54 protein-coding genes and 1 pseudogene (2 of these 55 cut by a window edge) are annotated in these 57,671 nt (G+C 53.8%); 45 read left to right on the top strand and 10 right to left on the bottom strand.

The window, feature by feature from the left end; genetic code table 11:
* The 13 genes from dnaB to QN378_RS00565 form a co-directional block, all read left to right on the top strand.
* Positions 1–132: the 3' end of a replicative DNA helicase gene (gene dnaB, locus QN378_RS00505; RefSeq protein ID WP_323546996.1), read on the top strand. 1,215 nt of this gene lie to the left of the window's left edge; 132 of the gene's 1,347 nt are visible here — the last part of the coding sequence; its start codon lies off the left edge, out of view; the stop codon is at positions 130–132.
* Positions 129–308 (top strand): hypothetical protein, encoded by a 180-nt coding sequence (locus QN378_RS00510; RefSeq protein WP_323546998.1) that lies wholly within the window; start codon positions 129–131, stop codon positions 306–308. Before dnaB ends, QN378_RS00510 begins: the two co-directional genes overlap by 4 nt.
* A gap of 208 nt (positions 309–516) precedes the next feature.
* The gene (locus tag QN378_RS00515) at positions 517–801 is read left to right on the top strand and encodes an Arc family DNA-binding protein (RefSeq protein ID WP_323567455.1); all 285 of its coding nucleotides are present in this window, start codon (positions 517–519) and stop codon (positions 799–801) included.
* A complete protein-coding gene (locus tag QN378_RS00520) occupies positions 801–2,483 on the top strand; it encodes a ParB family protein (RefSeq protein ID WP_323547002.1) in 1,683 nt (560 codons plus the stop codon). Before QN378_RS00515 ends, QN378_RS00520 begins: the two co-directional genes overlap by 1 nt.
* A gap of 40 nt (positions 2,484–2,523) precedes the next feature.
* A complete protein-coding gene (locus QN378_RS00525) occupies positions 2,524–3,078 on the top strand; it encodes a DUF2857 domain-containing protein (RefSeq protein WP_323547004.1) in 555 nt (184 codons plus the stop codon).
* Positions 3,036–4,454 carry an STY4528 family pathogenicity island replication protein gene (locus QN378_RS00530; protein WP_323547006.1) on the top strand — a complete coding sequence of 473 codons (1,419 nt, stop codon included), beginning with the start codon at positions 3,036–3,038 and terminating at the stop codon, positions 4,452–4,454. The genes QN378_RS00525 and QN378_RS00530 overlap by 43 nt, the downstream gene beginning before the upstream one ends.
* 415 nt (positions 4,455–4,869) lie before the next feature.
* Positions 4,870–6,531 carry an ATP-dependent nuclease gene (locus QN378_RS00535; RefSeq protein ID WP_323547008.1) on the top strand — a complete coding sequence of 554 codons (1,662 nt, stop codon included), beginning with the start codon at positions 4,870–4,872 and terminating at the stop codon, positions 6,529–6,531.
* Entirely contained in the window at positions 6,524–7,681 is a 1,158-nt protein-coding gene (locus tag QN378_RS00540; protein WP_323547010.1) for a UvrD-helicase domain-containing protein, read from the top strand. The genes QN378_RS00535 and QN378_RS00540 overlap by 8 nt, the downstream gene beginning before the upstream one ends.
* Positions 7,682–8,174: 493 nt before the next feature.
* Positions 8,175–8,954: a PFL_4669 family integrating conjugative element protein gene (locus tag QN378_RS00545; RefSeq protein ID WP_416350620.1), complete on the top strand. Its 780-nt coding sequence runs from the start codon at positions 8,175–8,177 to the stop codon at positions 8,952–8,954.
* Positions 8,955–8,991: 37 nt separating this feature from the next.
* Positions 8,992–9,531, top strand: coding sequence for a DUF3158 family protein (locus tag QN378_RS00550; RefSeq protein ID WP_323547013.1), 540 nt, complete (start codon positions 8,992–8,994; stop codon positions 9,529–9,531).
* Positions 9,532–9,533: 2 nt separating this feature from the next.
* Positions 9,534–9,929: a single-stranded DNA-binding protein gene (locus tag QN378_RS00555; RefSeq protein WP_322204187.1), complete on the top strand. Its 396-nt coding sequence runs from the start codon at positions 9,534–9,536 to the stop codon at positions 9,927–9,929.
* Positions 9,930–10,041: 112 nt separating this feature from the next.
* Entirely contained in the window at positions 10,042–10,479 is a 438-nt protein-coding gene (locus tag QN378_RS00560; protein ID WP_322204185.1) for a hypothetical protein, read from the top strand.
* Between the two features lie 152 nt (positions 10,480–10,631).
* Complete coding sequence (locus QN378_RS00565; RefSeq protein WP_323547016.1) at positions 10,632–10,907, top strand: hypothetical protein; 276 nt, start codon at positions 10,632–10,634, stop codon at positions 10,905–10,907.
* A gap of 14 nt (positions 10,908–10,921) precedes the next feature.
* Here QN378_RS00565 and QN378_RS00570 read toward each other — a convergent pair whose 3' ends face one another.
* Positions 10,922–11,323 carry a PaaI family thioesterase gene (locus tag QN378_RS00570; protein ID WP_322204181.1) on the bottom strand — a complete coding sequence of 134 codons (402 nt, stop codon included), beginning with the start codon at positions 11,321–11,323 and terminating at the stop codon, positions 10,922–10,924.
* Positions 11,324–11,790: 467 nt separating this feature from the next.
* Between QN378_RS00570 and QN378_RS00575 the strand changes: the two genes are divergently transcribed.
* Both QN378_RS00575 and QN378_RS00580 read left to right on the top strand, forming a co-directional pair.
* Positions 11,791–12,444 (top strand): DUF433 domain-containing protein, encoded by a 654-nt coding sequence (locus QN378_RS00575; protein WP_322204178.1) that lies wholly within the window; start codon positions 11,791–11,793, stop codon positions 12,442–12,444.
* Positions 12,441–12,857, top strand: coding sequence for a DUF5615 family PIN-like protein (locus QN378_RS00580; RefSeq protein ID WP_322204176.1), 417 nt, complete (start codon positions 12,441–12,443; stop codon positions 12,855–12,857). The genes QN378_RS00575 and QN378_RS00580 overlap by 4 nt, the downstream gene beginning before the upstream one ends.
* A 592-nt stretch (positions 12,858–13,449) precedes the next feature.
* On the opposite strand, the gene QN378_RS00585 is transcribed toward QN378_RS00580, so the two are convergent.
* Complete coding sequence (locus QN378_RS00585) at positions 13,450–15,453, bottom strand: DNA topoisomerase III (RefSeq protein ID WP_323547017.1); 2,004 nt, start codon at positions 15,451–15,453, stop codon at positions 13,450–13,452.
* Between the two features lie 83 nt (positions 15,454–15,536).
* On the opposite strand from QN378_RS00585, the gene QN378_RS00590 reads away from it, so the two are divergent.
* The gene (locus QN378_RS00590; protein ID WP_323547018.1) at positions 15,537–15,983 is read left to right on the top strand and encodes an SDR family oxidoreductase; all 447 of its coding nucleotides are present in this window, start codon (positions 15,537–15,539) and stop codon (positions 15,981–15,983) included.
* Between the two features lie 77 nt (positions 15,984–16,060).
* Here the strand turns inward: QN378_RS00590 and QN378_RS00595 are convergent, their stop codons facing one another.
* Complete coding sequence (locus QN378_RS00595) at positions 16,061–16,474, bottom strand: helix-turn-helix domain-containing protein (RefSeq protein WP_322204172.1); 414 nt, start codon at positions 16,472–16,474, stop codon at positions 16,061–16,063.
* A 97-nt stretch (positions 16,475–16,571) separates the two neighbouring features.
* Here QN378_RS00595 and QN378_RS00600 point away from each other — a divergent pair, with 97 nt between their 5' ends.
* Both QN378_RS00600 and QN378_RS00605 read left to right on the top strand, forming a co-directional pair.
* The gene (locus QN378_RS00600) at positions 16,572–17,513 is read left to right on the top strand and encodes an aromatic alcohol reductase (protein ID WP_323547019.1); all 942 of its coding nucleotides are present in this window, start codon (positions 16,572–16,574) and stop codon (positions 17,511–17,513) included.
* Positions 17,514–18,671: 1,158 nt separating this feature from the next.
* Positions 18,672–18,932, top strand: a pseudogene (locus QN378_RS00605) (IS5/IS1182 family transposase); the annotation flags it as partial.
* A 243-nt stretch (positions 18,933–19,175) separates the two neighbouring features.
* On the opposite strand, the gene QN378_RS00615 reads toward QN378_RS00605, so the two are convergent.
* The gene (locus QN378_RS00615) at positions 19,176–19,940 is read right to left on the bottom strand and encodes a helix-turn-helix transcriptional regulator (RefSeq protein WP_323547020.1); all 765 of its coding nucleotides are present in this window, start codon (positions 19,938–19,940) and stop codon (positions 19,176–19,178) included.
* A gap of 123 nt (positions 19,941–20,063) precedes the next feature.
* Here QN378_RS00615 and QN378_RS00620 point away from each other — a divergent pair, with 123 nt between their 5' ends.
* From QN378_RS00620 to QN378_RS00660, 9 genes are all read left to right on the top strand, one after another.
* A complete protein-coding gene (locus tag QN378_RS00620; RefSeq protein ID WP_322204166.1) occupies positions 20,064–20,870 on the top strand; it encodes a sulfite exporter TauE/SafE family protein in 807 nt (268 codons plus the stop codon).
* 310 nt (positions 20,871–21,180) lie between these two features.
* Positions 21,181–21,960 carry an ABC transporter substrate-binding protein gene (locus QN378_RS00625; RefSeq protein ID WP_322204163.1) on the top strand — a complete coding sequence of 260 codons (780 nt, stop codon included), beginning with the start codon at positions 21,181–21,183 and terminating at the stop codon, positions 21,958–21,960.
* 95 nt (positions 21,961–22,055) lie between these two features.
* A complete protein-coding gene (locus QN378_RS00630) occupies positions 22,056–23,168 on the top strand; it encodes a succinylglutamate desuccinylase/aspartoacylase family protein (protein WP_323547021.1) in 1,113 nt (370 codons plus the stop codon).
* Positions 23,169–23,608: 440 nt separating this feature from the next.
* Entirely contained in the window at positions 23,609–24,535 is a 927-nt protein-coding gene (locus tag QN378_RS00635) for a substrate-binding domain-containing protein (protein ID WP_322204159.1), read from the top strand.
* A 73-nt stretch (positions 24,536–24,608) separates the two neighbouring features.
* The gene (locus QN378_RS00640; RefSeq protein ID WP_322204157.1) at positions 24,609–26,120 is read left to right on the top strand and encodes a sugar ABC transporter ATP-binding protein; all 1,512 of its coding nucleotides are present in this window, start codon (positions 24,609–24,611) and stop codon (positions 26,118–26,120) included.
* The gene (locus QN378_RS00645) at positions 26,083–27,078 is read left to right on the top strand and encodes an ABC transporter permease (protein WP_322204156.1); all 996 of its coding nucleotides are present in this window, start codon (positions 26,083–26,085) and stop codon (positions 27,076–27,078) included. Before QN378_RS00640 ends, QN378_RS00645 begins: the two co-directional genes overlap by 38 nt.
* A gap of 143 nt (positions 27,079–27,221) precedes the next feature.
* Positions 27,222–28,307, top strand: a complete 1,086-nt coding sequence (locus QN378_RS00650; RefSeq protein ID WP_322204155.1) for an alcohol dehydrogenase catalytic domain-containing protein — start codon at positions 27,222–27,224, stop codon at positions 28,305–28,307.
* Positions 28,308–28,322: 15 nt separating this feature from the next.
* Positions 28,323–29,855 (top strand): FGGY-family carbohydrate kinase, encoded by a 1,533-nt coding sequence (locus QN378_RS00655; RefSeq protein ID WP_322206884.1) that lies wholly within the window; start codon positions 28,323–28,325, stop codon positions 29,853–29,855.
* A 160-nt stretch (positions 29,856–30,015) separates the two neighbouring features.
* Entirely contained in the window at positions 30,016–30,753 is a 738-nt protein-coding gene (locus QN378_RS00660; RefSeq protein WP_322204153.1) for an SDR family oxidoreductase, read from the top strand.
* On the opposite strand, the gene QN378_RS00665 is transcribed toward QN378_RS00660, so the two are convergent.
* Together QN378_RS00665 and QN378_RS00670 are read right to left on the bottom strand one after the other, a co-directional pair.
* The gene (locus tag QN378_RS00665) at positions 30,738–31,754 is read right to left on the bottom strand and encodes a LacI family DNA-binding transcriptional regulator (protein ID WP_322204151.1); all 1,017 of its coding nucleotides are present in this window, start codon (positions 31,752–31,754) and stop codon (positions 30,738–30,740) included. The two genes, QN378_RS00660 and QN378_RS00665, sit on opposite strands and share 16 nt — an antisense overlap.
* Before the next feature lie 174 nt (positions 31,755–31,928).
* Positions 31,929–32,540 (bottom strand): acyltransferase, encoded by a 612-nt coding sequence (locus QN378_RS00670; RefSeq protein WP_322204149.1) that lies wholly within the window; start codon positions 32,538–32,540, stop codon positions 31,929–31,931.
* 281 nt (positions 32,541–32,821) lie between these two features.
* Between QN378_RS00670 and QN378_RS00675 the strand changes: the two genes are divergently transcribed.
* Complete coding sequence (locus QN378_RS00675; protein WP_322206883.1) at positions 32,822–34,063, top strand: glutamine synthetase family protein; 1,242 nt, start codon at positions 32,822–32,824, stop codon at positions 34,061–34,063.
* A gap of 66 nt (positions 34,064–34,129) precedes the next feature.
* Entirely contained in the window at positions 34,130–35,443 is a 1,314-nt protein-coding gene (locus tag QN378_RS00680; RefSeq protein ID WP_323547022.1) for an MFS transporter, read from the top strand.
* Positions 35,444–35,618: 175 nt separating this feature from the next.
* On the opposite strand, the gene QN378_RS00685 is transcribed toward QN378_RS00680, so the two are convergent.
* The 4 genes from QN378_RS00685 to flgA form a co-directional block, all read right to left on the bottom strand.
* Positions 35,619–36,365 carry a flagellar brake protein gene (locus QN378_RS00685; protein WP_322204145.1) on the bottom strand — a complete coding sequence of 249 codons (747 nt, stop codon included), beginning with the start codon at positions 36,363–36,365 and terminating at the stop codon, positions 35,619–35,621.
* Between the two features lie 81 nt (positions 36,366–36,446).
* Entirely contained in the window at positions 36,447–36,914 is a 468-nt protein-coding gene (locus QN378_RS00690; RefSeq protein ID WP_323547023.1) for a flagellar protein FlgN, read from the bottom strand.
* 49 nt (positions 36,915–36,963) lie between these two features.
* Complete coding sequence (flgM, locus tag QN378_RS00695; RefSeq protein WP_323547024.1) at positions 36,964–37,290, bottom strand: flagellar biosynthesis anti-sigma factor FlgM; 327 nt, start codon at positions 37,288–37,290, stop codon at positions 36,964–36,966.
* 141 nt (positions 37,291–37,431) lie between these two features.
* Positions 37,432–38,193, bottom strand: coding sequence for a flagellar basal body P-ring formation chaperone FlgA (gene flgA / locus QN378_RS00700; protein WP_323547025.1), 762 nt, complete (start codon positions 38,191–38,193; stop codon positions 37,432–37,434).
* 79 nt (positions 38,194–38,272) lie between these two features.
* Here flgA and QN378_RS00705 point away from each other — a divergent pair, with 79 nt between their 5' ends.
* The 16 genes from QN378_RS00705 to QN378_RS00785 all read left to right on the top strand — a co-directional run.
* Entirely contained in the window at positions 38,273–39,199 is a 927-nt protein-coding gene (locus QN378_RS00705) for a chemotaxis protein CheV (protein ID WP_323547026.1), read from the top strand.
* A gap of 51 nt (positions 39,200–39,250) precedes the next feature.
* Complete coding sequence (gene cheR / locus QN378_RS00710) at positions 39,251–40,078, top strand: protein-glutamate O-methyltransferase CheR (protein WP_322204135.1); 828 nt, start codon at positions 39,251–39,253, stop codon at positions 40,076–40,078.
* Positions 40,079–40,191: 113 nt separating this feature from the next.
* Positions 40,192–40,320: a hypothetical protein gene (locus QN378_RS00715; RefSeq protein ID WP_323570699.1), complete on the top strand. Its 129-nt coding sequence runs from the start codon at positions 40,192–40,194 to the stop codon at positions 40,318–40,320.
* Positions 40,321–40,409: 89 nt separating this feature from the next.
* Complete coding sequence (gene flgB / locus QN378_RS00720) at positions 40,410–40,817, top strand: flagellar basal body rod protein FlgB (RefSeq protein ID WP_322204133.1); 408 nt, start codon at positions 40,410–40,412, stop codon at positions 40,815–40,817.
* A gap of 3 nt (positions 40,818–40,820) precedes the next feature.
* Positions 40,821–41,264, top strand: a complete 444-nt coding sequence (flgC, locus tag QN378_RS00725) for a flagellar basal body rod protein FlgC (RefSeq protein ID WP_322204131.1) — start codon at positions 40,821–40,823, stop codon at positions 41,262–41,264.
* 15 nt (positions 41,265–41,279) lie between these two features.
* Entirely contained in the window at positions 41,280–41,963 is a 684-nt protein-coding gene (locus QN378_RS00730; protein WP_322204129.1) for a flagellar hook assembly protein FlgD, read from the top strand.
* A 28-nt stretch (positions 41,964–41,991) separates the two neighbouring features.
* The gene (gene flgE, locus QN378_RS00735; protein ID WP_322204127.1) at positions 41,992–43,317 is read left to right on the top strand and encodes a flagellar hook protein FlgE; all 1,326 of its coding nucleotides are present in this window, start codon (positions 41,992–41,994) and stop codon (positions 43,315–43,317) included.
* Positions 43,318–43,527: 210 nt separating this feature from the next.
* Positions 43,528–45,339, top strand: a complete 1,812-nt coding sequence (locus QN378_RS00740) for a flagellar hook protein FlgE (protein ID WP_323570700.1) — start codon at positions 43,528–43,530, stop codon at positions 45,337–45,339.
* A 601-nt stretch (positions 45,340–45,940) separates the two neighbouring features.
* Complete coding sequence (locus tag QN378_RS00750; RefSeq protein WP_322204121.1) at positions 45,941–46,678, top strand: flagellar basal body rod protein FlgF; 738 nt, start codon at positions 45,941–45,943, stop codon at positions 46,676–46,678.
* A 46-nt stretch (positions 46,679–46,724) separates the two neighbouring features.
* On the top strand, positions 46,725–47,513 hold the full coding sequence (gene flgG / locus QN378_RS00755) for a flagellar basal-body rod protein FlgG (RefSeq protein WP_323549506.1): 789 nt from the start codon (positions 46,725–46,727) through the stop codon (positions 47,511–47,513).
* A gap of 93 nt (positions 47,514–47,606) precedes the next feature.
* Positions 47,607–48,332 carry a flagellar basal body L-ring protein FlgH gene (gene flgH / locus QN378_RS00760; RefSeq protein ID WP_322204117.1) on the top strand — a complete coding sequence of 242 codons (726 nt, stop codon included), beginning with the start codon at positions 47,607–47,609 and terminating at the stop codon, positions 48,330–48,332.
* A 13-nt stretch (positions 48,333–48,345) separates the two neighbouring features.
* A complete protein-coding gene (locus QN378_RS00765) occupies positions 48,346–49,455 on the top strand; it encodes a flagellar basal body P-ring protein FlgI (RefSeq protein ID WP_322204115.1) in 1,110 nt (369 codons plus the stop codon).
* A gap of 10 nt (positions 49,456–49,465) precedes the next feature.
* Positions 49,466–50,827, top strand: coding sequence for a flagellar assembly peptidoglycan hydrolase FlgJ (gene flgJ / locus QN378_RS00770; protein WP_323549508.1), 1,362 nt, complete (start codon positions 49,466–49,468; stop codon positions 50,825–50,827).
* Positions 50,828–50,837: 10 nt separating this feature from the next.
* A complete protein-coding gene (flgK, locus tag QN378_RS00775; RefSeq protein WP_323549509.1) occupies positions 50,838–52,892 on the top strand; it encodes a flagellar hook-associated protein FlgK in 2,055 nt (684 codons plus the stop codon).
* Between the two features lie 15 nt (positions 52,893–52,907).
* Positions 52,908–54,518 carry a flagellar hook-associated protein 3 gene (locus QN378_RS00780; RefSeq protein WP_323549511.1) on the top strand — a complete coding sequence of 537 codons (1,611 nt, stop codon included), beginning with the start codon at positions 52,908–52,910 and terminating at the stop codon, positions 54,516–54,518.
* Between the two features lie 105 nt (positions 54,519–54,623).
* On the top strand, positions 54,624–57,671 hold the 5' portion of the coding sequence (locus QN378_RS00785) for a glycosyltransferase (protein ID WP_322204108.1). 537 nt of this gene lie beyond the right edge of the window; only the first 3,048 of its 3,585 coding nucleotides appear in the window; the start codon lies at positions 54,624–54,626; the stop codon falls past the right edge of the window.

Raw genomic sequence — 57,671 nt, forward strand, 5'->3', positions numbered from 1 at the left:
CAAGGGATTGCCGAATTGATCATCGGTAAACACCGCAACGGGCCGACCGGGGTAGTGCGCACCGCGTTTATCCCAGCACACACTCGGTTTGCCAATCTGGACGCTAAGCACTGGCAAGGAGCTGCCAAATGAACCAGCCCCCTCTGTTAAGAGGAATCTGCACGGATTGCGCCGCTGACTTCCCGATACACAAAGCCATTCGCGAAATTGTCAGCCCCGATCCTACTGAAGGTGAAATAGAAATTTTGGTTTGCCCAGAGTGCGGCAGTTATTCAGTTGAGGAGGGCGGTCATGAACAGCTCGCATGACAGCTCTAGCGAATACTGCACGGTGGTTTTTCGATTGAAAAGCGGGCTGCCAATACAGGCAAGTTTGTTTACGCCTTGGCCTGTCGAACTGAGCAATGGACCGAAGTAGAGATCGTCAAATTAGAAGTCGGTGACCTCCGCTATGAGCTACAGCCATCGCTGGATATGAATGCAAAACCAAAAGAGTTCACCGATGAAGGAGCCGGAAATGACCAGTCGCAGGAATGATAGAGAAAAGTTCGTTGTTCGGTTTTCGGAGATAGGGCTTCGCGCCCAGATTGCTAATGAAGCAAAGTTGGCCAGTCGCTCAATGAACGGCGAAATCGTTTATCGGTTGTTCCGCAGCTTCGAACTTGAAGAAGAGCTGAGACGAGCGAATGCGGTGATCGACCGACTCACCGTTATCAGTCCGGGCGACCGATCTGCCGACCTCGTTAGCTTGCCTCAGAACGACACCGACGGTGCTAGGCGCTCGAACCAAGGAGGTTCTTGATGAGTGCCAAATCACTGAGTCGCGATGAGATAAAGGGAAAGCTGCTGCAAGGATCCTTCATGAATAACGGCCCACATGTGCCTCAACTTTCAGATCCCGTGGCAGACACGCCGATGTTGATCGCGCTGGATAAATTGCGTCCGTATGAGTTCAATCCACGCATCAACCGCAATCCACTTTTCGACCAGTTGAAAACCTCGATTCTCAACCGAGGTCTGGATGCACCGCCGCCGATCACTCGTCGGCCTGGCGAGGAGTTTTTCATCATTCGCAACGGCGGTAACACCCGGCTTGCGATCCTTAATGAGCTGTGGCGAGAGACCCGCGATGAACAGTTTTTGCGTATTCAGTGTCTGTTTCGACCATGGCCCGAACGTGGCGATATCGTTGCGTTGACAGGACATCTGGCCGAAAACGATATGCACGGAGAACTGACTTTCGTCGAACGTGCGCTCAGCATTGAACGCGCCAAAGCGCTTTATGAGCAGGAAGCCGCCGAGCCCATTTCGCAAAGAGAGCTAGCGCGAAGGCTTGCCGCTGACGGCTATCCGGTATCCCAACCCCACATCAGTAAGATGCAAGACTGCGTGCATTTTCTGCTGCCGGCCATCCCGAATTTGCTCTATTCAGGAATGGGGAAGCCGCAAATCGAGCGACTGACAAATCTGCGTAGGACTGCAGCCAAGAGCTGGGCTAAGTACTCAGATAGTGCCGCAAATCGTATCGATTTTGAGTCGTTATTCTCTGAGGTATTAGCGAGCTTTGATGACGGCGGCGAATTCAAATTTGATCGGTTTCAGGATGAACTGATACACCAGATGGAGCAGCCTCTGGGCAAGGACTATAACTGGCTTAAGTTGGACATTCTTGATGCGAACAATCTCCAGCAGCGAGTTATAGAGCCCGAAACACCACCACGTCAGTCGTTCGTAGATTTTCCAGCTGGGGGCGTTCAACCGGTTCCAGAAACCCCGAAGATTGAGCGCGAAAAAAATCCGAATTCAGTGGGAGCGCCTCCACAACCGTCGAGCACAGCCTCTGGCGGAAAACATCAAAAGCCAGTGAGCGACCCCGAAATGTCGCCCGATGCAGCAGAGGAGGAATTTCAGGAAAGGATCCAAGCGCATGTCATCAAGCCCATCACCGGCCTGACTCCCCGTGTCCAAGCAATGAAAAAACAGCTCGCTGACGCTACTGGCGAGCCAATTCCTGACTTCGACGCGTCATGCCTGCACTCAATCCCTGTGCAAGTTGGCGGTTTGCATCCCATTTCCGATCTTTGGTACATCGAGCGGCAGATCGACGAGCCTACTGAGCTTCGAAACCAGATCTTCGGTTTGGTGTGCGAGGTTATCGAAGAGACACGTTGTCCTGCAGAGATTTCTCCCAGCGATCTGGGAGCTGGGTTTTACCTGCATCGCACAGAAGGGCAAACCCAAGCAGTAGATATGTCATCTACCACGACCATGACGTTGCTCGATGCCCTGAGCGGGCGATCAGAGGCAATTGGCGGGACGTCGCCCTACTTCACAGCCAACATAGGTCGATTGTTACTTGGTCTCTCAAAAAGCGAATCCATCGATGCTTTCGTCACGGACCGTCTCAGTGATCAGGCCCTGGTGAAAATCTTTCGTGTCATCCGCCTCGCTCGACGGCTAATTGAACTGGAAGCAGCGTTATGAGCCTCCCCATAAGTATCCGCCCCGAAATGGAGACACATCCATGGCACATCCACTAAACCTTGCGGTTGCTTTTCAGATATTGAGCGACATCCGTAATGGTCAGTTGCGCAGTTGCTTGGCCATGGGCTTTTCGGAGCAAGACCTCAAGGACCTTGTCGAGCCGCAGTGCATGAGCATGTTGGTCAATGCTCCTGTGCCCTGGTTCAAAGTAGTCGTGGACGGCGTAATCGTTCGTCGCCTATTAGTACAGGCCAAGAGCTGTGAAGACGATCAGTTGGTCATGCGAGCCCTGAAGGTAGGGGCAAGCTCATCCATGATCCATCAACTGTTTGGGCTTTCTGCCAAAGAGGTGGCTTTACGTCGAAGCATCCTGGACCTACCAAACCGCAGGGGGCGTTGGCCCGCTGTGAATCAGGAACAGGAGCGTGCGCTGTGGGATCATTGGGTAAATGCGATAAAGAGGTTTCCCGATGCTCCCCGTGAAAGCCGAGCCCTTTTGAACGTAGCGATACAGGTTACAGAGAAGCTGCCTGGTTTAAATCTGGCTATGGTATGGACGACGATCCAGTCCTGGATAGAACAGGACTTGATCTAATGCCCCGCGCTGCCGATAGGTTCACCCCGGGCAATCTCGATACGCTGAACGCGCTGCTGGATTCTGCGTCCAGCTCTATGAGCGATCAGCGTCGAGAGCAAACCCGCATCCCGAAAACCGATCGTCCGGGCACGCAACCGTTGGCGCCCATACTCGATACCGAAAACACCGGCATCCTATTCACCGGTAACCCCCATGAGGCTTTCCCGCGAAGGCTTTTGCTGGATAACCGGCTGACGCCACTGGAGCGTAATGCCTGGCACGTTTTCCGGTTATTGCTCAATGACGACGGCCTGACGTCTTTCCCAACTTATGAGCAGTTGCAACCTTATCTGGCCTCGTCGCCCTACAAGCTTGCGTCCCGCGAGACCGTCGCTAAGGCATTGACCGCTCTCAGACTGACTCGCTGGTTAAGCCTGGCAGGGCGAGTCCGTGACGAAGTCACTGGGCAAATGAAAGGCAATATCTACCTGCTTCACGACGAACCCATTAGCATTTCGGAAGCCATGCTTTTGGATTGCAGCTATCTGCAATTGGTCGGCAAATCACAGAACCACGCGAACAAATCTATCCGGCAGGTGGCAGCCAACACTCTTGAGGAGTTCATGCAGGATCCACACCTTAGAGAGCAAACGCTTCCGAGTCACTTGGAGGTGCTAGGGCTGCGGGTAGCTAACCAAGGATGGGCTAAGGCACATGCGGAGGCTTCCACACAGGAAACACCTTCCTCAGATGCACCGCACGAATCCGAACTCAGCCCAAGTGATTCCGAACTCAGTAAAAAAAGCCCAGTTCGGAATCATGCGGCCCACAGTTCGGAATCCGAACCCAGTCGAAAACAGGGCTCCGCACCCCGAGTTCGGAATCCGAACTCATCTAGTACAAGTACTTATACAAATACATCTGTATGTAAAAGCTCTGTACCGGGTGCGAGCTCAGGAGCGGTAATCAAGTGGCCGGTGTCGTTTGAAATCCTGGCGCCGGATCAGAAACGGAAGGTGCAGGTTGGGTTGGGGTTAGTTTCGGCTGAGGTACAGCAATCGGTGCTAGATCAGTGGGATGTGCGGGCAGGGCAGGGACAGATACGCAATCCGTTTGGGTATTTGCTGGGGTTGATCGAGAAGGCGCGGAATGGGGAATTTAATGTGGTTGGTCAGGTTGGGGCAGATCGGGTGGGGCGTTCGGCCTCAAATTCACCTGCGGCGCCCGTCGCAGCTCAGGTTGTGCAGAAATCGTTATCGGTTTCCACGCAGCATCAGCCGACTGAACTCAGTAGGTCGGTCGCGAATAAGGAACTGGCGGTGATTATGGCGATGATGGGTAAGCGGGGAGTGGGGGCGGAGGAAGGTCAGTCAGTGGTGGGTGGGAGTGGTTGATGCTGGATGATTCCAGTGGAATCATAGTGGCAGTTGGGCAGCATGATTCCAGTGGAATCAGTCAAGATCTGGCGATTTTATCTATGCTTGCAGTCTGCCGTCCCTTAAATGACGGCTATCGGTGAAGCAGTCATACGCAAGGCCTCTCACAGACAGCAAGTTGTTTTTTTGGACGTTGGCGACAGCTGTCGGGCAATGAGGGGCGTGTTCGACCAATTGTGGCCCGTCACAGCGCCCAGAGAACCAAGGGTAATTCACTTCTGCTGACGCTGCCGTTCACAACTCCTCTAAAGGCTTCATACCCCGGCCAAGGCTGCTTCGTTCTGCACTGGACAAGGAGCGCATCAAGCGATAGCGTTTCGCCATGATCGGCCTTACGCTACTTGGCCGCCGCCACCTCAGAGGGAGTTGAAAAGTGCTCGTAGAATCGCTTCGTTTGCTCAATTTTAAAAAATTCAAAGATCAAACTTTTGAGTTCAACGAAGATGTAAATATCTTCGTTGGTGATAACAACGCTGGTAAAAGCACGATCCTGGAAGCCTTGGAAATCGTGCTCAACTTCCAGTATCGCGGCCGACCGTTCGGCAATGAATTTTCCCCAGATCTATTCAACAGCGACGCAGTCGCTGCCTTTCGCGCTTCCCCGAAAACCCCTGCAAACCTGCCAGTCCTCGTGATTGAGGTGTATATGAAGAACGTGCCTGATTACCGAGGCACGAACAACAGTCTGATGAAAGATACTCAGGGGGTTCAGGTCAGAGCGAGCTTCGATCCAGATTTCACAGATGCCTACCGGGATTACGTGGCCGCAGGAGCTCCGATAACGAGCATCCCAGTGGAGTTCTACAAAATCGATTGGATGGATTTTGCTTGGAACGTCATTAAACCGATGACAAAAAAATTTCGGGCGCTTTACATCGACCCGACTCGCATCCATCCAACCTTCGGCAAGAATCAGTACATCTCGAATGTCCTGAATGCCGCCCTCAAAAAGGACGAAGAGTACCGCCTGAGCCTCAACTACCGTGAGACTCTACAGTCCTTCAACGGTACTGACGAGGTGAAGGCAGTCAACAAGGACTTGGATTCCGATAACAAAATCACCGACAAAAAACTGACCATCGCCGCTAACACGATGCCGGCCGGCGCACTTCAGAATGGATTGCAGCTTGAGGTGGATGCCGTGCCTTTCCACATGATTGGAAAGGGTGAGCAGAGCAAGGTGCAGATCAAATTGGCCCTCCACAACAAGTCAAAAGACATTGACCTTGTGATGATGGAAGAGCCAGAAAATCACCTGTCCCACATCGAGTTGAGCAGGCTTGTACAAGATATCGAAGATCAACGCGACGGCAAGCAGTTGTTCCTCACTACCCACAGTTCGTATGTGCTGAATAAGTTGAGCATTGACAAGATCTGCTTGCTTCATGACTCATATAAGCGGTTGCATCTCTTAGACAAAGAAGTGGTGAAGACGCTGAAGCGGCTACCAGGCTACGATACTCTGCGCGTGGCGCTGTCCAAAAAGGTGGTGTTGGTCGAAGGGCCGTCTGATGAGTTGGTTCTCAAGAAAATTTACAAAGGTAACAACAAAGATCGTCTGCCTGAGCAGGATGGGATCGACATCATCGTAGTGCGTGGTGTGGGCTTCAAGACATTCATCGAGATCGGTAAAGAGATAGGCACTGCAGTAAATGTTCTGCGGGACAATGATGGTAATTACGCAAAGAATGTCGTCGCAGCGCAAAAAGAGTATGCGGCGTATCCGAATATCAAACTGATCTCATCTGCGGATAATAATGAGTTTTCGCTGGAGCCGGCCATGATCTCGGCGAATGCCACGTCGGAAAAGGAACTTGTGGCGTTTGCGAAAATCGTGCTCTCGACCACGACCTACAACCTGCTTGTCGCGGAGCCAACATTCGATGACAAGCGTGCCTTTATCGTTGACTGGTTCAAGAGCGCGGATGGCGATGGCAAGGGGAAGAAGAAAGTCGACTCGGCCATCAAATTGTTTGAGACCACCGAGCCATTCAAGTATCCCGCCTTCCTCGGTGAGGTACTGAACTTTGTCTAACACATTGTGCATAGCCGGCGCGGGGTCAGGCAAGACCCACAAGATCATCACCGAGTCGATCGCAGAGATCGAACGCGGGGGCAAGGTTCTGGTGGTGACCTACACCACCAGCAACCAGCAGGAACTGCGGCGCCGATTCTTGACTGCTTTTGGTAAAAACAGTGATAGGTTCGTGGTGAAAGGCCTGTTCTCGTTCTACCTAGAAGACATGGTGAGGCCCTATCAGCAATTTCTGTTTGCGCAGCGGATCGACGGAATATTCTTCAACGAACGCAATCCTCATCTGAAGCCGGGATCAACCTATATGTTGCTTGGGCGCAAAGAGCAGTTGGAAGACAAGAGCTACAATCAAAGCCACTTCCTGACTCAATGCAATACGAAGGCCCACACAGGCTTTCTGGCGAAGTTGGCGACCCGGATCGCTAAGATCACGAAGGATGCTGCAGCGGTTCGTCTCGGCGATATCTACAGCCAAGTGTACTTCGATGAGGTGCAAGATCTGGTTGGTTGGGATTACGAGGTGCTCAAAGCTCTGAATAAGGCAATGAAGTCAACCATTACCTGCGTGGGTGACTTCCGACAAACTGTTTACGAGACAACGTTTAGCCACAAGGCGCCTCAAACAGCCGCAGAGAAGATTGCAGCGTTCAAGTCCATGGGTTTCAAAGAAGAAGCGCTCGTGCTCAATTGGCGGAGCATCCAAGCGATCTGCACGATCGCCGATGCGGTGCATAAGGGCGCCTACGAGCCGACTGAATCAGCCGTTGACGATGTCCCGCCTGAGTTCACCAACCACGTTGGGGCTTTCATCGTTAAGCAATCGGACGCCACCGATTACATCGCGGCGTATGACCCTATGGTATTGCGCTGGAACGTGGCGTCTGGGACAAAGATTCTTCCTGCTCAGGCTCGCTGCTACAACTTTGGCGGCAGCAAAGGATTGGGTTTTGATCGCGTGCTGATTCTGCCGGCGGACAGCCAGATGCATTTCGTCTTGGATGGCGTGACTCCTTTCCCAGAGGATGCCGAGACGGCGCAGAACAAGATGTACGTCGCTATCACACGGGCTAGGTACAGCCTAGGGTTCATCGTGCCGGACAAGAAAGCTGAGGGCTTACGTTTCCCAGTTTGGACAAAGCCCCTCGCTTGACCGTTGCTGCTCGTTACTGCGCTGTGAAGAAGCGGCCCAGGGGAGTCGGGAGAGTCCCTGAGAATGTCTAGTGGGCTCGGTGAGAGCACAAGATCGGTATTTGGTGATTGAGTTATTTTCTTTGGCATGGCATGGCATGGCATGGCATGGCGATGTGGTGTGGCAGAGGCGGCGTTTTGCAAGGTGGTTGTAGGCATCCTTCGTAGTGATTGACTGGTAGTGTTTTTTTGTTAGAGGAGGAGCCTTTTAATTCTCTAGCAGAAATCTGATTCGCCTCTGGCTTTGTAGCCACATCTAGGGCTGCGTTGGCCATTATCTGTCGATCCTCACCATGGTGATTCCACTGGAATCACGGTGCCTAACTGCCACTATGATTCCACTGGAATCACCAGGTCCCACCATGCCCTTCCGAAAAGAACGCACCCCAATCCAGTTTGGCCGCTGACAACCTTCCTACCCCTTGGCGACACTGATTGCATCCAAGCCAATCAGGATCTTCAACGTGGCAGAACCTATCCAGCTCAACCTCGGCGCGCTCCGTAGCGTCATGGACCTCACTTTACATACTCACCATGCCGCGCGGATTTGGCATGGGCGAACTGCTTCGGATGGTAAGAACGGCATCATTGGGCTGAGCGGCTTCGTCGGGATAATGAACAAGATGAAGCGCGGTGCCGAGCTTGATGATCCTTACTCCGATTGGTGGATCATCCAAGTCGAAGAAAAAATCGCGACCTGCAAAGTGGAGCTGAACCTGATCCAGGAAAAGCTGGATCAGGTCATGTCGGGCTTACCACCGACCCTGAATATCGGTGACAACCTCAGCGTCCATCCGGTAAAGCTGCCGCTCTTCATCAATGCCCAATTGGGCTTCATGGCCGTCTATTTACTGACGCAGTTCGATGAACTTGCCCGCCGTCTGTTGTTGGCCCATCACACGGCATTGATTGGCCGCCGGGATATGGAGGTCTGGCTCAACGAGGGCGCACATGTGCTGAGAAGCCTCTTTGGCTTGGCACAGCGCTTCAAATATTCCGGTGCTGCGCGAGACGACTTTGCGGCCAATAACGCCAGGGCGCGGGAGGCTCGCGAGGCGTTTGGAGAGCTGCCGCAGGATGTTCTGGAAGGCACGCGGCGGTCTGAGTTCGCACCGGTGATTGTCCGTGCCAAAGCTCAATCTGCAGCAGGCGAGTGGGATATCGAAACCGTCTCCGACAGTGCTGAAGCGTCAGAGCGAACAGGCGCTGATGAATCCGAGGTCGGGGAGGGCTGAGGCAATGTCAGAATTTCAAAAGACTGAGCCGAACGACATGTCGCAAAAATCGAGAACTGGGCCAAAACACGCAGCCTTCCTGCCGCTGCAACAGACTGCCTTCTCGACCCTCGAACACGCATCCTTCCTTAAAGGGCTTTTAAAACCTTTTAAGGGTAAGGGGGACCTGAGCCAATTTGCGTTGTTGTGTCGGCAGTTGAGAGGCAACCTGATCCGGCTTGCGGTCGGTGATGTGCTCGCCCAGGCCGAGCGTTATCCCTTCACGTTGCTGCCGATTCGACTGACCTGCCAGTCCACCGGATCAGGAACTGTCTTCCTGCGATGGAGCCGGACGGATCGCAGCAAGATGGGGGTCGATCTGTGGGACGAACTTCTCGGCGACCCACGCACCCCTGACAGCTTGATCGCGGATTTGTACGCGCTAGAACTGCAGCGGATCGCGATCAATATGCAAATCAGCCTGACCCACAGCATCTGCCGGCAAGCGACGGAGTGCTCGAAAAAGATGGGCCAAGCAGAAGCTGCCTACCGTCAACGACTCGACCTCATCAATAACAACCATGCAAAGGAGGCCTGACCATGGGCACAACATTTCTGGGTGAAGGCAACATTGGTACGAAGCCCGAGTTCAAGGAGTTCCCGAACGGCAACAAGGATCCCCGACGCCTGCTGCGACTGAACGTCTACTTCGACAACTCGATACCCAAGAGCGACGGCGGATACGAGGATCGAGGTGGTTTTTGGGCAAACGTCGAGCTTTGGCATCGGGATGCCGAGCGTTACTCGAAGTTGTACGCGAAGGGCGTCCGGGTGCTGGTGCAAGGACGCATGGTGATGGACAAGTGGGAGGACGACGACGGGGAAGAGAACAGTGCAATGAAAGTGCAGGCCAATCGCATCGGGATCTTGCCGCACCGGATTGAAAGCGTGGTGCTCGCAGCGGCTGATCATGCGGCGGCGGAACATGAAGAATAAGTTGGCATAAAAAACGCCTCATGCGGGAGACTGTTGGGGCGTATGAAGCTTCGTTCTCGAAACCAACGCTAGCTTAAAAAACGTTGCGGATAGAGAAGTTTGAGTTTGGATGATGGCTGACGAACAAGGTGATTCCAGTGGAATCATAGTGGTGGTTAGCCATCATGATTCCACTGGAATCAGCCTCTTCGGTAAAAAAAATCGCACTGTTCGCGAAGCTGATCCTGGAAAGCTGCCCTCTAATCGCCAACCTGTACTTCTCGTTCAGCCTGCGAAATATAAATCAATGCTGGCACGTGAGAGCCCGATGAACGAAAACGACCAACAGGAAATTGCAGTGACGAGCAACGCTTGGAATCTAACAGCGTTATCAGGGTGGATGTCAGTGTGCTTGGGGCTTATCGGTATGGCCGCTCTATTGGTGATAGGGCCGTCGCTAGCAGGTTTTGCTTTTAGCGCTTTCGGGCTTGTCGGAGGTGCAGTTGTCGTGTCGTTGGCTGGACCACTGAACCACAAAAGAGTACGCCTTATCCGAGTCAGAAGGCGTTGATGCCAGTGCCCAACTGTCAGCATGATTCCACTGGAATCACTCTCACTGCAAAGCAAAAAATCGCGCAGTCGTGACGCCCATTCTGAAAGTCCTACCTGCTGATCGCCAACCACCATCCTCCGTTGAACTCTCACAGTAAGAAGTCCCACGTCATGAAAATACGACGTCCCGCGTTGTTGAAACGAGTGGTGTATGACGGCTATGACTATGGCCTGCTGCTGACTTACATCGAGGGGAGCAATCGGTTGCTTCTGGATCGGCAGGGCTATTTCATTCGCCGGACAGACCACCCGCAGCACCGAGCCTGGCGCGTTCCGAAAGGGCGAGTACATGAGGATCCCGATGCATTGTTTTCTGGGCTAATGGAATTGTCCGCGACGGCGCTTAGGGAAACCCGCGACAGCTTTATCGACAAGCTCGATCAATAATCGCCGTCCGCGCTTCAGCTAACCACTAGAAATGAAGCGCTGGCTCGGACCACTCGTTCATCTCCAACGCTAATATAACTGTTAGCAAAAACCAATCGGCTTCCGGTTTTTTGAATATCCACCACGGCTTCCAACCAATCGCCTATCTTGGCGGAACCGGCAAAATCCGTTGTCAGTGCAGTCGTCACAAGTTTGAGAGGTGGGTCTTTCGAGAAAGCTGCGCTGTAGCCTAGGGCGACATCAGCCAGTGCCATGAATAGGCCTCCGTGGGCGAGTCCACGCGCATTGGCGTGTTTCTCCTGTACACGAATCCCAATAGTAAAACCTTCAGTATTTTCCCGATAATAGAAGGGGCCTAGAAGATCAAGAAAAGGGCTGCTTCTAAATAACGGTTTGAAATCCTGCGGAACATCCATTTCGCGCTCCTTTTTTATTTTAATAAACACATAGAATCTGTAGTTCAATGAAAGCATTAACTCACGAAAGCGCGTCGGCTAACTTGCTCAACGCAGGAGCAAGATCATCGCGATCTGCCAACGCCTTAGAATTCAAACATAAGGTGCTGTCATCAATCAATTCACTGATGCGGATACTGTGTATTACGAATGCTGATGGCGATCTCTGGGGGGATCAAACGCGGAGTATCGCGCCGTAGCCTTTAAGATCTTGGCTACCTGAGCATGCTGCTGACGACGTCAGCGGACATGCGGCTAGAGTGGAAAAAGTCTTATGCCCTGTCAAGCCTAACGAGTAACGGATTGCGAGAGCAGGCACAGATCGTCGGTTCTAGGTTGTGCTGAACGGTGGTATGACTATAATTCTCCCCAGCTTAAGGAATAATTATTAGGGGTCCGTCATGGTCGCTGTCGTCCGTGAGTCAATGATGCCGGCCGAGGTTGCCTATCTCAGCGGCTTGACTGAGAAAGAGGTCAACAAAGCGGTTGATGAAAACATCCTGCCGGCTTTCTATGTTTATCGAAAGAAGCTGACGGGGTACCGACTCTACGCGCCATTGGCGGCGGTACTCATGAGCTTTAATAGGGCCGCACAGGACGTATTTTCAAAAAAAACCCGGGTCGAAATTCTCCAGGTGTTTACGGATCGATTGCTCAGTTCCCCGAGCTCAGAGCGCATGGTCACGATGGAGTTGTTTCCTGATGCCCAAGCGCTGCGTGTCTCTACCGATTTATTCGAAATCAGCTTTGAAAAACATATGAACTTCGTGAGAGAGCGCCTTGAGCATTTGAGAGAGGCTGAGTCTGTTGTCGTTACAGACCCGGACATCATGGGCGGCGTCCCTGTTTTCAAAGGGTCACGGGTACCGATAGATATCGTTATTGCATCGATCGATGAAGGCACTTCGTTCGAGGCGCTTAAAGAGGACTATGGGTTCTTGACGATTGAGCTTATCGAGGACGCACGGATCTACGTGAAGACGCATCCGCGTCGGGGGCGGCCAAAGATTTATTCAGTTCCTAAGCCCGCCGAAGGTAAGGCTGTGCGGAGGGTTATCGCTTCCACTAAGATTGGCAAATGATTCATCGGCTCCTGTTGGATGAGTGTCTGAGTCCGAGGTTGGTCGAACGTGCGTACAACGCTGGCCTGGATTGCAGCTGCGTCAGAGACCGTGGTTGGCTGGGTTTAAAAGATCCAGAATTGGTCAGGTGCGTGATCAATGACGATTTTATTTTGGTCACGGCCAATTCTCGGGATTTTCGGGGAAAAGGTTACGTCAGCCCTGGCGGCTTATATCTGTTTCAGGACGTGCACCCCGGTCTGATCTGTCTGAATTCAGTACAGCCATTGACCTATAAGGTACAAACTTATCTGTTCGATATCGTGCTGGAAGATTTGGCCAGCATCGACGACATGCTTAATAGGGTTTTGGATATCACTCATGATGGGGATGGGAACGTGACTGTTGAGTTTTACCCGATTCCACCGCTGTAGTTGTAACGACCAAGGAAATTAAGCCGAGATCAGCGTCTCGGCTCAAGAACAGAAAACCACCTATGAACGATCGCATCGACAGCCCCTTGGCATTGACTGTCATTGCTCACACCTCACCCGATTCTTGTCGTGGCTGGAATCGGAATTTCGCTGGCACGCATCCGCGTACAAAGGGAGCCCGTTTTTTCACCGGCGGGCACCGGCAGCGAATATCAGCCCCTCGGAAGGGTGTCCTCACATTCCGCACCGCAGAAGGTCAGGGCACTCTTCAAAGTCGCTTATAAAGGAGAAGTAGGGGCCGTGCTTCGCGCATCGACCCGAGGGAGAGTAGACCTTGAACTCTTTACGCCTGTGGATCCCGAGCATGGAGATCGTGACGGCAACGTGCCCGGACAGACAGGGAGACGAAGGGAGAGCCTGCACGCGCTTCCCGAGGTAAAGCGTGCTTGGGTATGGAGTGTTGAGCCCCAAACGCCACTGATGACCGCCAGTAGCCAGCGGGTGAAAATTAGGAGCCGGGTGATTCTTTCATACGTCGATGAATCTTGGAATACCGTTTTTCTTTCCCTTCAGCCGACACAGTAGGTGGGATTTATTTGTAGGATTTCGGATTAACGCTCCGCTTGCTGGTGGGACCAATGCTTAAAACCCCCTTGCAGTCTGGGTAGTGTGTACATGACAGGAACAGTCCTTTTTTGCCTTTTCTTTTGATCATGCTTGAGCCGCATTGCCGGCAGGGCGGTGTTGGTGGTTGATCGAGGCGCAGGGTGACCGTCGAGCATTGTTCCACCAGTTTTCCGATCCATAGACCTTGGCTGTTGAGGAAGCTATCCAGAGTCATTCGACCAGCTTCAATCTCATCCGAGGCCTGTTCCCAGATCGCGGTCATGCCTGGGTCTTTGACGATGGCTGGGATGGCATCGATCAAGGCAAAAGCAGATGCCGTAGGACTCAACGTTCGCCGTTTTTTCTCTATATATCCACGTTGCATCAGCCCCTTGATGATCGACGCCCGAGTGGCTTGAGTACCAATGCCGGTGGTGGCCTTCAGCTTGGCCTTGAGTCGCGGGTCTGCGACTTGTTCGGCAATATTCTTCATCGCTTTGAGTAGTGAACCTTCTGTGTAGGGGCGTGGCGGCGATGTCATCAGCGATTTCAATTCTGCGGCATCGACACGACAACTTTGGCCCACATGCAGAACTGGCAGTTGCTGGGTTTTTTCGGTGATAGTTTCTTCATCGGTCCCATCGCTTGAGGCATTCCCAGAAAACAAGGTTTTCCATCCTGTCACAGCGATCTGCTTGCCTACCGCTCGCAGCTCCATGTCCGAGCATAAGAGTGATACTGAGGCGCGGTCATATTCATGGTTGGACAGGAACTGTGCGATATACCGACGTCGTATGAGGTCATACACCTTGGATTCTTTGTCCGACATTCTTGAAATGTCCGCAGGCTCAGTGGTCGGAATAATGCCGTGATGCGGCCCTACGAGTTTCTTGTCATCCCAACAATGTGAACGCTGCTGAGCATTTATTTTCTGTAGCAACGGGATGATTGACGGGTCGGTTTTACCCAGTGCAGCTAAAACCGCTGGCACTTCCTCAAGCATGCTTTCCGGAAGGTAGGCGCATTCGGTGCGCGGGTAATGTGTTGCCTTGTGAGTTTCATACAATGACTGCGCAATGTTCAACGTTTCCTCAACCCCCATGCCCAATTGGCGGTCGCAGAGTTCTTGCAGCGTCGCCAGATCGAAAGGCAACGGGGGTCGTTCAGTGATGCGTTCAACATCGATATTGCTGACAACGGCCTGGCCTTGGGCGATACGGCGGGACGCCTGAAGAGCTTGCGCCTGGTCCACACAGCGGCCTTCGGAGTCCAGCAAGTCGCGTGGTGCTTTCCACTTCGCACTAAACGCCTGGCCCTGTGCAGAGAGCAGAACTTCAACCTCCCAGAAAGGCTTTTTTACGAACGCCGATATGGCCCGATCTCTGTTCACAACCAGGCTCAACGTAGGCGTCTGGACTCTGCCGACGGTGAATAATTGATCATGACCACCTCTCCTGGCGATCAGCGTAAACAGGCGACTCAGGTTCATTCCGATCAACCAATCTGCGCGAGAGCGAGCCAATGCCGCGTGATACAGCAAAAAGGTCTCCTCGCCTGGCTTCAAATCAGCTAATGCCTTACGAATTGATTCAGGGTTCAGAGCAGACAGCCACAAACGTTGCACCGGTCCGCGATACCCGCAGTAATCTATGATTTCACGGGCGATCAACTCGCCTTCACGATCAGCATCCGTGGCAATCACCAATTCCCTGGCTTCACCCAAAAGTTTTTTCACGGCCTTGAATTGCGCGGCCGTCCTAGGCTTGACCTGGACCCTCCAGTCGCTAGGAATAATCGGCAAGTGGTCCAGAGACCAGGATTTGTAACGTGCGTCGTAGGCCTCAGGGGCCGCAGTTTCCAATAAATGTCCGATGCACCAGGTCACGCAGACCGAATCACCGATCAGGTACCCGTCGCCGCGCTTGGTTGCGCCAAGTACGCGGGCGATGTCTTTGCCTTGGGAAGGTTTTTCGCAAAGGAATAGGCGCAAAAGATGTCTCGTTCAGTGATGAGGGCATGCAAAGTTGCCTCAACGTTGTCACGAGGTGGGTAGGGGGTGTGGTGGGCAAGGTAATGGATGCCGAGATTGACCACCTGCGCCGGGCATTTGAGGAGCGTATGTGGGCTTCGGTGCATGCCATACGAGCCCTTGGCGAACGGCTGGCAAAAGACGGTTCCATCACCTTTATCTCCGGGATGCTGTCGGAGCGACCCAATGCCAATGGCTCCGCTGTGTTGTCGGCTGCGTGTGCCGCGATGGAAGCGCTGGCGCGGGGCCTCGCCCTCGAGTTGGCGCCGATTCGGGTCAACACCTTGTCACCCGGTCCGATCAACACCCCCATTTTCAGCAAAGCACTGGGCGACGGGCGTGATGCGTTCGTGGCGGCGCTGGAACAGTCGCTGCCGCTGCATCGACTAGGCAGCGCAACAGAAGCAGGCGCCGCCGTTGTTTTCCTGATGAGTAACGGTTTTATGAATGGCGCCACCTTGAATATCGACGGCGGCGCAAGGCTGGTCTGACTGGCCAGTTGCTAAATTTGGAGGCGAGAGCGCCGATGACTGCTCATTTAGGAAGCGCAGCCATCGGCCAGAAGCGGTCACTTCGTATCACTCGAAATGTCAGAGTCGTAGAGAATACGAGCATCGCGAAAACCTTCAGCATTCTCTGCCACCCACATCCACAATGGAATCATCCGCGCTAGTAGGCCCCGCCCCAGCTCGGATAATTCGTAGTCGACACGTGGCGGCACCTCGTTGTAATCCCGGCGTAAAACCAAGCCGTCTCTTTCCAACTGGCGCAAGCTGCGGGTCAACATCCGCTGTGTCACGCCCCTCATGCGCCTGGCTATCTCCGCATGCCGCAGCCGTCCCTCCACCCCTAGTGTGTGGACGATTCCCAGCGACCAACGATTACCAGCATGGGTGAGAACTTCCCGCTTCAGACCATCATCTCCTGCGCTGAGTGCTTCGCACGCAGCTTGCGACTGCCTAATGATTTCTTCGTTATCCATTCGCCCCCCAGGATCACTCGTGTACCTACTTATGGGCAGGCTCCAATGGTGACAGGATAACTCTCACTCACCTTGATCAGCACATTGGAGAAAATTTATGCAAACGCCAAAACCAGTGGAAACCGACAACATTCTGGTGCTGGGGGCCGGTGAACTCGGCATGTCCGTGGTACGCGAGCTGGCTAGGACTACGTTAAACAAGAAGGATGCAGGCGTTCGTATTACTGTGCTTCTGCGTCCACCGGTGGCGGTGATTCAAGACGCATCTAAAACGCGCGCCATTGAAGAACTCCGTGGGCTAGGCATAGACATTTTGCAGGCTGACGTCATTAACGATTCAGTTGAGGAACTTGCCGAGCATTTCGCCCGATTCGACACGATCATCAGTTGCGTAGGTTTCATAGCCGGTGCCGGCACCCAGCTGAAACTCACCCGTGCAGTGCTTCAGGCGAGCGTAAAACGCTATGTGCCGTGGCAATTTGGCGTGGACTACGACGTGATTGGCAAAGGCAGTGCGCAGGATTTATTTAATGAGCAACTTGAAGTCCGTGAGCTACTGCGTGCGCAACGCGCTACCGAATGGATCATCATCTCCACCGGGATGTTTACAAGCTTCTTATTCGAGCCCGCGTTTGGCGTGGTTGATCTGGCAAAAAATACTGTTCATGCGCTAGGCAGCTGGGATACTCAGGTCACCGTTACTACGCCAGAAGATATAGGGATGCTGACGGCGAAGATTGTGTTTGCCAAGCCGCGCCTCGCCAATCAGGTGGTCTTCGTGGCCGGAGACACCCTGACCTACGCACAGTTGGCGGATGTGGTTGATGCAACGCTCAACCGAACGGTATCTCGCATCGAATGGAGCATTCCCAAATTGAAGGACGATCTCAATGCTGCTCCGAATGACCAGCTAAGCAAGTACCGAGCCGTATTCGCTGAAGGTAAAGGAGTCGCTTGGGATAAGAGTCAGACCTTCAACGCTGCACACGGTATTGACCTGACGACGATGGCCGTTTGGATTGAGCAGAACCTGAAGTGAATGGGGCGGTCTGCTCCGACAGTAAGGTCGTGATTGGGTAAGTCAGCCAAGGGCAGCTTTGGGTCGACTTCTGCCGGTCAAAATAAGCCGGGGCGGGCGAGAAGCCCGTTCGTCTTTTTCCCAAGCACCGGTGCATCTTGTTTTTTTGGAGCGACCCTCCGCTCCCGATCGTTCTCTGCCTGTTGTCTCCGTCCGTTTCTGGCCAAGTCCGGCACGTCGCAAGCTGCAAAAGTCGGCCAGAGTGGGTCGTTTAGAATCGCTCTTATATGCTTTAATCCGTTCGAGAAATCCGCTGCATCCTCAAGCCCGCCATCGTGCGAGATAAGCCTGTAGGAAAAGGACGCTTTTCGCTCCTCAAAGGCGAACCGGAGAATGGATGAAAGCTGACATCAGCGATGCTTCCGAACGAGTCATCAGAAGACATCACAAACGTAGCGTTTTTTACCTGGGCATGTGTCTGGTGGTTGGAAGCATAGCCACGATAGGTGCACTGCAGTTGATAAGCCGAGCCCCGAGCACCGACTCGGCATACAAACGGTTGATGAGTCCAATCGTGGGAGAAGGGGAGCTGATTCGCGCCAGTGAAATGTCGCCGAGGCAAGATATCAAGCCCTCGCAGCCTCAAGCACCATTGGACATACATCTACCAGCCAACACGGCTCGACAAACCGTCTTCAATGATCAGAACTTCATTCCTAGAGGAGCTGACAACGTAGTTACCCTCGGCGCTGGTTCTGATCTTTCCCCCCGAGAGGAGCTCTCAAAGAAAGTAAAGCTAACGATCGTCCGGCAATCGCCCAGTATGAAACAGCTTGCGTGCTGGCCTTATAAGCAAGGAAGTATCGACTCCCGAAACTGTCGCGCTTTTATGGGGCTTAATCATCGAGACTAGGTCAAAGACTAGTCAAAGTAGAACCATGGTCTCCACTAGTTGCCAAGTACGCTTAGAAGACACCTCCGTGTCATTGGCCGTGACCGGCTTGGAGCTACTTATCGATGCTGACTGCGACCGGCAGAAGTCGGCCGATTCTGTTGAAAAAGTAGATATCCTGCTGGCCTGCGGCAAAATACGGTCATCGGCCGGCGGGAGGATTCACAGCGTGATGGGACAATTGTCGAGTAGACAGGAGCAGCTGTTTTATTCGTTCAACATTGAAGATCACTTCCCAGCAAATCACCCCGGCTCATCGAACAGCCGAGGTCGAGAGCACCAAGACCATGATTGAGCGTGTCGAAGAGCAGTTCGATATCAAGCCCGGTCGACTCGGCGAGACCGCTTATTGAACCGCACCGATGTTGGCCTGGAGGGTGGACGAAAAAAATATCCAGCTACATGTGCCCGTTTGGGGCAAAACCGAACGCAAGAACGACAGCCTCCCTATCAGCGATTTTCAATGGAGCGAAGAGACGCAGGAGTATGGCTGACAACGTGGCGAATGGGTTCTGAAGAGACGACCAACCTCAATGTCTTTCAGTCTTAAATTTCAACTTTTTCAACAGAATCGGCCGAAAGCAGTCGTTATCAAGTGATGGGTTTGGCCATTTCCGAGGTCCCCATCCAGCCTATTTGCTCATACACAGGCTTTCCAATCTCGGTTGCTTGTAGCACGGCGAAGGTGATTCCTCGTCTAGCTAATGCGTCGGACGAGTTCGCAAGGAAGGCTAACTATTGAGATACGTCGAAGGCGCGCAGCCCAGTACTCGGCGAAACATGGTTGCAAATGCAGCGGGACTTTCATAACCCATCTCCAGAGCAATACACGTCACACTGTTGCCATCGGCGAGCCGCGAAAGAGCTAAGACCACGCAAGCTCGTTGGCGCCATTGTCCAAAGCTCAGGCCGGTTTGTTCTTGGAAAAGACGGTTAAATGTCTGCACGCTGATGAATATAGAATCAGCCCACTGTTGGGCCGATAGGGTGACGTCGGGCTTCATCAGAAAGGTTTTACAGCTTGCCAGTAAGCGGTCGTGCATGGGCATAGGAATATGCAAAGGAAGCTCGTTTGCACGCTGTATTTCGTGTAGCAGGAGCTTCATTATCGCGCCGTCCCGTCCGTCCTCGTCGTACTCCAAAGGCAAATCCACTGCCTCCTGAAGCAAGTTGCGCATCAACTGACTGACCTCAATCACTTGGCATCTTTCTCCTGTGACCGGCGAATCCTCAGGCTCGATGTATAAGCTGTGAGTCGTTACGCCAAGAAATAGCACTTCGTGAGGTATCTGCTGTGGTATCCACACGGCACGTTGGGGCGGCACTACCCACGTACCCAGGGCGGTAGTCACCTGCATAACGCCCTTTGATCCATAGAGTAATTGTGAGCGCCGATGGCTGTGTATCGGTAGGCGATGGCCATACTCATAATCTGTGCCAATTGCCACAACGCTACGAAGTGTGGAGTCCAGAATTGAGATTGAAGCATTACGCATCGTCAATGATCCATGAGGCTTTGGCTGAAACGAAAACACAGTTGGCTCGTTCGCTGAAGTCGTTCAAGCGCCGCATCTTTAAGATGCCTGCTCAATAAAATATTGAGCAATGGAAGATATTGGATGAGCCTTTTGATATTGGCAACGTTTGGCTGCATGACCGGAATTACTACCGTGCTATTTGGGTTTGGCGGCGGCTTTGTTGTAGTTCCTCTGGTCTATCACTTACTCATTTCCAGCCATAATCCAGGTGATTTTGGCTACGATTCTGCAATGCAAATAGCAGTAGCCACCTCGACTGCAGTCATGGTGGTTAGCGCGTCAATGGCAACGCTCAAGCAGCACCACGCTAAGAAATTGGCCCGTGGTTACATCTGGCCGCTGTCGGGTTATATCGCAACTGGTGCAGTGGCTGGGGCAGTACTGGCCAATTTTATGACTAGTGACGGTGTTCGTATGGCGTTTGTGGTCTACCTACTGTTGACTATCACTGACTGCCTTTTCCGGAAAGGCTTTCTGCTTGGCTTGGATCAAACAGAAAAAGCGCTGCGAGGGATACCTTTTAAAGGTATCACCATTGGCACAATTGCGACTTTGCTGGGTGTAGGTGGTAGCGTAATGACCGTTCCAATGTTGCGCAGAACGGGTTTGAGCATGGCCCAATCATCGGCGTTGGCTAATCCTCTGAGCATGCCCGTAGCGCTTGTTGGATCTTTGATGTATGTGATCACGGGGCAAATGGAAACGCAGCAGCTTAGCTACGTTTTTTTGGGCTACATCTATCTCCCCGCTTTCTGTTTGTTGACCGTCGGCTCGTTAATAGGGGTTCGCCTTGCAATGCCTCACGCAGGAAAAATCCCGGATGAGCTGCATGCACGCATTTATATCGCATTACTGGTACTCGTCTTGTTGGCTATTGGTATCAAATGAAAGCAACCGTGGAACGCGGCCCACTGTACAACGACAGTGCCTTTTAAACTGTTAACTGGCCATATTAGCGGTGCCGACTGGATCAAAATTATAATCGCCACCGCAGGCTTCGAAACCCGCACAGGTACCAACAACCCAAGCCTACGATGCCTCGGGCTGAGGCGATAACCCTCGACCGATTACCTGCCAGAGTCCTGACTATTTCGTAAATTATTGTCGCAACTTGGTAATTCCCAAACCTGACGTAGTCTTAGACTGCCGAGCACTTAATCCCTGCTAATCGACATTCTCCCAAATGAAGGAGTTATAGATGAAAAAGCTAGCAATGGTCGGCGCCTTGGCGCTGTCGATGTTATCCCTGCCCGCAATAGCCGAGAACGAAAAGCCCCTACGTATTGGTATCGAAGCCGCTTACCCGCCGTTCTCGTTCAAAACCCCAGACGGTAAGTTGAGCGGTTTTGACGTCGATATTGGGGATGCGCTCTGCGAGCAGATGAAGGTGAAATGTACCTGGGTCGAGCAAGAGTTTGACGGTCTGATTCCATCGCTTAAGGTCAAGAAAATCGACGCCATTGTGTCGTCCATGACCATTACCGATGAGCGCAAAAAATCCGTCGACTTCACCAATAAGTACTACCACACGCCTGCGCGCTTCGTAATGAAGCAAGGCAGTAACATCAAAGACCCATTGACCGAACTTAACGGTAAGAAGGTCGGGGTACTGCGTGCGAGCACCCATGACCGCTTCGCCACCGAAGTGCTGGCGCCGGCCGGTATTACCGTCGTGCGTTACGGTTCTCAGCAGGAAGCGAACATGGACATAGTCTCTGGTCGACTGGACGCTTTGATGGCAGATTCGGTAAACCTGGATGACGGTTTTCTTAAAACCGACGCCGGTAAGGGCTTTGCATTTGTCGGCCCAGAGTTCAACGATCCAAAATACTTCGGCGGCGGTGCTGGTATTGCCGTACGTAAAGGCGATAGCGCACTTGAGAAGCAGTTCAACGACGCCATCGCTGATATCCGTGCCAACGGCAAGTACAAACAGGTTCAGGATAAATATTTCAAGTTTGACGTGTACGGCAAATAACCTCAACGATTGAAAATCGTGGCACTCGCTGCGCATAAAGCGCTCTGCGAATGCCACTTTTTTTGCGCGTGTTTTGTCTGCGCAGGAGTTCTCACATGCAACGTATTGATCACTCGTTACCTTGGAGCAATCTAGGTACCCAACGAAACCTGACCGTATTCCGTTACGGTAGTGGAGTGCGCAAGGTTTACATTCAAGCGAGTTTGCATGCTGATGAGTTACCCGGCATGCGTACCGCTTGGGAGCTCAAGAAACGCTTAGGCGAATTGGAAAGCCTAGGACAGCTCAAGGGCATCATCGAACTGGTGCCAGTGGCCAACCCGATGGGTCTCGACCAGCAACTGCAGGGCAGCCATTTGGGCCGATTCGAACTGGCCAGCGGCAAAAATTTCAATCGAGGTTTCCACGAACTTGGTAAGCAGGTCGGCGCGATGATCGGTGATCAGCTTGGAAGCGACGCCAAGGCTAACGTCGAGTTGATCCGCCAAGCCATGCGCGACGAGCTTGATAGTTTACCGGCCGCTGCGACGCAGCTTGAGGCTATGCACCGGTTATTGCTAAGACATGCCTGTGATGCCGATATCACGCTCGATCTGCACTGCGATTTTGATGCCGCGATCCATATCTACGCACTGCCTCAACAATGGCCGCAATGGCAATCCCTTGCCGCACGACTTAAGGCGCGAGTGGCGCTATTGGCGGAAGATTCTGGAGGCAGCTCATTTGACGAGTCCTGCTCACTTCCATGGTTGCGCCTCACCCAGGCCTTCCCTGACGCCGAGATTCCCTTAGCGTGTCTGGCGACTACTTTGGAACTGGGGAGCATGGGCGATACTCGTGTGGATCAGGCTCAAGCCAATACAGAAGCGATACTAGGATTTCTCGCGGAACATGGATTCATTGATGGTCAGTGGCCAGAAGCCCCCGGCGAATGCTGCGAAGGCATGCCGTTCGAAGGCACCGAATACCTGTTCCCGCCACACGCGGGCGTTGTCAGTTTTCTGCGCGAAGCTGGTGACTGGGTAGAACGTGGCGATGCCGTGTTCGAAGTGGTCGATCCTCTCAATGATTGCGCCACAACGGTCTGTGCCGGTACCAGCGGCGTTCTGTTTGCAATCGATCGCGGTCGCTATACACAGCCAGGTTTATGGCTGGCGAAAGTGGCGGGGCGTGAGCCCATTCGCACAGGTAAATTGATCAACGATTGAGCACGTCGTTATGCGTCCGGGCATCCCGTCTTGCGTAGCTAAACGGGTTGCCATTTATGCGACAGCAACCCGGAAACCGAAAGTCAGGTTGTGCGCAGGGTTATCGCGTCCACTAATTCAGGCAATATCAGAATTTTAGTGTGTGCGGAGCCGAAGTCTTTCCACGATTGTCTTTACGCTGAGCCGCAACCGATCCGATAAATTCTTTGCGGCTCACCATTCGTATGCGTCTGTCGGATTTCGCAAAATATTTCTCCCTAACGCTACAAACTAAATCGTTGAAAATCCTGAAATCCACGCTGCAACCTCACCCGGTTCCGTTATTTTTCGAACAAAACCTCTCTTCTCTACCTTGCTGACCTTAAATTCCTTTGCTACCTTATTTCAAAATGTTAACGATGACATTTTGCAAAAAAATAAAAACAAGAAGGAAATTGTCCATGGTAAAGCTCCCTAAAGCTCTGTGTTTACTGGCGTTAAGCATCAGCTGTGGCATCGCCACGGGTGCTTTTGCCGACAGCAAGACTGGCCCCCTGAAAGTCGGCGTGTCCTTCCAGGAAATTAACAATCCCTACTTCGTCACCATGAAGGACGCGTTGACCGACGCGACCAAAACCATTGGTGCGCAGCTGATCGTCACCGACGCCGGTCATGATGTCTCCAAACAGGTCAGCGATATCGAAGACATGCTGCAACAGGGCATCGATATTCTGCTGATCAACCCGACTGACTCTGTAGGTGTGCAATCGGCTGTAGAAGCCGCCCACAAAGCCGGGGTTGTAGTCGTTGCAGTAGATGCTCAGGCGAAGGGCCCGCTGGATTCATTCGTCGGTTCAAAAAACGTTGATGCCGGCTACCAGGCCTGTGAATACCTGGCCCAGCACATCGGCGATGCCGGTGATGTCGGTATTCTTGATGGCATTGCGGTCGTGCCGATTCTTGACCGCGTTAAGGGGTGTAAGGACGCACTGTCCAAACACCCGAAAATCAAAATTGTCAGTATCCAAAACGGCAAGCAAGAGCGTGATCAGGCGCTGACCGTAACTGAAAACATGCTCCAGGCGCAGCCTGGCCTGAAAGGCTTGTTCAGCGTCAATGATACCGGCTCATTGGGCGCGCTTTCAGCCATTGAGGCGAGCGGGCTCGACGTCAAACTGGTGAGCGTTGACGGCGCGCCGGAAGCGATCAAGGCCATCCTCAAACCGGGCAGCAAGTTCATTGCGACCTCAGCACAATATCCTCGTGACCAAGTGCGTCTGGCGTTAGGTATCGCCTTGGCCAAAAAGTGGGGCGCGCAGGTGCCAGCCACTATCCCGGTGGACATCGCGCTGATTGACCAGAGCAAAGCAAAGGACTTCAGCTGGTAAGCGTTGCCTGCTCCGTGGCGGTTCACGGAGCAAGGCCTTACGACCTCGAAGGATTGGCGCGGAGCACCTGAGCATGAGCAGTCTGCTAAAACTTGAAAATATCTGTAAGCGCTACCCCGGCGTGCAAGCGCTTAGCGCTATAAATCTGCAAGTCGAGCGTGGAGAAATACACGCCTTGCTTGGCGAAAACGGCGCCGGTAAATCAACCCTGATGAAGATTCTGGTAGGCGTCGAGCACCAGGATGAAGGCAGCATTTTGATCGATGGTCTGGCGCAGCAGTTCGCGACCTATAACGACGCTATTGCTGCTGGTATCGGCATCGTCTTTCAAGAGTTCAGTCTGATTCCTTACCTGGATGCAGTGGAAAATATTTTCCTCGGCCACGAATGGGTCAATCGTTTCGGACTGCTGCGTAAACATGACATGGAGATGAAGGCTCGGGAGTTGTTCGAACGCCTGGGGGTTACCATCAATCTGCACTGCCCAGTGAAAGCGCTAAGCGTCGCCGAACAGCAATTTGTCGAAATCGCCAAGGCGCTGAACCTTGATGCGCGGTTATTGGTGCTCGACGAACCCACGGCCACCCTGACGCCCAGCGAAGCGGAGTTGCTGTTCGACATCATGCGTGAACTCAAGCGTCAGGGCGTGGCGGTGATATTTATCTCTCACCATCTGGAAGAGATTTTCCAAGTGTGTGACCGCATCAGTGTGCTGCGTGACGGTAAGAACGTTGGCGTTACCGAAGTGGCTGATAGCGACATTGATCATTTAGTCGAAATGATGGTCGGTCGCCGTCTGGAGAACAGTTTTCCGCCGAAATCGCAAACCGCGCGGGGGCCGGTGTTGTTGCAAGTGGAGGATATTCAACTGACCCGCAGCGGTCCGCATAACCGCTTTGATTTGCACCAGGGCGAGATTTTGGGTTTCGCTGGGCTGGTGGGGTCGGGGCGTACCGAGCTGGCGTTGGGAATCATAGGCGCGATCCCGATCGTCGTTAAACGTGTGTTGCTGCGCGGCCAGCCGGTGGCATTGCGCGACCCGGCCGAAGCCTTGGCGTTGGGTATCGGGTTACTGCCAGAAAGCCGCAAGAGCGAGGGGCTGATTGTTGATTTCAGCATCCGCGAAAACATCTCCCTGAATAACCTGAAAAAGTACGAAAACCGTGGCGGCTTGCTGGACACCGGCAAAGAAACCCACACCACCCAAGGGCTGATGAGCCAGTTGGCAATCAAGGCGCCCAGCTGTGAAAGCCGGGTGTTCAACCTCAGCGGCGGCAATCAACAGAAGGTCGTAATTGCGCGCTGGATAAACCATCACTGCGACATTCTGGTGTTTGACGAACCTACCCGTGGGATTGATGTGGGTGCCAAGGCCGAGATCTACGCACTGATGCGCAAGCTCACCGAGAAAGGTTTCGCAATCATCATGATTTCTTCGGAACTGCCTGAAATCATTGGTATGTGTGACCGCGTCGCAGTGTTTCACAAAGGGGCAATTGTCAGCGTATTGGAATCGTCCGACGTTAATCCGCAGGAGGTCATGCGTCATGCAACGGGGAACACTCAACGTGAATACGTCCATTAATACCCTAGGTGGCGCGGGGCTGCGTCTGAATCTAACCAGGGCCATGCGTTCACCGGCATTTTTGCCGTTTGTAGGCCTGGTGATCGTGACCCTTGTGATGGTCTTCGCCAGCGACAAATTTCTCACCGCGGCAAACTTGGCGAATATTGGTCGTCAGGTATCGATCAACGCGATCATTGCCGTGGGCATGACCTGTGTGATTTTGACTGGCGGTATCGACTTGTCGGTGGGTCCGGTCATGGCTTTGTCCGGTACTTTGACGGCTGGCCTGATGGCCGCTGGCGTGCCACCGACTTTAGCCATCGGTGCGGGAATAATCCTTGGCATCGCGTTCGGAGTAGGCAACGGCTTATTCGTCGCTTACCTGCAAATGCCACCGATCATTGTGACCTTGGCAACCATGGGCATCGCACGCGGATTGGGCTTGATGTACACCGATGGTTACCCGATTTCCGGCCTGCCAGACTGGTTTGGCTTCTTCGGTCGAGAGAGTCTGTTTGGCGTCCAGGTACCGATTTTAATCATGTTGCTAACTTATCTGTTGGCCTACGTGCTGCTGCAACACACCCGGATTGGCCGCTACATCTATGCGATTGGCGGCAACGAAGAAGCGGTGCGTTTGTCCGGTGTGCGGGCGGCGCGCTTCAAGTTGTTGGTGTACGGCATCAGTGGCCTGACCGCCGCAGTGGCGGGGTTGGTATTGACCTCGCGTCTAATGAGCGGCCAGCCCAACGCCGGGGTGTCGTTTGAACTCGATGCGATTGCCGCCGTGGTTCTTGGCGGCGCCTCCATCGCCGGTGGGCGCGGGGTGATTCTCGGCACTTTGGTGGGTGCGCTATTGCTGGGCGTCCTCAATAACGGCCTGAACATGTTAGGCGTTTCACCCTACGTCCAGAGTGTGATCAAGGGCGCAATTATCTTGTTGGCAATCTATATCAGCCGCCAACGGCATAAATAAATAGAACACAAATTGTAGGCGCCAACGTGTTGGCGAGAATGTCGATGTGGCTTACCTGAAAGCCGCCTCGCCAGCGCATTGGCTCCAGAAACTCCCAACAGAACACTTTTTAGCAACTTCGCGCTGATATAGGTAGAAACCTCATGAACGAAAAAACTGAACATGCCATGCAAGCTGTCGTCTGCCACGGTCCCAAGGACTATCGTCTGGAGCAAATTGCCAAGCCCCAAGCGCGGATTAACGAATTGGTGATTCGCATCGCCGCCTGCGGGATTTGCGCCAGCGACTGCAAATGCCATTCAGGTGCGGCGATGTTTTGGGGCGGTGAAAATCCGTGGGTCAAGGCACCTGTGGTGCCGGGCCATGAGTTTTTTGGCTACGTAGTAGAAGCGGGCGAAGGTGCTGAAGAACTCTTCGGCGTGCAGGTGGGCGACAAGGTGATCGCTGAACAGATAGTGCCATGCGATAAGTGCCGCTTTTGCAAGTCCGGTAAGTATTGGATGTGCGAAGTGCACAACATCTTCGGCTTCCAGCGTGAGGTGGCTGAGGGCGGCATGGCGCAGTATATGCGCATTCCAAAGACTGCCATCGTGCACAAGATTCCTGAATCGGTGAGCTTGGAAGACTCTGCTCTGATCGAGCCAATGTCGTGCGCGATTCACACGGTTAACCGGGGTGACATTCAACTCGACGACGTGCTGGTCATCGCTGGGGCAGGCACCCTTGGCTTGTGCATGGTGCAGATCGCCGCGCTGAAAACCCCGAAAAAGCTGGTGGTCATCGACATGGTCGACGAGCGCTTGGAACTGGCACTGAAACTCGGTGCCGATGTCGTAATCAACCCGTCCCGGGACAACGCCCGGGCGGTTATCAACAGCCTCACCGACAACTACGGTTGTGACGTGTACATCGAAACCACCGGTGTACCTGCGGGCGTCACCCAAGGCCTGGAGCTGATCCGCAAACTCGGGCGCTTCGTTGAGTTCAGCGTGTTTGGTGCTGAGACCAGCGCTGACTGGTCGATCATCGGCGACCGCAAGGAACTCGACGTCCGTGGCGCGCATTTGGGTCCGTATTGCTACCCGATTGCCATCGACTTGTTCGAGCGCGGTTTGATCACTTCCAAAGGCATCGTTACCCACGACTTCGGCCTAGATGACTACGCCGAAGCCTTCGCCCTGGCCGACTCTGTGAAGTCGATCAAAGTGCTGTTAAAGCCTGTAATCTAGAGCGCGAACGCCATGATGAACTATGTGATCGGCGTGGACATCGGCACGCAAAGCTCCAAGGCGCTGCTGGTCGACAGCACGGGCAAGATCATTGCCCAACACAGCCAAGGCTACCGGGTCGACACGCCAAATTTACGCTGGGCCGAACAGTGGCCGCAGGTCTGGCTCAATGCGGTGGAATCCTGCATTGCGCGGTGCGTGGAAATGGCCGGGGTGCCTAAAGAGCAAATCAAAGCGCTGTGTATCAGTAGCCTGTACGGCGGGTCCGGGATTGCGGTAGACGCCGATATTGAACCTTTGCACCCATGCCTGATCTGGATGGACCGTCGTGCGCAAGAGCAGGTCGAGTGGGTTCGGCAACACGTCGATCTTGAGCGGCTGTATGAAGTGACCGGTAATTCGGTGGACAGTTATTACGGTTTCACAAAGATTCTCTGGCTCAAGCAACATCAGCCAGAGGTGTGGGCGAATGCCCGCTATCTGCTGCCGCCTAACAGTTACATCAACTACTGCCTGACCGGCGAGATCGCGGTGGACCACAGTTCGGCGGGCAACATTGGCGGCGTTTATGACGTTGCTGAGCGTCGATGGTCCGAGGAGATGCTCGCGGCGCTGGGCATCCCATCGGAAATGATGCCCGAGCGGTTGCTGTATTCCGGCGAGGCGGTGGGTGGATTGCTCGACGGTTGGGCTGAGCGTTTGAGGTTACAGCCAGGGACCCCGGTGTTGGCCGGTGGCGTCGACGCGGCCATGGCGACCTTTGCCGCTGGAGTCACGCAGCCGGGCAACCATGTGGCGATGATTGGCACCAGCATGTGCTGGGGCTATTTGAATCAGCGGGTGGATGCGCGCCATGGCTTGGTCAGCATGCCCCATGTTTATAACGGTCAAAAGGACTTGTATATCTTCGGCGGCGCGATTACCGCCGGGGCATCGATCAGTTGGTTTCGTGAACAGTTTTGTCAGGTCGAAGAGCAACAGGCCAGGGACACCGGGGAAGACAGCCACCTAGTACTCGAACGCTTGGCGCAGAAGATTCCAGCGGGCAGCGAGGGCTTGCTGTTCTTGCCGTATTTAATGGGCGAGCGCAGTCCGATTTGGGACGCTAAGGCCAGCGGCAGTTTCGTCGGATTGACCCTGTATCACAGCCGCTTTCACCTGTATCGAGCGGTGCTGGAGGGGGTCAGCTTCGCGTTGCGGCACAACATCGAAGCCGGCGCACGCGGCGCACATTCCCTGGACCCTCGATTGATAGTGGTGGGCGGCGCCAGTCACTCAAATCTGTGGATGCAGATTATTGCCGACATCACCCATTACCCGGTTTACACCATCGTTCAGGATGTCGAAGCGGCAATGGGCGCAGCCTTGTTGGCGGCGCACAGCGTCGGTCTGGTGGACGAACGACAGGTCGATGAAGGGTGGATCGAGCTACGTCTTCGTGCCGAACCGGGGGCCGAAAATGTCGCCCACTATGATGTTGCATTTGCCGAGTACCTGAACCTATACCCGGCTCTTAAACCGATCATGCACCGTTTGCAACAGGCTTAACCGAGTGTCACAGGTACGCTGATGTTCTGTAAGAGCTGCCGAAGGCTAAGATTTTTGGCTGTATAGCAGCCTTTGGCAGGATCCATATAGATCATTGCATCGCCAATACTCCATCGGACGTATATCGGGTACTCAGTAAAACCACTCAGAGGTCTACCTCATGGATCGATTGCATTTCGACTTTAGTGATCGACGCATTTTAGTGACAGGTGCTAGCAGTGGCATTGGTTGGGAAGTGGTCCAGCAGCTTCTCGTAGCGGGTGCCGAAGTATTCGCGATTGGTCGCGAACCTGGGGCGCTGGAGCAGTTGCAAGCGCAGGGCTGCCATGTCGTGAGGTTGGACATCGCCGACAGCGCGGCCCTGGAAGTGGCGCTGGCCAGGTATCCGGCGATGCACGGGTTGGTCAATTGCGCCGGCATCGCCAGCCTTGAAGCGGCTGATTCAGTTTGCGCAGATTCGTTTGATCACGTGATGGCGGTCAATGCTCGCGCTGCCGCTATCGTTGCCGGCCGGGTGGCTAAAAGCATGATTTCGGCAGGGATTGCTGGCAGCATCGTCAACGTGTCAAGCCAGGCGGCACTGGTGGCCCTGGATGACCATCTGAGTTATTGCGCGTCAAAAGCGGCACTGGATGCCATGACTCGCGTGCAATGTGCGGAGTGGGGCAGGTTTGGAATTCGGGTCAACAGTGTCAACCCGACAGTAACCCTGACGGCTATGGGACAGCAGGTCTGGAGTGCCCCGGAAAAACGCGATCCAGCCTTGGCGGCAATTCCCCTTGGACGCTTCGCTGAAACTGCGGAAGTTGCGCGACCGATTTTGTTTTTGCTCAGCGACGCCGCGTCGATGATCAGCGGGGTCAGCCTTGCCATTGACGGCGGCTACACCAGCCGCTGAATCTCGGTTTCAAGTTTACCCACAATCACTACCTGTTCCTGTGGTGCATGGGGCTGGTGCATGCGTTTGAGCAGCAGACGCACGGCGCTGGTGCCCGCCAATTCGGCATCATGGGCAATACAGGCAATCGGTACGCCGAAGATATCGGCGAACGGCAGACGGTCAATGCCGCAGATCAAAACGCTGTCGTGGGCGATACCCATGTCGCGCAATGCGCTCATGGCGCCCAAGGTGATCAACTGATTGAATCCAAAAATCGCATCTGGCCGGCTGTGGGCCAAGTAGGCGAGGGTAGCGTGGTGGGAAGGCTCAAGAGTGTAATCACCGGGGTAAACGTCCACCTGGACTGGTTTGCGGTGACCTTCAAGGCCCGCGCGAAAGCCGCTTAAACGTTGTTCGGTGATGTGCGAGTGCTCCGGGCCAGTCAATACCAGCAAGCGTTCAATATTTGGGTTTTGCTCAAGCAGGTAGCGTGCGCCCTTGAAGCCGCTTTGATAATTGTCCAGGGCCACCTGGCTGAACATGGTGTTGTGCAGCACTCGGTCGAGCAACACTACCGGTGTCTCACCTGAACTCAAACGCGCCAGATAGTCCGGTTGATACTCTGGTTCATCCGAGACCGGAGACAAGATGATCCCGGCCACTCGGTAGCTCAACAGCGTTTCCACGGCTTTGGTTTCCAGCTCATCCAAGCCATCGGTGTCCACGAGCATGATGGTGTAGCCGTGCTGTTTCGCTTCTCGGGAAATTGCCTTGATCATCACGCTGTAAAACGGGTTATCTACAGACGCAGTAATAACTCCGAGGATCAGGCTTTGGCTACTCTTGAGTCCACGAGCGAACGCGTTCGGCACGTAGTCAAGTTCTCGGGCCACCGCAAGGATTCGGGCCAAGGTGGCAGGCTTGACCAGATCAGGTTTGTTCAACGCCCGTGACACCGTGGTCGGCGTCATGTTCACCCGCTTGGCGATGTCGCTGATGCTGACTGGAATTTTTTTCATCGGATCGCTTGGGGTCTGAGAAGCGTTTGGGTTTGAAGCATGCGGCCGTGCTCAACGTCATACGCGTCGGCGTTAAGTACGTGACCGTCCAGTGTACTCAGACATCACGGTTACCACTATCAGTCACGAAAATCGGCTGCAATCCGTAAATGAGAAGGCGCTGACCAAAACGGCTCAGCGACCCGATCTCGCTAGAAATCTGTCAAATACCGATGCGCTCATCGGGGTAAACAGTCCTTCGTCTATTAATGCCTGTTCATGATCGAGAATAATTTTCGACGGTCGGTCCTTTAACCTGTGGGCTGGTGAACCTACGTATACCCCCCACGCGTCAAGTGAGCGGGTAACCACGGCCCCGGCACCGACGGCCACACCCTCGGCCAATTTCACACTGGGTAAAATAACGCTATTGGTACCAATAATTACGTGACGGCCGACGTGAACATGGGTTCGGCTGACACTGCGGTATCTGTCTGGAATCGTGGAGTTGGTCATCCCGCCGCCGTGAAAATCATCGGAGCCGCTAAAGATGCGCACGCCTGAAGAGAGTGTCGAAAAATCTTCCAGGACGATGACGCCGCCTCCGGTAATTGAGGTGAACGACGCAATGTGGATGTAGCTGCCGATAAATATTGGCGCGGTAGCATGGATAAACACAAAGTCATCAATAATGACGTTGTCTGCGACGCTGATGTATTCGCGGCCGATTATTTTCGCACTGGGGTAGATCTTCACGTTCTTACCCAGTGATTTAAAACCTTCATGTTGTTCGTGTTGGCGACCCATACTTCACTCCTGCTGGTCGATCAATAGGTCAATTAACGATCTTATACGCAGCTGACATAGCCCAGTGATGCACGCCCGTTTGAAACTTTTCTTTAGCGTGCTTGAAATGTCGAACGGGCGGTGCGTATTTTATACAGGTTGCCGTTTAACGGCTTTTGTCGCTATCAAGGATTTGAATCATGACAGTTAATGACCACAGTCCATTCGCGGAGCGATTGGCAGGCATTGATGAGATTGAATGTGTAACGCCCGACTTAAATGGTGTACCCCGAGGTAAGGTCATGACCGCCGAGGGATTTCTCGAAGGCCGGCGTCTGCAATTGGCCCGCGGCGTCTTGTTGCAATGCATCATGGGCGGTTATCCACCGGCGCGGTTTTACGGCAGCGATGACGGTGATCTGGCGCTGGTGGCAGACCCGGTCCAGGTTCATCGCTTGCCATGGAGCGAGCAGCCCAGGGCCATTGCCATCTGTGACGCTGATGACTTGGCCGGTGGAGGCTCCAGCCTTTCGACTCGTGTTCAGTTAAAAAGGGTGATCGCACGGTATGCCGCTCGCGGTCTGGCGCCGGTGGTGGCAACTGAGCTAGAGTTCTTCGTCTTCGCGCCCAATGCCGATCCCGCCCAGCCGTTTCAGCCGCCGACGGGGTTAGATGGTCGCCGGGAAGACGGTCATTCGGCCTTCAGCATCAGTTCCAATAACGGCTTGCGCCCCTTCTTTACCGAGGTCTACGCGTGCATGGCGGCACTTGGTTTGCCGCGCGACACGTTCATGCATGAAATGGGCGTCAGCCAATTCGAGATTAATCTGCTGCACGGCGATCCTTTATTGCTGGCCGATCAGACGTTTCTGTTCAAGCACCTGCTCAAGGAGGTCGCGCTTAAACATGGTCTGATTGTGGTCTGCATGGCCAAGCCGTTGGCGCATACCCCAGGCAGCTCGATGCACATCCATCAAAGCGTGGTAGATCTGCACTCAGGCGACAACGTGTTCAGTGACAGACAAGGCAACGAGACACCGGTATTCCAGCATTTTATCGGCGGTCAACAAGCGGCTATGGGCGATTTCACTGCGTTATTTGCGCCCAACGTCAATTCTTATCAGCGTTTGTGTCATCCCTATGCCTCGCCGAACAACGCTTGTTGGTCCTACGACAACCGCGCAGCGGGTTTGCGGATTCCAGCGAGTGCGCCAGTGGCCAGAAGGGTAGAGAATCGTCTCCCTGGCGCCGACGCAAATCCTTATCTGGCCATTGCCGCGAGCCTTGCGGCGGGTCTTTATGGCATTGAACATGAGCTGCAACCCACAGCGTTTATGCAAGGTGAAATTGAAGTGCCGGATAACTTGTCATTGCCATGTACCTTACATGCCGCGTTGGAGCGTCTGAAACGCAGCCAATTGGCGAAAGAACTGTTTGGCCCTGAGTTCATTGATGGATACGTCGCTTCGAAGCGTATGGAATTGACTAGCTTCTTTGACGAAATCACGCCTTGGGAACGGCGCATATTGGCCGCTCAAGCTTAAAGGTTATTGTTCTAGAGTTGCCCCGCGGGGGTAACTCTTCATTTTTTAGGGAACGTCTGGACCGCAATGCGCCAAATCTGGAAGTCTTTTCGAGCGCTTTATTTCGCTTCGCTGATGATGCTAATCGGCTCTGGTTTGTTAAGTACCTACCTCGCCCTACGACTGGGGGCAGAAAATGTCGACGGTCTTTGGGTGGGTGGGCTGATGGCCGCCAACTATTTTGGGCTGGTACTGGGTGGAAAAATCGGTCACCGACTGATTGGGCGTGTTGGGCATATTCGCGCCTACGCGACGTGTGCCGGTATCGTCAGCGCTGCCGTATTGGGGCATGGGCTGATCGACTGGTTACCGGCCTGGTTGTTCCTGCGGATGATCGTCGGCTTGGGCATGATGTGCCAATACATGGTGATCGAAAGTTGGCTTAACGAGCAGGCACAAGCCAAACAACGCGGCGCCGTGTTCAGTGGCTATATGATCGCATCGTATCTGGGGCTGGTTCTGGGTCAGTTGATTCTGGTCATCCATCCCTCATTGGGGCCTGAGCTACTGATGTTGGTCGCATTGTGCTTCGCGCTGTGCCTGGTGCCGGTGGCAATGACCCGTAGTATCCACCCGGCGCCCATGCATCCAGCGCCACTGGAACCTCGGTTTTTCCTCAGGCGTGTGCCGCAGTCGCTGAGTACAGTGCTGGCGGCGGGGTTAATTATTGGTTCGTTCTACGGCTTGGCCCCGTTATACGCCTCCCGGCAGGGACTACCTACCGAGACCGTGGGTTTGTTCATGGGTAGCTGTATTCTGGCCGGGCTGTTAGTTCAATGGCCATTGGGACGCCTATCTGATCGTTACGATCGAGCTGTATTAATTCGTGCCTTTGCCGGTGCGCTGGCGTTGATTGCGTTTCCGTTGGCGATCATGCCCCACGTGCCTCTGGAAGTCCTGTTCGTCGTCGGTTTTTTCGCCTCGTTGATGCAGTTTTGCCTTTATCCCTTGGCTGTGGCGTTTTCGAACGATCACGTGGAAGGGGAGCGCCGTGTTTCGTTGACGGCGATGCTGCTAATGACCTACGGCATTGGCGCGAGCATCGGTCCGTTGGTCGCGGGCGTGCTGATGAAGATGTTTGGCAGCAATATGCTGTACGCCTTCGTTTGTTTTGCCGCACTGATGCTGGCATTGAGAATTCGACCTAAGGCCGTAACCAATCTGCACCAGGTCGAAGATGCTCCGCTGCACCACGTCGCCATGCCAGACAGTATGTCCAGCTCACCGTTGGTGGTTGCACTGGACCCACGGGTGGATGAACAAGTGGTTCAAGATCAGATGCAAGCGCCGGTCGAGGGTGAGCCGCAACCGGCAGAAAACCCAGAGAACGAGACTGTTTAAAGAGGCTGTGTCGACAGTAAGCCCACGACCTGTAGGCGCGATAGGCCGGTCCTTGGTATGGCGGCACCTATAATTGAACACTGCTTAGGCACAGTGTTAGGGCGAGTTCAATCACTGGCCATGCACGCGGTTGGATTGGAACGCAGGGCCACCAGACTTGTTACCGAGTTGTTGATCAGAAATCGTCGTCTTTATCGAATCGCCGTGCTTCGCGCTGCAATTGATACACGAAGCGTTCAACCTGACGTTGCACCAGCCCGCTCATGTTGTGAAAGCGAATACCGGCAAACGTCACGTCTATGCGCTCCTCGAAGTGTAGATAACGCAACTCCACAGGCGCAGTCATCTTGCCGAACGGCAGGGCGGCAATAAACCGCTCATAGACCTGACCTAATTGCAGTCGATCAGAAATATCACCTTCAAAACGAAGCTTGCACCCAGTAGCGGAAATATCCAGCAGCTTTCCATTAATCGGTGACAAAAGCTTTTCGCCACCGATTTCTACACTCACCAACTGAGCCAACTTCAACGCTGCACGGAACGCGTTGCGGCGTTGGTGGTAAACCACTTCTTTGGGCAGAGTGCCTCGGTAGCAACGGTGCTCCCCATCGTCGATAGTTAGAGCGTCCACACTTTCCCAAGCGATGCGCACGCCGTCATGGAAGCCCTCCACGCGGTACGCTTCGCCATTGGTCAAAAAACGCTCACCGTCGCGCGGGATCATTTCATCAAGAGCAAGACGGTTGCTGTCGCGATCAACTTCAATCAGAAAACTTTGGAAACGCTGGGTGCGCTCATGAAACGTGATGATCAGCGGATCATGACTGTCCAGCAGTAAGCGCAGATTGGCAGCGATTTCCAGCGGCGTAGTGAGGACTTTTGGCGCTTGCGGAGCATCTTCCGCGTTTGAGGCATTGAACACTGTTCATTCATCCCAGGCAAAATACTACAGCTCGCAATTGCCAGCATTTTGCCAGCATGTTTAACGCCTTGATACAGGAATTTAAGCCTGGCTAAGAGGGCGCGGCTTAGTGAATCGAGAGGTAGACCCGCGATTGTCATACAGCGTTGGAGCCTCTCCCCCCGTCAGGATTTTCATCTGATTAGCGGTGGTTGCCTGTTGCAACTGGATCGAAACACCATTGTGCTGGTTGCACGTGCGGCAATCGGACATGAGGCTCGCCAGCAGATCGCCCTGTGCCAGGAGCGCTTCACCTACCGGCGAATGACTCGCCAGTTGAATTAGTCCGTCGCGGTCGGGGCTCAATTTAAGGTCGATCAAAATCTGGCTACGTTTGCGACCGCGCTGCTCAAGCATGATCACCAACGCCTGTTTTTGGGCGAGGATTTCCTCCAGCAAAATCAGGTCTCGGCCATGTAAGGCGAGTGATTCGGACTTTAGCAACTCCAGCAAATGTTGCGCGGGGGCCAAGTCATCGTTGATCAGTTGCAACAGAGTAGTGTCGTGCATGGCTGGCTCTGGGTTTTAGGCGTCCAAAAGCCCGGGCGCAAGCCTCTGGCTAGCGCTGGGCTTCGAAATTAAGCAGTTTGCTGGCGACGCGGCCGCTGTTGACGGTGTAACTGCCGTCGGCCACGGCTTGCTTTAACTCAGCGACCCGGGCGCTATTGACGACGGGTTGACTACGCACTTTATCGCTAATGGATTGCAATCGCTGAGCCTCGTCACTCAGGTGTACAGCCTCTCCGCTGGACAGGCTGGCGGCACTGGCCTTGGGCGTCGCATTGGAGGAGTCTGCAACGGTGGTGCCGATCTCCTTAGTGGTGCCGGAGCGCGAACTGCTCGTAGCGGGAGCTGTGTTGTTTAAACGACTAAAGTCGATGACCATTTTTAAAAACCTCTAGGTGTTTGGACGCTTGCCATGTTTTCGGCCAAACCCACTATAACTTTAGCGCTTTAATAAACCGGGGGAGACGGCCGCCTCAGATTGGATTCAGTCTAGGAAACTCTGCGCCAACACGCCAGCAAATCACAAGGCGACTTCAACTTGTCCCGGTGCGGTTACCCGAGCTTTGATTACGCGTTGTGAGTTCAAGTTCCGTACCCTGATCTGCTCGCTCATTGCTCCATCGGATAACGCTTCGCCAGGCATACGTACCTGGAGTGTGCCGCTTTTAGCGGTAATGATCACTTGATCGCCCTTGCGGATGACCTCTGCTTGCTCAAGTTGCAGTGGCGTAAGAATTTGATCGTTGATCATTTGCCGGGTCATTTTCTGGCCGATGGCGTCATCAATTGAGGTCATATAGCCCTGAGGCATTTGACTGATGTCCCGTTCGGCCATGTAAACATCGTCCTCGCCAATGATCGAGGAGCGTTTGAGAGGGCGCTTAACAATCACGACTTGGCGAAACAAATGGACCTGAGCAGGCACGTACACCGTCCACGGCAACGTCCCTTCGCAACGAACTTTTACCGTGACGCGGCCTATGGGTTGAGCAGGGCTCTCAAGGCTTGCTGTCAATTCCTTGTCACACTGGGGTAGCGTCAAACGTGGATCAAGTGTATTGACCTCTATCTGATAGCGCCCTTGTAAATGGGTTGTGGCTTGATAGTCCTCGACAGCGAATTCAAGAAACCCCTGGGTCACGCCGATAAGTTGATCAGGCACGCTTAAAAGCACGGCCTGCGCAGGTTCACAGACGCTGAAAAACCACAGCGCAGCTACCGCGCAGTGTAAGCTGCGGGGAAATGATGCCATGCGTCGGGAAAATGTCGTTTTCGAATTCATAACAGTTAAAAAGCAAGCCCCGTGCCGCTTCCTTGTGTAGGTGCGATTCGGTTCGAAGCTTTTGGTCTAGGAGTACGGCATGGCTGGTGTAATGGATTCGGTGAACCAGCGCACTCAACTGGTAGGGCAAAACCGCCTTGAGCTTTTATTGTTCCGGCTCAACGGCCAACAGCTCTATGGGATAAACGTGTTCAAAGTCAAAGAGGTGCTGCAATGCCCCAAATTGACCATCATGCCCAGGTCCAATCCAGTAGTGCGCGGCGTTGCAAATATTCGTGGGGCGACCATTCCGATCATTGATCTGGCGATGGCCACCGGCGCGCAGGCGCTGAAAGACGTTAGTAATACGTTCGTGATCATTACTGAATACAACACCAAGATTCAGGGTTTTCTGGTGCATTCGGTAGAGCGCATCGTCAATATGAATTGGGAGGAGATTCATCCGCCACCCAAGGGAACTGGGCGCGATCATTACTTGACGGCGGTGACTCGGGTCGACAATCAACTGGTTGAAATCATTGACGTGGAGAAAATTCTTGCCGAGGTAGCGCCTACTTCCGAGCACATTTCTGTCGGTGTGGTGGATGTTGAGACCCAGGCGAAAGCAGTCACGCTAAGGGTCCTGACGGTGGATGACTCGTCGGTCGCACGCAAGCAAGTTTCGCGCTGTCTGCAAACAGTTGGCGTCGAAGTAGTGGCCTTGAACGATGGCCGGCAGGCGTTGGATTACCTGCGCAAGATGGTTGAGGAGGGCAAGAAGCCCGAAGAAGAATTCTTGATGATGATTTCAGACATTGAGATGCCTGAAATGGACGGATACACCCTGACCGCGGAAATTCGCAGTGATCCGCGCATGCAAAAATTACATATCATCCTGCATACTTCCCTGTCGGGTGTCTTCAATCAGGCGATGGTTAAGAAAGTCGGTGCAGACGATTTTCTCGCCAAGTTCCGACCTGATGATCTTGCATCCCGGGTAGTCGCCCGGATTAACGCAGCGAAATAATTATCGGAGGCAGCGCCTCCGGTGATACATACAAGTTAAGAGGCGGTTTCTTTGTCTACGGGTAATTTGGATTTCGAACAGTTCCGGGTCTTCCTGGAAAAAGCCTGTGGCATCTTGCTGGGTGAAAATAAGCAATACTTGGTTTCCAGCCGTCTCAACAAACTGATGGAGCAGCAGGGCATTAAGTCCTTGGGTGAACTGATTCAACGGATTCAGACACAGCCGCGAAGCGGTTTGCGAGAGCAGGTGGTGGACGCCATGACGACCAACGAAACATTATGGTTTCGTGATACCTATCCGTTTGAAGTGCTTAAAAACAAAGTGCTTCCAGAAGCGATAAAAGGCAGTCCCAATCAGCGCCTGAGAATTTGGTCGGCGGCATGCTCCTCTGGGCAGGAGCCGTATTCGCTCTCAATGTCGATAGACGAATTCGAAAGAACCAATATTGGCCAGCTTAAGAGTGGCGTACAAATTGTTGCCACGGACTTATCCGGAGCAATGCTTACCAACTGCAAGTCGGGCGAATACGACAGTTTGGCGATCGGTCGTGGGCTGTCTCCTGAGCGACTGCAACGATTTTTCGACGTCAAGATACCAGGGCGTTGGGCGATCAAGGCGCCGATTAAAAATCGGGTGGAGTTTCGCTCATTTAACTTGCTCGACAGCTATGCCAGCTTGGGTAAGTTCGATGTTGTGTTCTGTCGAAACGTATTGATTTACTTCTCGGCAGAAGTGAAGAAAGACATCCTGTTGCGTATTCATAGCACGCTCAAGCCGGGCGGCTATCTATTCCTTGGCGCTTCTGAAGCGCTCAACGGTTTGCCGGACCATTACCAGATGGTGCAATGCAGTCCGGGGATTATTTACCAAGCTAAGTAAGGGTTGGCGCGTGAAAAAACCTGATCGAAAGACCGGGCATTAGAGAGAGGGTCACCCTGCACCCTGCGAGAGCCACGCTTTCGCAGGGTGTTTTGTTTTCGGAGGCCATTATCATGAGCGAATCAGCACTGATCGGGATCAAGGCCTGCGGCAACCGGTGTCTGTCGCAATTGCCGCTTTACTGGCGGATAGCGGAAATCCGTTGCCGCTATTTTGGCTTACCATCCGGCGCAAATCGCTGAACCCCTTGAGTTACGGCTATATAAAGACTGGCACGTTGATTGCTTTGTGTCTGATACGAAAACAGGTCAGCCGCTAAAGGTTTCTCGAGATGAGCATCAGCTTCGACAAAGCACTAGGCATTCATGAGCAGGCTCTTGCCTTCCGCGCCCAGCGTGCAGAAGTGCTGGCCAACAATATTGCTAACGCCGACACGCCGAATTACAAGGCGCGAGACCTGGACTTCGCGGCTGTGCTCGCGGCGCAAGCCGATAAGAGCAAAAACGGTACGTTTGCAATGAATACGACCAATGCGGCACACATCGAGGCAGGCGGTACCGGCGGCATGGATGCAACCTTGTTATATCGCACGCCTAGCCAACCTTCGCTTGATCAGAACACCGTTGACGGTCAGGTTGAACAGGCCAACTACGCGCAGAACTCGGTAGGCTTTCAGGCTAGCTTTACCTTTCTCAACAGCAAATTCAAAGGGCTTATGTCAGCCCTGCGAGGAGAGTAATTCATGTCCCTTGCCAGCGTTTTTAGCATTGCCGGTAGCGGCATGAGTGCGCAAACCACACGGCTTAACACTGTGGCCAGTAACATTGCCAATGCTGAAACGGTTTCGTCGAGCGCCGGTCAAACCTATCGCGCCCGTCATCCGGTGTTTGCAACCGTCATGGAGGGTCAAGCCGATGGCGACAGTGGCTCGTTATTCGGGAGTCAGGACCAAGCGGGGCAGGGTGTTCAGGTCGCCGGTATTGTCCAGGACCAGAGTAACCTCGACGCGCGTTACGAGCCTAATCATCCGGCAGCCGACAAAAACGGCTACGTCTATTACCCCAACGTCAACGTTGTGCAAGAAATGGCTGACATGATTTCTGCCAGTCGTTCGTTTCAAATCAACGCGGACATGATGAACACCGCCAAAACAATGATGCAGAAGGTTCTGACCCTCGGTCAGTGATAAGAGGCGCAGCTCATGACAACTACTACCGCCGTCGGCCAATCGGTCCTGGACCAGCTTTCAAAAACATCAGGAACTTCGGCCACTACCAATCCTACCTCGGCGCTGGGCAAAGATGCGTTCTTACAACTGCTCGTAACCCAGTTGAAAAACCAAGACCCGCTCACCCCGCAGGACAACACTGCGTTCGTGTCCCAGCTAGCCCAGTTTAGCAATCTGGAGGCGACACAGAATCTCAACACGTCAGTTGGCTCTATTGCTACCACTTACCAGTCTTCCCAGGCGCTACAGGCGTCTTCACTGGTAGGAAGGTCAGTAATCGTGGCAACCGGTACGGCGGTGGTCGATACCACCAAAGGGATGACAGGCTCGGTCTTGGTACCAGCTTCCAGCTCCACGGTTATCAAGATTAACGATGCCTCAGGCAACCTGGTCAGCACTATTGATCTTGGTATCCAACAGGCAGGCACAAGCAGTTTCACGTGGGACGGCAAAGCCAGTAATGGCTCCGTGGCGCCTGCTGGGAAGTACAGTGTGGTGGCCACAGGTACGGCTGATGGTACGGCTACCGCGTTGACCACTTATCTACCGGCCACTGTCAACAGTGTGACCATGGGCTTGGCTGGCGCGGAAATGACACTTAATTTGGCGGGTGGCACTAGCGTCGGCCTGTCCAACGTTAAAACGATCGGTATATAGAGCCGACTAGACGGCGAAGGAGCGAAACATGTCATTCAATATCGGTCTCAGTGGGCTCTATGCGGCAAACAAAAGCCTCGACGTAACGGGCAACAACATTGCCAACGTTGCGACCACGGGCTTCAAATCGTCCCGCACTGAATTTCAGGACCAATACTCGGCAGCGATCAGTGGCGCTTCGGGCTCTACCAACACTGGCAGTGGTGTAAGGGTCGCCACAGTGTCGCAGCAGTTTACTCAGGGTAACTTGACCACCGGTACCGGCCGCAGCCTAGATTTAGCGATCCAAGGCAATGGCTTTTTCATGGTCAGTAACAACGGCCAGAAGTTGTACACTCGTAACGGAGCGTTCTATCCGGATAAAGATGGCAATGTCGTCAGCAGCAGCGGCGACAAGTTGCAGGGTTACAGCGTCGACGCTAACGGCAAGGTGGTGACGGGGGTTTCGACAAACCTTGTTATAGACTCATCTAACCTGACGCCAAAGCCTAGCGGTCTGGTCACGATTGCATCAAACCTGGATTCCACCGCGACTATTCCGACCGTTACTCCATTCGATCCAGCCAACATTGCTACCTATAATCTTCCTATCAGTACGCCGGTCTTTGACAGTCAGGGTAATCAGCATTCACTGGACCAGTACTTTGCTAAAACCGGCACTAACACCTGGACTATGTACACCTTGGTCGATGGTCGAAATGCTGCTAACCCAGCAACTTCGCCGCCAACGGCGGATCAAACTCAACTGGTGTTCAATTCCGACGGTTCGTTGAAGTCATCTGCATCTACAAGTTCAACACCTAATGTTGTTGTTAACGCGGACGGTACATTTACCCTCAAAAACTGGGTACCCGCCTCGCAATCGGGCACCCCCGTTGTATGGGCGGCCAACGGCGCGAATGCCAATACCGCCGGGATCAAAATTAATATGTTGGCCACTACTCAGACCAACGCTGTCAGCGGTGTAGCGACTAAAAGCCAAGACGGTTATGCGACCGGCCAATTGGCAGGTTTGTCAGTGGACTCGACCGGCGTTTTGTTTGCCACATACACCAACTCCCAATCCAAAGTCATTGGGCAAGTATCGATCACAAACTTCGCTAACGCTCAAGGGTTGATTTCAGTAGGCGGCAGCCGATGGAAAGAAGCTTTCGCCTCCGGTGTTCCCGTCACGGGTGCTCCGGAATCAGGCACGTTGGGTTCTATCGTCGGTAGTGCGCTCGAAGACTCTAACGTTGACTTGACTGGTGAGTTAGTGAGTTTGATTCGTGAGCAAAGTAATTACCAAGCGAACGCTAAAACCATATCAACTCAAAGTGCTATTATGCAGACCACTATTCAAATGGTCGGCTAAGACTGGTTAAACTTACCTCTAAAAAGCCTCTTTTCGAAGGGGCTTTTTTTATGTTTTTTTTTTGGAGTTTCCAAGTAAATAAATCAGCCATTTCCTACTATGTTTATAGAAATTTCCTACTTTAGTTAATGCGAGAATAAAAAACGCAGATAGACACTGCGAAAAAACGCATTTAACAATAATGCCGTCAATGACGGTATGGGAGTCTCTATGTCATTCAATGTTGCGCTGAATGGGTTACACGCTGCCCATAAAAGACTGGAAGTGGCGAGTAATAATATTGCTAACGTTGGTACCCTTGGTTTTAAATCATCGCGTGCCGAGTTCTCTGCGCTCTATTCCGGCGCCCTGTTGGGGCATAGCGGTAGTGCGATAGGCGACGGTGTGCGGCTGGCGAATGTTTCGCAGGATTTCAGTCAAGGGGAAATGGGCTCAAGTTCTGAACGGGTATTGGATTTGCGCATACAGGGTAAGGGGTTTTTTGTGGTCAGTGACAATGGAGCATTAAGTTACACTCGCGCTGGGGCGTTTATCAAAGACGCAGACGATTACATTGTTGACAACGAAGGCAGTCGTTTGCAGGGTTACGGTGTTAATGACAGTGGCGTCATTGTTAATGGTGTTCGTGCTGATTTGAAAATCGATACCCGTAACATGCCCGCTAAAGTAACTACCGCCATTGCCCAGACTATTAACCTGGACGCGTCGCTGCCCTCGCTTTCTGCATTGCCGTCCTTTAATCCAAGTGATCCTGCTACTTATTCCAGTGTGCTGACTAGAACTATTCAGGACGGCGGAGCCCCCGGGGAGGCTGAAGTCAAAGGAGAGGATGTTCAGGGCAATCAGACGATACGCATACCGGCTACGCCCGCAATCCCTCCGGCAGATCATGAACTAAAACAGTATTTTGTTAAAATCGACGCGAATCGTTGGACGATGCACACCTTGATCAATGGTCGTCACCCGATTGATCCCGCCACAACTTCACCGCTGGTGGCAACGATCACTAAACAGCCTGACGGCAGTATTTCGTTGGTCAGCGAAGGCGACTGGATCAAAAAAACTTCCGACAAAGAGTTCCCGTTGACTGGCTGGAAGCCTAGTCGTCAGGTTGACGGTACTTGGTCTGCTAGTCCTGCCGTTAATAATGGGCCAATAGTGCTGTCGCTCAACGATGCAGCTGGCAGCGGGGTCGATGATAAGGGAGTGGTGATGAATAGGCGCGCTCCGGTATTCAACGCGGCCGACATCACCACGTTCAGCAAGCCTTTTTCCACGGCAATCTTTGACAGTTTGGGTAACCAGCACGAACTGACGCAGTACTTCGTGAAGGACGATACCAACAGTTGGAAGATGCATGTATTGGTCAACGGGCGAAACCCAGCATCGCCAGATCGGGACGTGCCAATGACCGCGAACCTAAGCTTCAACTCCAACGGCAGTATTCGATCGATCACTGCGCAGGAAGGATTGAGTGTGGAAAATAACAGGGTCACGCTGAGCAGCTGGCTCCCCGCCAAGTTGATTGATGCAGGTAAAAGCAGCGAAAAATGGATAACAAACGGCGCTCAGGGCAGCTTGGCTGGTACCGTTATCGATCTGAATAATATCAGCCAACATAACGCAACGACGGGCCGCACTGCCGCGCAACAGAACGGCCATGCGGCGGGGCGGCTTGAGGTAATCAGCATCGGTGCTGATGGGGTCATTCAGGCAAGTTTCAATAATGGTAAAAGCAAGAGTATTGGCCAACTGATGCTTGCCACATTTGCCAACGAGCAAGGACTGGTCCCTGATAATAATACCCGCTGGAAGGAGACCAGTGCTTCTGGCTTAGCCAATATGGACGCCCCTGGATTGGGAGGGTTGGGCGGGATCGTCTCTGGGTCATTAGAAGGCTCCAACGTCAAGCTGACTAATGAGTTGGTGGAGTTGATTCAAGCGCAGACCGCCTACCAAGCTAACTCCAAGGCGCTGTCGACCGAGGCGACATTGATGCAGACCTTAATACAAGCCATTTAAGCGGGGAGGTGGCAAAAGCCTCGATTCGTCGGGGCTTCTAGCGGGTGTGCTGCTTTGTTCACGCCTTGCAGTCGGATTTTTTGAAAGGACCACCCAGTTTTACCCAGCCGGGTCCAGGGCTGTTTTGTGTGCAAACCACTCGCGTTGAACCTTGCCATGTATACCAAGGTGCGGGAGCAGCCCCGGCCGCGCTGGACGCGATTAGCAGGCATAGCAGTAACGAATGAATAACCTGGGTTTTGCAGAGCATAAGGGTCTAGGTCCAGTTTTGTGTGGCCGCTGTCCAGGATAGCGCTCCGTGCCGGCGTTGGATGTTCATCAAGGCCGCTCCAACCCTGTAGGGATTTTTGATCGGTCCTGAAAAATGTCGTGTTTACACACTTGAAGGAGGTTTTTTTGGCGCTGTTTTTTTTACTGGATGGCCAAATGCGGCAATCCACCGCCACGTGTATTCGTTCACTGACACCTGACGACAAGCGTCGCCCCCGGTTGCCACCGATGAATCAATGCTTTGTATCTGTTCTGACAAGTTGGTTCGAATATTGCTTCAGCGTGATTAGAACAGCTACAGGCGGCAAGCGTCTGTCAGAGGAGGAAGACTGTGGATAAGTTGCTTTACGTGGCCATGAGCGGAGCGTCCGAAAACGCTATAGCGCAGAAGGCTCACGCCAACAACCTGGCGAACATCACTACCACCGGCTTTCAGCGTGACCTCGAACAGGCGCGTTCAATGCCGGTTTACGGGGAGGTAATGCCTTCGCGAGCGTACGCCTTGAGCGAGCGTCCAGGTACTGATTTTTCTGAAGGCGCCATGATGGAAACCGGTCGTGATCTGGATATCGCCGTCAAAGGCGGCGGCTGGATTGCGGTGCAAACTCCTGGCGGCGGTGAAGCGTATACAAGTACCGCGAGCATGAACGTCGACGCACTAGGCGTGCTGCGCACTGGCAATGGTTTGCCGGTCATGGGCAATGGCGGGCCGATTGCCGTGCCGCCCCAGCAGCAAATTGAAGTGGGGTCCGATGGCACCATCAGTATTCGCTCGCTGGGCGAAAGTCCGAAGGTGATGGCGCAGATAGACCGTATCAAGCTGGTGAAGCCTGACCTTGGCAACATGGAAAAAGGCGCCGATGGCCTGCTTCATACTAAAGACGGCAAGGTTGCCGCCGCAGACGGCGCCATTCAAGTCGAGTCTGGGTTCTTGCACGCAAGCAACGTGAGTGCCGTGGAAGAAATGACCCAGGTGCTGGCCTTGGCACGACAATTCGAATTGCACATCAAGATGATGAAAACCGCCGAAACCAACGATGAGTCGGCGGCGCGAGTCTTGCAGAGCTAACCATTGATAGCTTGCGCCGATTACCAGGCGCTTGAGGAGAGAAATAATGCTTCCGGCACTTTACGTCAGCAAAACCGGTCTAGCCGCTCAGGACATCAACCTGACGACCATTTCCAACAACTTGGCAAACGTATCGACCACCGGTTTCAAGCGTGATCGGGCTGAGTTTCAAGACTTGCTGTATCAGATCAAGCGGCAACCGGGCGCCCAGTCGACGCAGGACAGCGCGTTGCCTTCCGGCCTCCAGCTGGGTACGGGTGTACGTATCGTCGGTACGCAAAAGAACTTTAGCGCCGGCAGTTTGCAAACCACCGATCAGCCACTCGACTTGGCCATCAACGGTCGCGGCTTTTTCCAGATTCGCCAGCCTAGCGGCACGGTTGCCTACACACGTGACGGTTCGTTCCATTTGGATACCAACGGTCAGATTGTGACGGCTAACGGCTTTGCCTTAGAGCCGGCCATCGTCGTGCCACAGCAAGCCCAGACGTTCACTGTCGGCCAAGACGGAACGGTGTCAATCACCTTGGCCGGTGCTACTGCTACGCCGCAGATCATCGGCAACGTGCAGACCGCTGATTTCATTAACCCTGCCGGTCTACAATCGCAAGGTGGCAACTTGTTTCTGGAAACCGCGTCCAGTGGTGCGCCACAAGTAGGTACGCCTGGCTTGAATGGCTTCGGTACTACCCAGCAGAACACCCTGGAAGCGTCGAACGTAAGCACCGTTGAGGAGATGGTCAATATGATCACCACGCAGCGCGCTTATGAAATGAACTCCAAAGTGATCTCCACTGCCGACCAGATGCTGCAACACATTGCGCAAAATCTGTAAAAGCCTGATGCGCCAATTCGGCCTGTCATGCTGCTTGATCACCTGGAAGGGGTGCCTGATAAGTACCTGTTACACCGCGAGGTTTACCGTGTCATGAAACGGCTATCTTTACTACGACTTGCCCGACTGCTTGCTCTGTGGGTAGCCCCGTTTTGCGCAACCGCATTGGTGGCTGGCTGTGTTGCTCCAGTGGCTAAGCCCAATGATCCTTTCTACGCACCGGTTCTGCCGCGAACGCCTCTGCCGGCGGCAGCGAATAACGGCTCGATATACCAAGCCGGTTTTGAGCAAAACCTCTACGACGACCGCAAGGCTTATCGGATTGGAGACATCATTACTATTACGCTTTCCGAGAGGACGGCGGCCAGTAAAGCGGCCAGTAATGGCATCACAAAAAACAGCAGTAACAGCATTGGCCTGACGTCATTATTTGGTGGGGGCTTGAGCACTAGTAACCCTGTGGGCGACACCGATCTGAGCCTGAACGTCGGTTACAACGGCGCACGTACAACTAAAGGCGACGGTAAAGCAGCGCAGAGCAACAGCTTGACCGGCTCGGTCACAGTGACGGTGGCTGAAGTGTTGCCCAACGGCATTCTCGCGGTACGGGGGGAAAAGTGGATGACCCTTAACACCGGTGACGAATTGGTACGAATTGCCGGGCTGATCCGCGCCGATGACATTGCCACCGACAACACCGTGTCGTCTACACGCGTTGCGGATGCACGTATCACATATTCAGGAACCGGTTCATTTGCCGATTCCAGTCAGCCGGGGTGGTTTGATCGTTTCTTCCTCAGCCCGTTGTTCCCTTTCTAATAGCGGGATAGACATGAGCAATTTCAAACATTTATGGGTGGCGGTCCTGCTTTCGTGCACCACCTTTGGCGTACAAGCCGAGCGTTTGAAGGATATCGCCAGTATTTCCGGGGTGCGGACTAACCAACTGATCGGTTACGGCTTGGTGGTTGGCCTCAACGGCACTGGCGATCAGACCACCCAGACCCCCTTTACCTTGCAAACTTTCAACAACATGCTGGCTCAGTTTGGCATCAAGGTTCCTGCGGGGGCCGGTACCGTGCAGCTGAAGAACGTTGCAGCGGTGGCCGTGTATGCAGATTTGCCAGCGTTCGCCAAGCCCGGTCAAATGGTCGACATTACGGTGTCGTCCATAGGTAACTCGAAAAGCTTACGTGGCGGCAGCCTCCTGATGACACCGATGAAAGGTGTCGATGGCAATGTCTATGCGATTGCCCAAGGCAACCTGGTGGTGGGTGGTTTTGACGCCGAAGGTCGCGACGGCTCGAAGATCACAGTCAATGTCCCGTCTGCCGGCCGTATCCCAGGCGGTGCCTCGGTCGAGCGGTCAGTGCCAAGCGGATTCAATCAGGGTAACAGCCTGACTTTCAACCTCAACCGTTCTGACTTCACCACAGCCAAGCGGGTGGTCGACAAGATCAACGACATGCTCGGCCCTGGCGTAGCACAAGCTCTCGACGGCGGTTCGGTGCGAGTGACAGCCCCCATGGACCCGAGCCAGCGTGTTGAATACTTGTCGGTGCTGGAAAACCTGGAAGTCGATCCAGGCCAAGCCTCGGCCAAAGTCATCATCAACTCGCGTACCGGCACTATCGTGATCGGTCAGAACGTCCGGGTTTCGCCTGCGGCAGTTACCCATGGCAGCTTGACAGTCACCATTACTGAAGATCCGATCGTCAGTCAGCCTGGCGCGTTGTCCGGTGGGCAGACGGCGGTAGTCCCCCGATCTCGACTTAATGCCGCTCAAGAGCTGCACCCAATGTTCAAGTTCGGTCCGGGCACAACGCTGGATGAAATCGTCCGCGCGGTTAACCAAGTGGGTGCTGCCCCGGGTGACTTGATGGCCATTCTTGAAGCGTTAAAACAGGCCGGCGCGCTTCAGGCCGATCTGATTGTAATTTAAGGAGCTTCGCATGGACTTGCCCATCAGTGCAGCGCCCACCGCCAGCGATTCGGGTGCTTACTCTGACCTTAATCGCCTGAATGCCCTAAAAACCGGTGATCGCGACAGTACCAGTAACCTGAAAAAAGTGGCTCAGGAGTTTGAGGCGCTGTTCGTCAGCCAGATGCTCAAGTCCATGCGCTCGGCCAATCAGGTGCTGGCCAAAGACAATCCGATGAATACCTCGGAAATGCGTCAGTACCAAGAAATGTACGACCAACAACTGTCGGTCACCATGTCCCGGCAGGGCGGTGGCATTGGTCTGCAAGACGTGTTGATGAGGCAGTTGTCAAAAATCAAGGATTCTGAAACAGCCCCATCGAACACCGTTGGCAATCTGACGGCATTGGCGGGCAAACATACCGACTTGAAACGCTCGAACCTGCTTCATCCCGATGTGAGCATTTTGGCTGACAAGACCGATTCGGATGCTGACGCTGTCAACGTCACTGGTCTGGCGCTGAAAATTACTCAACGACCATTGTGGGCGACGCGCTCGGTGGCGGCGGATCACCGATTGGCGGCAGCTTCGGCCTCCTCCAGCGCGAGCCCGCATAACGACGTTGCAAAGCTCAATGCCCGTCGACTGGCATTGCCCAGCAGCCTTGCCGATCGCCTGCTGGCTGGCATTGTTCCGACAACCTCGGCGGCCCTCAGCCAAGCAGGAGCGGGCAGTGCGATTAGCGGTTCTACGACTGCAGTGGTGCGCAGCGGTGCCGCCTACTTCAGCAATGGTGATTGGACTCAAAACCCAGCGCTTACGACGTCCGGGAGCGCGATACAGATTTTGGGTCGCTCGATGGCCCAGCCACCTCTGGCACCCGGCAGCAAAACCTTTGCCAGCCAAGATGCTTTCGTCGCCACCATGTTGCCGTTGGCCAAGGACGCCGCCGCGCGTATCGGTGTCGATCCTACGGTTCTGGTTGCACAGGCTGCGCTGGAAACGGGCTGGGGTAAATCAATCATGCGTCAGCAGGACGGCAGTAACAGCCACAACTTATTCGGCATCAAGGCTCAAGGTGGTTGGCAGGGTCCAGAAGCGCGAGCGATCACCAGCGAGTTTCGTGACGGGCAGATGATCAAGGAGACCGCGGACTTCCGTTCATACGGTTCTTATGCAGACAGCTTCCACGATTTGGTGACGGTGTTGCAGAACAATAATCGCTATCAAGGTGTGCTGAAATCTGCCGATAACCCTGAACAGTTTGTGAAAGAGCTGCAGAAGGCCGGCTATGCCACGGATCCGGACTACGCCAGCAAGATTTCGCAAATCGCCAAGCAGATGAAGAGTTACCAGAACTACGCCGCCGCGAGCTCTTCCACGACTTTATAAGGCTTGAACCATGTCACTGATTTCAATTGGGCTTTCGGGGCTGACTGCAAACTCTGCAGCGCTTAACACCATCAGTAACAACATGGCCAACGTTGATACCGCCGGGTACTCGCGTCAGCAGGTTATTACGGGTGCTTCATCACCGCAGAATCTCGGTTTCGGCTACATCGGTACCGGCACCACGCTGATGGACGTTCGCCGAATCTATAACAGTTACCTCGACAGCCAATTGCAAAGCAGTACTGCCCTGGATTCGGAAACCACGGCCTTTCTTGGGCAAGTCAGTTCTACCGATACGCTGCTATCGGGCGTCAGTACGGGCGTTTCCAGTGTATTGAAGACCTTCTTCACGCAGCTTCAAGCCGTCTCGACCAACCCCACCGATGCGGGGGCGCGCTCGCAATTGCTGACCACGTCAGGTTCTCTAAGCAGCCGCTTTAATTCGATTTCATCGCAGCTGGGCAGTCAGAACACCGACATCAACAGCCAATTGACTACCCTCGCGACTCAGGTCAACACGTTGTCGGCGTCTATTGCTCAATTGAACAAGCAGATTACCCAAGCATCAGCCACTGGCTCGACCCCTAATGCCATGCTTGATTCGCGCAACGAAGCTGTGCGTCAACTCAACACGTTGGTGGGCGCAAAAGTTATCGACAACAATGGCAGCTATGACATCACTATCGGCACCGGCCAATCTCTCGTCAGTGGCACCAGTGTCAATACCTTGTCAGCAGGACCAAGTAGTACCGATCCAACCCAGTACAGCTTGTCGGTAAGCTACGGGCAAAGTAAATCAGACGTGACCTCGGTAGTGAGCGGTGGCAGCATTGGCGGCCTGTTGCGCTATCGCAGTGACGTATTGGCACCCGCCATGAATGAGTTGGGGCGTGTTGCGTTGTCGGTTTCCGATAAGGTCAACAGTCAATTGAATCAGGGCCTGGACCTTAACGGCGCCTTTGGTTCGAATTTGTTTAGCAGCATTAACAGTGCAGCCCAGATCAGCCAGCGCAGTATCGCCTCGTCGGGTAACAGCGCCCCGTCGGGCAACCTCGATGTGACCATTTCCGACACTAGCAAAATTACGGCCAACGACTATCAGGTCACTTTTACCAGCGCCACCGCTTACGACGTTAAACGTCTATCGGACGGCAAAGTTATGGGCTCCTCTGATCTGGCTACCAAACCGGCGCTTGTTGTCGATGGTTTTTCCATCGCGCAAAACGGCGGGGCGTTTAGCGCGGGCGACAGCTTCAAGGTGACGCCAACGCGCAATGCCGCCTCCGGCATTAGCACGACCATGACCGATCCCCAGGCTCTAGCCGCCGCCGCGCCATTGTCGGCTTCGGCGGGCGCCAGCAACAAAGGCAGCACAACGATTTCGCAACAACCGACCTTGACCACTCAGCTGAATATCTACGACGCCGCAAGCAGCGCCGATCTGCGCACAGGTATCACCAACTCTACGCCGATCAAGTTAGTCTTCGGTGCCGTCGCCAGTGGTTCTCAGAATTACACGATGTTCAACGCCCAAGGCACTTCGATTGGCAACGGCTCCATCGTCCCAGGGCAATCCAATACTTTGAATCTAACGGTACCGATGATCGATGCCAGCGGCAATCCGATCAACACGACTGCCCCACCCCCGGTGCAAAAGACGTTCACCGTTCAAATGACAATTTCTGGTACACCCGCTGCCAATGACAGCTACAGCCTGTCGATGACGGCCGCTGGGTCTTCCGATAACCGTAACGCGTCAGCGACCGCGGCCTTGCAGTCGACGCCGACGATTGGGGTCTCGGGTTCCGCCCCCGGCGTCAGTCTTTCTGACGCCTACGGCAAGTTGGTAGGAGCGGTAGGGGCCCAAGCGGCCCAAGCCAAAAGCGACAGCGCTGCAACCACGGCCATCGTTACCCAAGCCAAATCTGCTCGGAACTCGGTCTCGGGTGTCAACCTTGATGAAGAAACAGCCAACCTGGTCAAGTATCAACAGTACTACACCGCCTCCTCGCAGATCATCAAGACTGCACAAGCGATGTTTACCACTTTGATCAATGCTCTCTAAGGGGTCGTACACATCATGCGTATTTCTACTGGTCAGTTTTACGACGCGAGTGCGGCTAACTATCAGCGCATCTACAGCAACACGCTTACCACTGGCCAGGAAGTCAGCAGCCAAGTAAAGCTCAATACGGCCGCTGATGATCCGGCGGGGGCGACACGCTTACTTCAACTGGGTCAACAGAGTTCGTTGCTCGGTCAGTATACGTCCAACATGACGGCGGCCAACGCGACAATGGTTCAGTCGCAATCAGCAATGGAAGGCATTCAAACTGCAGTGGCGAGGGCACAAGAGTTGGTCCTGTCAGGTGCTAATGGCACGTATACCAACGACGACCGCAAGGCTAACTCCGAAGAGCTGACCCAGATCCAGGCACAGGTCTTGTCATTGATGAACAGCCAGGATGCCAACGGGCAGTACATATTTTCTGGTTCAAAGTCACCGACGCCGCCCTATTCCCAAAACGCAGACGGTACTTATAGTTACCACGGCGACCAAACCTCCAATAGCGTGCCGATCGGCGACAACTTGTCGATTACTACCAACACCACCGGTTGGGCGGCATTCGAACAGGCGACTAATACCGTCCGTACAGCCACCACTTTGACGTCACCTACGCCAGACGACGGTCGGTTGAACCTGTCTGCCGGTCAGGTGACGAACAGTGTGACTTTCAATTCGGCGTTTACGAGTGGTCAGCCATACAAAATCAGCTTCCTTAGTAGTACGCAGTACACCGTCGCCGATAGTGCTGGCCTCGACGTCACGTCGGAAACCAGCGGAAACGGTATGTTTAGCTCCACGAGTTCGGCCACCCAAAGCATCGGTTTTCGTGGGCTTGAAATTAATCTCAACGCCAACCTGAGCGCGGCGGACAACGCCACAACGGCGTCGGCCGACGCTGCGGTCGCGGGCCACACGTTCCAACTGACGGCAACGCCCGACACCTTTTCAGTCTCACGCAGCCCTGGCAACACCTCGACTTCAGTCATCACCAGTGCGACTCAGACCAGCGCCAGCGCTTATAACAGCAGCTTTCCACCTGGCGGAGCGGTCCTCAAATTCACCAGCGCCACCCAATTCGATTTGTATGCCGCACCCATGACCGGCACTAGCAAGGCTGTTTCAAGTGGCACCGTCACTTCGACCAGCGCAGGTTCGCCGCCTGTTACCACTATCACGGCCACGGCGTCCGGGATTACCTTCAACCTCAGCGGTGCTCCGGCGGCGTCTGACACTTTTTCGGTTCAGGCCAATACCCATCAATCGCAAAACATCCTGAACACCTTGGTGGCTGCGGCGGCTGCATTGGCCGTCCCATCCGACGGTAACCCCATTGCTCAGCAAAAGCTGAGCGCGTCAATGGACTCGGCCATTGGTAACTTGGCGACAGCCAACACATTGCTATCAAGTGCCGTCAGTAACTCCGGCGCGCGGCAAAAAATTCTAACAAACCAAAGTTCTACCAATGACACCTTGGTTATAGGCAACACAATCGCCCAAGGCGCGATTCGTGATTCGGATCCGGTTGAGGCTATCACCCGTTTGACCTTGCAGACCACTATGTTGTCGGCAGCGCAATTGGCCTTCAGCAAAATCTCTCAGTTGGGTCTGTTCAACAAGGTCTAAACGCTCGCTCAACGTAACGACCGGCTACTAGGCAGGTCATCATTATCCATTGGTTCAGGGCGCTCGCTGATCAAGTGCGGCGCCCGCCGCTTATGAGTTCTCGCCGTGAAACCACTTCCCCTCGTCAGTATTGTGATTCCCGCCTATAACCCACGGTTTTTTCAGCGGACATTGCACAGTGCATTGAATCAAACGTACTCGAATTACGAGGTTGTGATTTGTGACGATTGCCGCACGGATGGGATTAAGGTGGTGGTTGACTCGTTCTCTGGATTCAGCACTGTGCCGGTTCGTTATATCAAAAACCCGCAACGCCTGGGTTTTGCCGCTAACTTGCTTAAATGCCTGAGTGAAGCCACGGGTGAGTTCATCAAGTTTCTATGCGATGACGATCAGTTGTTTCCGCTGTGTCTTGAATCGCAGATGAAGGGTTTCACCGGCTACAAAAATATTAATTTGGTGTTGGGTCAGCGTTATTTTTGGGACGCGGATGACGTTCAATTGCCGGATCGCATTGGTAATATTCCGCTTTCTCACGTCGATAGCCTGTTTAACGGCGAGGACGTGCTTGGTGTGCTCCAGCATTTCCCGAACAACTTCCTTGGTGGCTTGAGCAGTGCGTTGATGCGCAGCTCGGTCGTGCAGGAATACCTGCCGACATTGGCCGAAGGTAACCAGTTCGTCGCTTTGCTCGATCTGATGCTGTACAGCTGTTTGATGCGCCGCGGCAACATGGTCGCCCTTACAAGTGTGCTCATTATTGAGCGGCTTCATAACGATCGGTTGAGCCGCCAGCAATTAATGATTGATGCCATGGCGGACGAGATTCCACTGGCAATAGAATTTTTAGAGGCCCGTGGCGGCGAGTTACCTCCGGCCCAAGGCTATGTTCGTTATGTGCCATTGACGGCGGCCAATGAAGTGCCAATTACGTGGCATGAGCACGCCACCATGCGTTCCCTGGGCACGCGACAGGGCAGCATGCAAGGAAAGGTTGGTAGTTACAGTGAAAGCTTCGCTGAGTTCTATGCGGAATGGCTGGCGTATAAATCCATATCGGTAGGGCAGCGACAGTTGCTACCGATCACGCTGACGCATTGGCAGCAGAGACCTAAAATCGTCCCGATCATCGTTGACGAGAAAGGCAGTCGTGCCGGTCTTGCCATGACCCTACAGAGTATTGCCACGCAGCTTTATGCAGCGGATTTGGTGTTGGTTTTATCCGCGAGCTGCACAGAAACCGCCTTGGAGGGGAAGGTCTGCACGTTGCCGCTGCAGGACGATTGGATAGCGCAAATCGATGAGCTGCTGGCGCAACTCGACGGTGCCGAATGGTTCTATATGCTGCGTGCGGGTGACCGCCTGGTCGAGTCGGCGCTGTTGATGTTGGCGGACCGTATCGTCAATAACGACACCGCACGCTGTTTTTACACTGACGAAGGTGCATTGCGTGATGGAGAGTCGGCAGAGCCGGTATTCAAGCCTGACTTCAACCTCGACTTTCTGCGCAGCTATCCGTATATCGGGCGGTGTGTGGCCTTCCAGCGCGAGAGTTACCTGGCACTCGGTGGGTTCGATTCAAACTACGGGGAGTTGGCGCCACATGACTTGGTCTGGCGATTGTATGAACAACAAGGTGAGACTTCGGTTCACCACATTGCCGAGATTGTGCTGGAATCGCAGTTAAGCTTCTCCCAGTGGCTGGCATTGCCAGAAGTCGTTATGCAAAATCTACGGGTGGTGGGTGCTCACTTACAGCGCTCAGGCATTGACCACCACATTCAGTTGGGCGTTGAGTTGTCCGTTAATAAAATAACGTACCAGCACGCCGAACGACCTTTGGTGTCGATCATTATCCTGCACAAGGATCAGCTTTTTGCGCTGCAGCGTTGCATCGAAACGCTTCTGGAAAAAACCGCCTATACCCATTTCGAAGTATTGATTGTCGACAACGGTAGCGTTAGCACTGAGGCCCGTGAGTGGCTGAGTGGCATGGCGAAAATGTCCTCGGGCACGTTGCGCATCCTTGATCATCCCGAGGCCGCCTGTGTTCCTACGTTGCGTAATTTCGGTGCCGTGCATGCTCGGGGTGAGTACCTGCTGATCCTCAATACCTACACGGTCATCACTCAGCCTGAATGGTTAGACGGTCTGCTCAGTCACGCCCAACGTCCCGAGGTCGGAATCGTCGGCCCTAAAGTGTTCAACCCCCAAGGGCTGGTTTTACAGGCGGGCATTATTCTTGGCCTGGACGGTACGGCGGGTTATCAGTTTTACGGCGAAAACATGAATGCAAACGGCTATATGCACCGTCTGCAAATACCGCAAAACCTGAGTGCGGTGGGTTCTGATTGTCTGATGGTGCGCCGGGACGTGTTCGAAAGCATTGGCGGACTGGACGACACCGAATACAGCCAAATTTTCGACGAAATCGATTTATGCTTGCGGGTGCGTGAGGCCGGTTACTTGGTGGTGTGGACCCCTGAAGTGCAATTGGCTCTCGGTAGCCGCCGTGGCGCGAATCCGACCCAGGCTCAGTTTGATCGTCGGGAGTTGGAGCAAGCCACCTTTCTTGATCGTCGATTAGCGCTGGTCGCCTATGACCCCGCCTACAACCCGAACTTTTCAATGAACGGTAGCAGTTATCGACTGGAACCCGGCTTGAGAACCGGCTGGAGTCCATTTACCTCATCGAGCTTGCCAGAACTATTGATTTTGCCGATCAACTCCTCGGCGGTTGGGCATTACCGCATGAGCGAGCCTTTTCTTGGGTTGGAGGCGACAGGCAGGGTCGTTGGGCAGATATCTTATGAGTGGCCTACGCTGGTCGAGATCGAACGTCGATCACCTGACGTGGCGGTCTTTCAAGGGCGGTATTTTCACGGCGGGATTTTGCAAATTGCGTCGATGAAGACGCATTTCAATACCCGGCGTATTTATGAACTCGATGACAACGTCATTGAGGTCCCGGCGAAAAATGGACACATGCGAAACGCCCCTTCCGCAGCGGACATGACCGAGGTGCTGCGTCGCGGTATTGTCAATTGCGATCGGGTGGTTGTTTCCACAGCGGCATTGGGCGACGTACTGTCTAGCATGCACTCGGACATTCGAGTGGTGCCCAACATGTTGGCCCCCCGGTTGTGGAGTAAT

It is taken from the genome of Pseudomonas sp. 10S5, from assembly GCF_035019745.1.
In the GTDB taxonomy this organism is placed as follows: domain Bacteria; phylum Pseudomonadota; class Gammaproteobacteria; order Pseudomonadales; family Pseudomonadaceae; genus Aquipseudomonas.

What these genes read in the sequence shown, in the direction of transcription:
- QN378_RS00665 (WP_322204151.1), bottom strand. Translation starts at nt 31,754, where the DNA reads ATGAAAAAAATTCCAGTCAGCATCAGCGACATCGCCAAGCGGGTGAAC.
- QN378_RS00525 (WP_323547004.1), top strand. Translation starts at nt 2,524, where the DNA reads ATGGCACATCCACTAAACCTTGCGGTTGCTTTTCAGATATTGAGCGAC.
- QN378_RS00675 (WP_322206883.1), top strand. Translation starts at nt 32,822, where the DNA reads ATGACCGCCGAGGGATTTCTCGAAGGCCGGCGTCTGCAATTGGCCCGC.
- QN378_RS00655 (WP_322206884.1), top strand. Translation starts at nt 28,323, where the DNA reads ATGAACTATGTGATCGGCGTGGACATCGGCACGCAAAGCTCCAAGGCG.
- flgE (WP_322204127.1), top strand. Translation starts at nt 41,992, where the DNA reads ATGTCATTCAATATCGGTCTCAGTGGGCTCTATGCGGCAAACAAAAGC.
- flgM (WP_323547024.1), bottom strand. Translation starts at nt 37,290, where the DNA reads ATGGTCATCGACTTTAGTCGTTTAAACAACACAGCTCCCGCTACGAGC.
- QN378_RS00550 (WP_323547013.1), top strand. Translation starts at nt 8,992, where the DNA reads ATGTCGCAAAAATCGAGAACTGGGCCAAAACACGCAGCCTTCCTGCCG.
- QN378_RS00690 (WP_323547023.1), bottom strand. Translation starts at nt 36,914, where the DNA reads ATGCACGACACTACTCTGTTGCAACTGATCAACGATGACTTGGCCCCC.
- QN378_RS00660 (WP_322204153.1), top strand. Translation starts at nt 30,016, where the DNA reads ATGGATCGATTGCATTTCGACTTTAGTGATCGACGCATTTTAGTGACA.
- flgK (WP_323549509.1), top strand. Translation starts at nt 50,838, where the DNA reads ATGTCACTGATTTCAATTGGGCTTTCGGGGCTGACTGCAAACTCTGCA.
- flgA (WP_323547025.1), bottom strand. Translation starts at nt 38,193, where the DNA reads ATGAATTCGAAAACGACATTTTCCCGACGCATGGCATCATTTCCCCGC.
- QN378_RS00600 (WP_323547019.1), top strand. Translation starts at nt 16,572, where the DNA reads ATGCAAACGCCAAAACCAGTGGAAACCGACAACATTCTGGTGCTGGGG.
- QN378_RS00730 (WP_322204129.1), top strand. Translation starts at nt 41,280, where the DNA reads ATGACAACTACTACCGCCGTCGGCCAATCGGTCCTGGACCAGCTTTCA.
- QN378_RS00630 (WP_323547021.1), top strand. Translation starts at nt 22,056, where the DNA reads ATGCAACGTATTGATCACTCGTTACCTTGGAGCAATCTAGGTACCCAA.
- QN378_RS00580 (WP_322204176.1), top strand. Translation starts at nt 12,441, where the DNA reads ATGATTCATCGGCTCCTGTTGGATGAGTGTCTGAGTCCGAGGTTGGTC.
- QN378_RS00640 (WP_322204157.1), top strand. Translation starts at nt 24,609, where the DNA reads ATGAGCAGTCTGCTAAAACTTGAAAATATCTGTAAGCGCTACCCCGGC.
- QN378_RS00565 (WP_323547016.1), top strand. Translation starts at nt 10,632, where the DNA reads ATGAAAATACGACGTCCCGCGTTGTTGAAACGAGTGGTGTATGACGGC.
- QN378_RS00595 (WP_322204172.1), bottom strand. Translation starts at nt 16,474, where the DNA reads ATGGATAACGAAGAAATCATTAGGCAGTCGCAAGCTGCGTGCGAAGCA.
- QN378_RS00715 (WP_323570699.1), top strand. Translation starts at nt 40,192, where the DNA reads ATGAGCGAATCAGCACTGATCGGGATCAAGGCCTGCGGCAACCGGTGT.
- QN378_RS00620 (WP_322204166.1), top strand. Translation starts at nt 20,064, where the DNA reads ATGAGCCTTTTGATATTGGCAACGTTTGGCTGCATGACCGGAATTACT.
- QN378_RS00520 (WP_323547002.1), top strand. Translation starts at nt 801, where the DNA reads ATGAGTGCCAAATCACTGAGTCGCGATGAGATAAAGGGAAAGCTGCTG.
- QN378_RS00510 (WP_323546998.1), top strand. Translation starts at nt 129, where the DNA reads ATGAACCAGCCCCCTCTGTTAAGAGGAATCTGCACGGATTGCGCCGCT.
- QN378_RS00575 (WP_322204178.1), top strand. Translation starts at nt 11,791, where the DNA reads ATGCCGGCCGAGGTTGCCTATCTCAGCGGCTTGACTGAGAAAGAGGTC.
- flgB (WP_322204133.1), top strand. Translation starts at nt 40,410, where the DNA reads ATGAGCATCAGCTTCGACAAAGCACTAGGCATTCATGAGCAGGCTCTT.
- flgH (WP_322204117.1), top strand. Translation starts at nt 47,607, where the DNA reads ATGAAACGGCTATCTTTACTACGACTTGCCCGACTGCTTGCTCTGTGG.
- QN378_RS00680 (WP_323547022.1), top strand. Translation starts at nt 34,130, where the DNA reads ATGCGCCAAATCTGGAAGTCTTTTCGAGCGCTTTATTTCGCTTCGCTG.
- QN378_RS00705 (WP_323547026.1), top strand. Translation starts at nt 38,273, where the DNA reads ATGGCTGGTGTAATGGATTCGGTGAACCAGCGCACTCAACTGGTAGGG.
- QN378_RS00560 (WP_322204185.1), top strand. Translation starts at nt 10,042, where the DNA reads ATGGCTGACGAACAAGGTGATTCCAGTGGAATCATAGTGGTGGTTAGC.
- flgC (WP_322204131.1), top strand. Translation starts at nt 40,821, where the DNA reads ATGTCCCTTGCCAGCGTTTTTAGCATTGCCGGTAGCGGCATGAGTGCG.
- QN378_RS00530 (WP_323547006.1), top strand. Translation starts at nt 3,036, where the DNA reads ATGGACGACGATCCAGTCCTGGATAGAACAGGACTTGATCTAATGCCC.
- QN378_RS00590 (WP_323547018.1), top strand. Translation starts at nt 15,537, where the DNA reads ATGGATGCCGAGATTGACCACCTGCGCCGGGCATTTGAGGAGCGTATG.
- QN378_RS00555 (WP_322204187.1), top strand. Translation starts at nt 9,534, where the DNA reads ATGGGCACAACATTTCTGGGTGAAGGCAACATTGGTACGAAGCCCGAG.
- QN378_RS00670 (WP_322204149.1), bottom strand. Translation starts at nt 32,540, where the DNA reads ATGGGTCGCCAACACGAACAACATGAAGGTTTTAAATCACTGGGTAAG.
- QN378_RS00780 (WP_323549511.1), top strand. Translation starts at nt 52,908, where the DNA reads ATGCGTATTTCTACTGGTCAGTTTTACGACGCGAGTGCGGCTAACTAT.
- flgJ (WP_323549508.1), top strand. Translation starts at nt 49,466, where the DNA reads ATGGACTTGCCCATCAGTGCAGCGCCCACCGCCAGCGATTCGGGTGCT.
- QN378_RS00515 (WP_323567455.1), top strand. Translation starts at nt 517, where the DNA reads ATGACCAGTCGCAGGAATGATAGAGAAAAGTTCGTTGTTCGGTTTTCG.
- QN378_RS00570 (WP_322204181.1), bottom strand. Translation starts at nt 11,323, where the DNA reads ATGGATGTTCCGCAGGATTTCAAACCGTTATTTAGAAGCAGCCCTTTT.
- QN378_RS00765 (WP_322204115.1), top strand. Translation starts at nt 48,346, where the DNA reads ATGAGCAATTTCAAACATTTATGGGTGGCGGTCCTGCTTTCGTGCACC.
- QN378_RS00615 (WP_323547020.1), bottom strand. Translation starts at nt 19,940, where the DNA reads ATGCGTAATGCTTCAATCTCAATTCTGGACTCCACACTTCGTAGCGTT.
- QN378_RS00650 (WP_322204155.1), top strand. Translation starts at nt 27,222, where the DNA reads ATGAACGAAAAAACTGAACATGCCATGCAAGCTGTCGTCTGCCACGGT.
- QN378_RS00635 (WP_322204159.1), top strand. Translation starts at nt 23,609, where the DNA reads ATGGTAAAGCTCCCTAAAGCTCTGTGTTTACTGGCGTTAAGCATCAGC.
- flgG (WP_323549506.1), top strand. Translation starts at nt 46,725, where the DNA reads ATGCTTCCGGCACTTTACGTCAGCAAAACCGGTCTAGCCGCTCAGGAC.
- QN378_RS00740 (WP_323570700.1), top strand. Translation starts at nt 43,528, where the DNA reads ATGTCATTCAATGTTGCGCTGAATGGGTTACACGCTGCCCATAAAAGA.
- QN378_RS00625 (WP_322204163.1), top strand. Translation starts at nt 21,181, where the DNA reads ATGAAAAAGCTAGCAATGGTCGGCGCCTTGGCGCTGTCGATGTTATCC.
- QN378_RS00645 (WP_322204156.1), top strand. Translation starts at nt 26,083, where the DNA reads ATGCAACGGGGAACACTCAACGTGAATACGTCCATTAATACCCTAGGT.